Annotated in this window: 56 protein-coding genes (1 of these 56 cut by a window edge); 34 read left to right on the top strand and 22 right to left on the bottom strand. The window is 70.8% G+C overall.

Annotation, left to right across the window (positions count from 1 at the left end; all coding sequences use genetic code 11):
• From ACWF62_RS04380 to hisG, 6 genes are all read left to right on the top strand, one after another.
• Positions 1 to 203, top strand: partial view of an ABC transporter substrate-binding protein gene (locus ACWF62_RS04380; protein WP_452629497.1) — the final stretch only. It extends 1,297 nt beyond the left edge of the window; the window shows 203 of its 1,500 coding nt (coding positions 1,298–1,500); the start codon falls outside the window, past its left edge; the stop codon is at positions 201 to 203.
• Positions 204 to 206: 3 nt separating this feature from the next.
• Positions 207 to 1,154, top strand: coding sequence for an ABC transporter permease (locus ACWF62_RS04375; protein ID WP_452629496.1), 948 nt, complete (start codon positions 207 to 209; stop codon positions 1,152 to 1,154).
• Positions 1,155 to 1,244: 90 nt separating this feature from the next.
• A complete protein-coding gene (locus tag ACWF62_RS04370) occupies positions 1,245 to 2,057 on the top strand; it encodes an ABC transporter permease (RefSeq protein WP_378569456.1) in 813 nt (270 codons plus the stop codon).
• On the top strand, positions 2,054 to 3,706 hold the full coding sequence (locus ACWF62_RS04365; protein WP_452629495.1) for a dipeptide ABC transporter ATP-binding protein: 1,653 nt from the start codon (positions 2,054 to 2,056) through the stop codon (positions 3,704 to 3,706). The genes ACWF62_RS04370 and ACWF62_RS04365 overlap by 4 nt, the downstream gene beginning before the upstream one ends.
• A 45-nt stretch (positions 3,707 to 3,751) precedes the next feature.
• Positions 3,752 to 4,015 carry a phosphoribosyl-ATP diphosphatase gene (locus tag ACWF62_RS04360; protein ID WP_142100658.1) on the top strand — a complete coding sequence of 88 codons (264 nt, stop codon included), beginning with the start codon at positions 3,752 to 3,754 and terminating at the stop codon, positions 4,013 to 4,015.
• A 131-nt stretch (positions 4,016 to 4,146) separates the two neighbouring features.
• Positions 4,147 to 4,998, top strand: coding sequence for an ATP phosphoribosyltransferase (gene hisG / locus ACWF62_RS04355; RefSeq protein WP_378569452.1), 852 nt, complete (start codon positions 4,147 to 4,149; stop codon positions 4,996 to 4,998).
• Between the two features lie 49 nt (positions 4,999 to 5,047).
• On the opposite strand, the gene ACWF62_RS04350 is transcribed toward hisG, so the two are convergent.
• Positions 5,048 to 5,866 carry a thioesterase family protein gene (locus tag ACWF62_RS04350; protein WP_452629494.1) on the bottom strand — a complete coding sequence of 273 codons (819 nt, stop codon included), beginning with the start codon at positions 5,864 to 5,866 and terminating at the stop codon, positions 5,048 to 5,050.
• 11 nt (positions 5,867 to 5,877) lie between these two features.
• Positions 5,878 to 6,738, bottom strand: coding sequence for a RecB family exonuclease (locus ACWF62_RS04345; protein WP_378507277.1), 861 nt, complete (start codon positions 6,736 to 6,738; stop codon positions 5,878 to 5,880).
• A gap of 100 nt (positions 6,739 to 6,838) precedes the next feature.
• Here ACWF62_RS04345 and ACWF62_RS04340 point away from each other — a divergent pair, with 100 nt between their 5' ends.
• Positions 6,839 to 7,690 carry a tRNA (adenine-N1)-methyltransferase gene (locus ACWF62_RS04340; protein WP_378507092.1) on the top strand — a complete coding sequence of 284 codons (852 nt, stop codon included), beginning with the start codon at positions 6,839 to 6,841 and terminating at the stop codon, positions 7,688 to 7,690.
• 80 nt (positions 7,691 to 7,770) lie between these two features.
• Here ACWF62_RS04340 and ACWF62_RS04335 read toward each other — a convergent pair whose 3' ends face one another.
• Positions 7,771 to 8,268: a nuclear transport factor 2 family protein gene (locus ACWF62_RS04335; RefSeq protein WP_378569448.1), complete on the bottom strand. Its 498-nt coding sequence runs from the start codon at positions 8,266 to 8,268 to the stop codon at positions 7,771 to 7,773.
• 185 nt (positions 8,269 to 8,453) lie between these two features.
• Here ACWF62_RS04335 and arc point away from each other — a divergent pair, with 185 nt between their 5' ends.
• Positions 8,454 to 10,229, top strand: a complete 1,776-nt coding sequence (gene arc, locus ACWF62_RS04330) for a proteasome ATPase (protein ID WP_378507094.1) — start codon at positions 8,454 to 8,456, stop codon at positions 10,227 to 10,229.
• Between the two features lie 65 nt (positions 10,230 to 10,294).
• Here arc and ACWF62_RS04325 read toward each other — a convergent pair whose 3' ends face one another.
• A complete protein-coding gene (locus ACWF62_RS04325; RefSeq protein ID WP_378569446.1) occupies positions 10,295 to 10,996 on the bottom strand; it encodes a TetR/AcrR family transcriptional regulator in 702 nt (233 codons plus the stop codon).
• Positions 10,997 to 11,068: 72 nt separating this feature from the next.
• Positions 11,069 to 11,614: an NUDIX hydrolase gene (locus tag ACWF62_RS04320; protein WP_378507096.1), complete on the bottom strand. Its 546-nt coding sequence runs from the start codon at positions 11,612 to 11,614 to the stop codon at positions 11,069 to 11,071.
• A 34-nt stretch (positions 11,615 to 11,648) separates the two neighbouring features.
• On the opposite strand from ACWF62_RS04320, the gene ACWF62_RS04315 reads away from it, so the two are divergent.
• The 6 genes from ACWF62_RS04315 (at position 11,649) to prcA (ending at position 16,948) form a co-directional block, all read left to right on the top strand.
• Complete coding sequence (locus ACWF62_RS04315; protein ID WP_378507097.1) at positions 11,649 to 12,050, top strand: nitroreductase family deazaflavin-dependent oxidoreductase; 402 nt, start codon at positions 11,649 to 11,651, stop codon at positions 12,048 to 12,050.
• Positions 12,047 to 13,294 (top strand): hypothetical protein, encoded by a 1,248-nt coding sequence (locus ACWF62_RS04310; RefSeq protein ID WP_452629493.1) that lies wholly within the window; start codon positions 12,047 to 12,049, stop codon positions 13,292 to 13,294. Before ACWF62_RS04315 ends, ACWF62_RS04310 begins: the two co-directional genes overlap by 4 nt.
• A 177-nt stretch (positions 13,295 to 13,471) precedes the next feature.
• Entirely contained in the window at positions 13,472 to 14,971 is a 1,500-nt protein-coding gene (dop, locus tag ACWF62_RS04305; RefSeq protein ID WP_378507099.1) for a depupylase/deamidase Dop, read from the top strand.
• Positions 14,972 to 15,105: 134 nt separating this feature from the next.
• Positions 15,106 to 15,300: a ubiquitin-like protein Pup gene (locus ACWF62_RS04300; protein ID WP_378507100.1), complete on the top strand. Its 195-nt coding sequence runs from the start codon at positions 15,106 to 15,108 to the stop codon at positions 15,298 to 15,300.
• On the top strand, positions 15,297 to 16,181 hold the full coding sequence (gene prcB / locus ACWF62_RS04295) for a proteasome subunit beta (RefSeq protein ID WP_378507101.1): 885 nt from the start codon (positions 15,297 to 15,299) through the stop codon (positions 16,179 to 16,181). Before ACWF62_RS04300 ends, prcB begins: the two co-directional genes overlap by 4 nt.
• The gene (gene prcA / locus ACWF62_RS04290) at positions 16,178 to 16,948 is read left to right on the top strand and encodes a proteasome subunit alpha (RefSeq protein ID WP_378507102.1); all 771 of its coding nucleotides are present in this window, start codon (positions 16,178 to 16,180) and stop codon (positions 16,946 to 16,948) included. The genes prcB and prcA overlap by 4 nt, the downstream gene beginning before the upstream one ends.
• Before the next feature lie 107 nt (positions 16,949 to 17,055).
• On the opposite strand, the gene ACWF62_RS04285 is transcribed toward prcA, so the two are convergent.
• Positions 17,056 to 18,525, bottom strand: a complete 1,470-nt coding sequence (locus tag ACWF62_RS04285) for a phosphatase PAP2 family protein (RefSeq protein WP_378507103.1) — start codon at positions 18,523 to 18,525, stop codon at positions 17,056 to 17,058.
• Between the two features lie 72 nt (positions 18,526 to 18,597).
• Here ACWF62_RS04285 and pafA point away from each other — a divergent pair, with 72 nt between their 5' ends.
• The 7 genes from pafA (at position 18,598) to ACWF62_RS04250 (ending at position 26,972) form a co-directional block, all read left to right on the top strand.
• Entirely contained in the window at positions 18,598 to 19,956 is a 1,359-nt protein-coding gene (gene pafA, locus ACWF62_RS04280; RefSeq protein WP_378507104.1) for a Pup--protein ligase, read from the top strand.
• 35 nt (positions 19,957 to 19,991) lie between these two features.
• Entirely contained in the window at positions 19,992 to 20,978 is a 987-nt protein-coding gene (locus ACWF62_RS04275) for a helix-turn-helix transcriptional regulator (RefSeq protein ID WP_378507105.1), read from the top strand.
• Positions 20,975 to 21,943 (top strand): helix-turn-helix transcriptional regulator, encoded by a 969-nt coding sequence (locus tag ACWF62_RS04270; protein WP_378507106.1) that lies wholly within the window; start codon positions 20,975 to 20,977, stop codon positions 21,941 to 21,943. The genes ACWF62_RS04275 and ACWF62_RS04270 overlap by 4 nt, the downstream gene beginning before the upstream one ends.
• A 72-nt stretch (positions 21,944 to 22,015) precedes the next feature.
• Entirely contained in the window at positions 22,016 to 22,273 is a 258-nt protein-coding gene (gene tatA, locus ACWF62_RS04265) for a Sec-independent protein translocase subunit TatA (RefSeq protein WP_378507107.1), read from the top strand.
• 65 nt (positions 22,274 to 22,338) lie between these two features.
• Positions 22,339 to 23,259 carry a twin-arginine translocase subunit TatC gene (tatC, locus tag ACWF62_RS04260; RefSeq protein WP_452629492.1) on the top strand — a complete coding sequence of 307 codons (921 nt, stop codon included), beginning with the start codon at positions 22,339 to 22,341 and terminating at the stop codon, positions 23,257 to 23,259.
• A 79-nt stretch (positions 23,260 to 23,338) separates the two neighbouring features.
• Positions 23,339 to 26,041: a DEAD/DEAH box helicase gene (locus ACWF62_RS04255; RefSeq protein ID WP_452629491.1), complete on the top strand. Its 2,703-nt coding sequence runs from the start codon at positions 23,339 to 23,341 to the stop codon at positions 26,039 to 26,041.
• Between the two features lie 130 nt (positions 26,042 to 26,171).
• Positions 26,172 to 26,972, top strand: a complete 801-nt coding sequence (locus tag ACWF62_RS04250) for a DUF4333 domain-containing protein (RefSeq protein WP_452629490.1) — start codon at positions 26,172 to 26,174, stop codon at positions 26,970 to 26,972.
• A gap of 6 nt (positions 26,973 to 26,978) precedes the next feature.
• Here the strand turns inward: ACWF62_RS04250 and ACWF62_RS04245 are convergent, their stop codons facing one another.
• Positions 26,979 to 28,181, bottom strand: coding sequence for an erythromycin esterase family protein (locus ACWF62_RS04245; RefSeq protein WP_378507111.1), 1,203 nt, complete (start codon positions 28,179 to 28,181; stop codon positions 26,979 to 26,981).
• Between the two features lie 114 nt (positions 28,182 to 28,295).
• Between ACWF62_RS04245 and ACWF62_RS04240 the strand changes: the two genes are divergently transcribed.
• The gene (locus ACWF62_RS04240; RefSeq protein ID WP_452629489.1) at positions 28,296 to 28,991 is read left to right on the top strand and encodes a MerR family transcriptional regulator; all 696 of its coding nucleotides are present in this window, start codon (positions 28,296 to 28,298) and stop codon (positions 28,989 to 28,991) included.
• A 12-nt stretch (positions 28,992 to 29,003) separates the two neighbouring features.
• Here ACWF62_RS04240 and ACWF62_RS04235 read toward each other — a convergent pair whose 3' ends face one another.
• Positions 29,004 to 29,957 carry a 5'-3' exonuclease gene (locus tag ACWF62_RS04235; protein ID WP_378507113.1) on the bottom strand — a complete coding sequence of 318 codons (954 nt, stop codon included), beginning with the start codon at positions 29,955 to 29,957 and terminating at the stop codon, positions 29,004 to 29,006.
• 38 nt (positions 29,958 to 29,995) lie between these two features.
• On the opposite strand from ACWF62_RS04235, the gene ACWF62_RS04230 reads away from it, so the two are divergent.
• Positions 29,996 to 31,132 carry a M24 family metallopeptidase gene (locus ACWF62_RS04230; protein WP_452629488.1) on the top strand — a complete coding sequence of 379 codons (1,137 nt, stop codon included), beginning with the start codon at positions 29,996 to 29,998 and terminating at the stop codon, positions 31,130 to 31,132.
• 75 nt (positions 31,133 to 31,207) lie between these two features.
• Entirely contained in the window at positions 31,208 to 32,164 is a 957-nt protein-coding gene (locus ACWF62_RS04225) for a R2-like ligand-binding oxidase (RefSeq protein WP_378507115.1), read from the top strand.
• A gap of 6 nt (positions 32,165 to 32,170) precedes the next feature.
• On the opposite strand, the gene ACWF62_RS04220 is transcribed toward ACWF62_RS04225, so the two are convergent.
• Positions 32,171 to 32,617: a hypothetical protein gene (locus ACWF62_RS04220; protein WP_378507116.1), complete on the bottom strand. Its 447-nt coding sequence runs from the start codon at positions 32,615 to 32,617 to the stop codon at positions 32,171 to 32,173.
• Positions 32,618 to 32,705: 88 nt separating this feature from the next.
• A complete protein-coding gene (locus ACWF62_RS04215) occupies positions 32,706 to 33,119 on the bottom strand; it encodes a pyridoxamine 5'-phosphate oxidase family protein (RefSeq protein WP_378507117.1) in 414 nt (137 codons plus the stop codon).
• Positions 33,120 to 33,164: 45 nt separating this feature from the next.
• On the opposite strand from ACWF62_RS04215, the gene ACWF62_RS04210 reads away from it, so the two are divergent.
• The 7 genes from ACWF62_RS04210 (at position 33,165) to ACWF62_RS04180 (ending at position 38,528) form a co-directional block, all read left to right on the top strand.
• Positions 33,165 to 33,902, top strand: a complete 738-nt coding sequence (locus ACWF62_RS04210) for an SDR family NAD(P)-dependent oxidoreductase (RefSeq protein WP_452629486.1) — start codon at positions 33,165 to 33,167, stop codon at positions 33,900 to 33,902.
• A complete protein-coding gene (gene cbiE / locus ACWF62_RS04205) occupies positions 33,902 to 35,116 on the top strand; it encodes a precorrin-6y C5,15-methyltransferase (decarboxylating) subunit CbiE (protein WP_452629551.1) in 1,215 nt (404 codons plus the stop codon). Before ACWF62_RS04210 ends, cbiE begins: the two co-directional genes overlap by 1 nt.
• Entirely contained in the window at positions 35,113 to 35,862 is a 750-nt protein-coding gene (gene cobM / locus ACWF62_RS04200) for a precorrin-4 C(11)-methyltransferase (protein WP_378507119.1), read from the top strand. The genes cbiE and cobM overlap by 4 nt, the downstream gene beginning before the upstream one ends.
• 53 nt (positions 35,863 to 35,915) lie before the next feature.
• The gene (locus ACWF62_RS04195) at positions 35,916 to 36,686 is read left to right on the top strand and encodes a cobalt-precorrin-6A reductase (RefSeq protein WP_452629485.1); all 771 of its coding nucleotides are present in this window, start codon (positions 35,916 to 35,918) and stop codon (positions 36,684 to 36,686) included.
• 34 nt (positions 36,687 to 36,720) lie between these two features.
• On the top strand, positions 36,721 to 37,302 hold the full coding sequence (locus tag ACWF62_RS04190) for a dihydrofolate reductase family protein (protein WP_452629484.1): 582 nt from the start codon (positions 36,721 to 36,723) through the stop codon (positions 37,300 to 37,302).
• A gap of 68 nt (positions 37,303 to 37,370) precedes the next feature.
• Positions 37,371 to 37,583, top strand: coding sequence for a DUF4287 domain-containing protein (locus ACWF62_RS04185; protein ID WP_378507122.1), 213 nt, complete (start codon positions 37,371 to 37,373; stop codon positions 37,581 to 37,583).
• Positions 37,584 to 37,589: 6 nt separating this feature from the next.
• Positions 37,590 to 38,528, top strand: a complete 939-nt coding sequence (locus ACWF62_RS04180; protein WP_452629483.1) for an alpha/beta hydrolase fold domain-containing protein — start codon at positions 37,590 to 37,592, stop codon at positions 38,526 to 38,528.
• 989 nt (positions 38,529 to 39,517) lie between these two features.
• On the opposite strand, the gene ACWF62_RS04175 is transcribed toward ACWF62_RS04180, so the two are convergent.
• The 5 genes from ACWF62_RS04175 to ACWF62_RS04155 all read right to left on the bottom strand — a co-directional run bounded on the left by ACWF62_RS04175 (position 39,518) and on the right by ACWF62_RS04155 (position 44,422).
• Positions 39,518 to 40,786 (bottom strand): erythromycin esterase family protein, encoded by a 1,269-nt coding sequence (locus ACWF62_RS04175; protein ID WP_452629482.1) that lies wholly within the window; start codon positions 40,784 to 40,786, stop codon positions 39,518 to 39,520.
• A gap of 56 nt (positions 40,787 to 40,842) precedes the next feature.
• Entirely contained in the window at positions 40,843 to 41,250 is a 408-nt protein-coding gene (locus ACWF62_RS04170; RefSeq protein ID WP_452629481.1) for a MerR family transcriptional regulator, read from the bottom strand.
• Positions 41,251 to 41,493: 243 nt separating this feature from the next.
• Positions 41,494 to 42,438 (bottom strand): alpha/beta hydrolase, encoded by a 945-nt coding sequence (locus ACWF62_RS04165; RefSeq protein WP_452629480.1) that lies wholly within the window; start codon positions 42,436 to 42,438, stop codon positions 41,494 to 41,496.
• A gap of 5 nt (positions 42,439 to 42,443) precedes the next feature.
• Positions 42,444 to 43,577, bottom strand: coding sequence for a hypothetical protein (locus ACWF62_RS04160; protein ID WP_452629479.1), 1,134 nt, complete (start codon positions 43,575 to 43,577; stop codon positions 42,444 to 42,446).
• Positions 43,574 to 44,422: an SDR family oxidoreductase gene (locus ACWF62_RS04155; protein WP_452629478.1), complete on the bottom strand. Its 849-nt coding sequence runs from the start codon at positions 44,420 to 44,422 to the stop codon at positions 43,574 to 43,576. Before ACWF62_RS04155 ends, ACWF62_RS04160 begins: the two co-directional genes overlap by 4 nt.
• Before the next feature lie 116 nt (positions 44,423 to 44,538).
• Between ACWF62_RS04155 and ACWF62_RS04150 the strand changes: the two genes are divergently transcribed.
• A complete protein-coding gene (locus ACWF62_RS04150) occupies positions 44,539 to 45,207 on the top strand; it encodes a TetR/AcrR family transcriptional regulator (RefSeq protein ID WP_378507129.1) in 669 nt (222 codons plus the stop codon).
• Between the two features lies 1 nt (position 45,208).
• On the opposite strand, the gene ACWF62_RS04145 is transcribed toward ACWF62_RS04150, so the two are convergent.
• The 5 genes from ACWF62_RS04145 to cobG form a co-directional block, all read right to left on the bottom strand.
• Entirely contained in the window at positions 45,209 to 46,489 is a 1,281-nt protein-coding gene (locus ACWF62_RS04145; RefSeq protein WP_378569523.1) for an RNA polymerase sigma factor, read from the bottom strand.
• A 130-nt stretch (positions 46,490 to 46,619) separates the two neighbouring features.
• Positions 46,620 to 46,976 (bottom strand): YciI family protein, encoded by a 357-nt coding sequence (locus tag ACWF62_RS04140; RefSeq protein WP_378569428.1) that lies wholly within the window; start codon positions 46,974 to 46,976, stop codon positions 46,620 to 46,622.
• Between the two features lie 128 nt (positions 46,977 to 47,104).
• Complete coding sequence (gene cobJ / locus ACWF62_RS04135; protein WP_452629477.1) at positions 47,105 to 48,592, bottom strand: precorrin-3B C(17)-methyltransferase; 1,488 nt, start codon at positions 48,590 to 48,592, stop codon at positions 47,105 to 47,107.
• Positions 48,592 to 49,218 carry a precorrin-8X methylmutase gene (locus tag ACWF62_RS04130; protein ID WP_378507132.1) on the bottom strand — a complete coding sequence of 209 codons (627 nt, stop codon included), beginning with the start codon at positions 49,216 to 49,218 and terminating at the stop codon, positions 48,592 to 48,594. The genes cobJ and ACWF62_RS04130 overlap by 1 nt, the downstream gene beginning before the upstream one ends.
• An 18-nt stretch (positions 49,219 to 49,236) precedes the next feature.
• Positions 49,237 to 50,385, bottom strand: coding sequence for a precorrin-3B synthase (gene cobG / locus ACWF62_RS04125; RefSeq protein WP_378507133.1), 1,149 nt, complete (start codon positions 50,383 to 50,385; stop codon positions 49,237 to 49,239).
• A 213-nt stretch (positions 50,386 to 50,598) separates the two neighbouring features.
• On the opposite strand from cobG, the gene ACWF62_RS04120 reads away from it, so the two are divergent.
• Entirely contained in the window at positions 50,599 to 54,249 is a 3,651-nt protein-coding gene (locus tag ACWF62_RS04120) for a cobaltochelatase subunit CobN (RefSeq protein ID WP_452629476.1), read from the top strand.
• Positions 54,250 to 54,320: 71 nt separating this feature from the next.
• On the opposite strand, the gene ACWF62_RS04115 is transcribed toward ACWF62_RS04120, so the two are convergent.
• A complete protein-coding gene (locus ACWF62_RS04115; protein ID WP_452629550.1) occupies positions 54,321 to 55,685 on the bottom strand; it encodes an MFS transporter in 1,365 nt (454 codons plus the stop codon).
• Between the two features lie 227 nt (positions 55,686 to 55,912).
• Between ACWF62_RS04115 and ACWF62_RS04110 the strand changes: the two genes are divergently transcribed.
• Positions 55,913 to 56,293: a PPOX class F420-dependent oxidoreductase gene (locus ACWF62_RS04110; protein ID WP_378507135.1), complete on the top strand. Its 381-nt coding sequence runs from the start codon at positions 55,913 to 55,915 to the stop codon at positions 56,291 to 56,293.
• A 72-nt stretch (positions 56,294 to 56,365) separates the two neighbouring features.
• Here ACWF62_RS04110 and ACWF62_RS04105 read toward each other — a convergent pair.
• Positions 56,366 to 56,653 (bottom strand): hypothetical protein (locus ACWF62_RS04105; RefSeq protein ID WP_452629474.1); only part of this gene is annotated, 288 nt, incomplete at its 5' end.

The following is a 56,653-nucleotide window of genomic DNA, read 5'->3' as shown; positions in this document are numbered from 1 at the left end:
CGCTGCTCGCGGAGGCGGACGCCGCCGACGACGCGGGGTACGTCACCCGGATGCGGGAGGTGGCCCGGACGATCACCGACGACGCGGCCGCGGACTGGCTGTTCCTGTTTCCGCTGCTGGTGGTGGCGGATTCGGACCTGACCGGTCTGCCGCGGAACGCGACGGGTCTCGCGATGGACCTGACCCGGGTGCGGCGGGGGTAGCGCATGCTGGTGACGATCGCCCGCAGGCTGGGCATCTTTGCGGTGACCGCCGCCGCAGCATCGGTACTCGTCTTCGCGTTGCTCGCCGTCCTCCCCGGCGATCCCGCGCGGATCGCGTTGGGGGTGCAGGCATCCGAGGAGGCGGTCGCCAGGGAGCGGGCGGCGATGGGTCTGGACATGTCCCTCCCGCAGCGGTATGCGATGTGGATGTGGGCGATGCTGCGCGGCGACATGGGCGACTCCTATCTGACCAGGCAGCCGGTCGGGCCCGAGATCCTGGACCGCCTGCAGGTCACGCTGTGGCTGGTCGGAGTGGGCATGGTCGTCGCATTGGCGATCGCGCTGCCCCTCGGGGTCGTGTCGGCGGTGCGGGCCGGGAAGCCGGACGGGGTCGCGATCGGCGGCATCAGCCAGGTGGGCATCGCGATTCCCGCCTTCCTCGCCGGGGTGCTGCTGTCGACGGTGTTCGCGGTCGAGCTCGGCTGGCTGCCGTCCAGCGGCTGGCAGGCCCCGATCGAGGGGGTCGGCGGATTCCTGTCGTACCTGGCGTTGCCCGCGCTGGCGTTGGGGCTGGTGCAGGGGTCGGTGTTGACGCGGTACGTGCGGTCCGCGGTCCTCGACGAACTGGGGGAGGACTACCTCCGGACGGCACGGGCGAAGGGTCTCACCCGCACCAGGGCGCTGCTCCGGCACGGGGTGCGGAACGCGGCGGTCCCGGTGATCACCGTCGCGGGTGTGCAGTTGAGCACGCTGCTGATCGGGGCGGTGGTGATCGAGCGGGTGTTCGTGGTGCCGGGGCTTGGCAGCCTGTTGCTGGACAAGGTGGGGCAGCGGGACATGGGTGCGGTGCAGTCGATCGTGCTGGTGTTGGTGCTGTTGGTGCTGGTGGTGAACCTGGTCGTCGACGTCGTCCACACCCTGGTGGATCCACGATTGCGGAGCAATGCATGAGACGGATTGCGGAGCAATGCATGATACGGATTGCGGAGCAATGCATGAGGCGATTGCGGAGCAATGTATGAGGCGATTGCGGAGCAATGCATGAGACGGCCGCCCGGAACGCTTGTCGTCGGCGGCCTGCTCGTCGGCCTGGTGCTGCTCGCCGCGCTGGTGTCGCTGGTGTGGACGCCGTTCGACCCGACCGTGGTGGATCCGTCCGCGCGCCTGGCGGCGCCGAGCGCGGCGCACTGGCTGGGCACCGACGATTTCGGCCGCGACATCGCCAGCATCCTGCTGGTCGGTGCCCGCACGACGTTGCTCGTCGGCGTTGTCGCGGTGGCTGTGGCCGCGGTGATCGGCATCCCGATCGGGGTTGCCGCGGGGATGCGTCCCGGCGCGGCGGACGAGGTGCTGATGCGCGGGGTTGACGTCCTGCTCGCGTTTCCCGCGTTGCTGCTCGCGATCGTGTTCGCGGCTATCGCGGGCGGGTCGACGGTGACGGCGATGGTGGCCCTTGGCATCGGGTCGGCGCCGGCGTTCGCGCGGATCACCCGCGCCGGGACCAGGCAGGTGATGGCGCAGGACTACGTTCTCGCGGCCCGCGCGAGCGGTCTCGGCCGCGGTGCGATCGCGCGGCGGCACGTGCTGCCGAACATCTCCAGTGACCTGATCGTGCAGGCGTCAGTGACGTTCGCGCTGGCGGTTCTCGCCGAGGCGGCACTGTCGTATCTCGGTTTCGGCACCCCGCCGCCGACCCCGTCGTGGGGGCGGATGCTGCAGGAGACGCAGCCGTACCTGTACCAACAGCCGATGGTGATGCTGTGGCCGGGACTGGCGATCGCGCTGACTGTGCTCGGGTTCAATCTGCTCGGTGACGGTCTGCGGGACCGGTTCGATCCGAAGGTGGTGCGATGAACGGGGACGGCGGAGCCGGTGCACCGCTGCTGGAGGTGTCCGGGCTGGGGGTCCGCATCGACGATCGGGACCTGCTGTCCGGGGTGGGGTTCCGGCTCGACGCGGGGGAGCGGGTCGGGCTGATCGGGGAGTCGGGGTCGGGCAAGTCGCTGACCGCGCTGAGTCTGATGGGTCTGCTGCCGGACCAGCTGACCGCGACGGGGTCGGTGCGCCTGGGTGGGGTGGATGGCAATCTCCTCGACCGGCCCGAACGCGGGTGGACGCGACTGCGCGGCGACGACGTGGCGATGGTGTTCCAGGAACCGATGAGTGCGCTTAATCCCCTGATGCGGATCGGCAACCAGGTCGGCGAGGTGTTGGCGCTGCACCGGGACGGTCTGCGCCGCGCGGACCGCCGCGCCGCGGTCCACGAACTGCTCGTGTCGGTGAACCTGCCGGATCCGGAACGGATCGCGCGGTCGTATCCGCACGAGCTGTCCGGCGGGCAGCGGCAGCGGGTGCTGATCGCGATCGCGATGGCGAACACGCCGCGGCTGCTGGTCTGCGACGAACCGTCCACCGCACTCGACGTGACCACGGCGGCGCAGATCCTTGACCTGATCGACAGCACGGTCCGCGAGCACCGCACCGCGTTGCTGATGATCACCCACGACCTGGCGGTCGTCGCGCACCTGTGCGAGCGGGTGCTGGTGATGCGGGACGGCGTCGTCGTCGAGTCGGGTCCGGTTGCCGGGGTGTTCGCGGACCCGGCCCACCCGTACACGCGGTCCCTGCTCGACGCGTCGACGCTGCAGCACGGCGAGTCCGCGGCAACCGTCCACGCGTCGTCGGCCCCGGTGTTCAACGAGCAGTCCGTCCCGTTGATCGCGGCCCGCGCGGTGAGCCGCACCTACCGCGGCACCCGGGCGTCGGTGGTGCGTCGGCCCGCGCCGGTGCCCGCCCTCGTCGACGTCTCGTTCGACGTCGCCGCTGGTCAACGGTTCGGCATCGTCGGCGAGTCCGGCAGCGGCAAGTCGACGCTGGTTCGGTTGTTGTGCGCGCTGGATACCGCGACATCGGGGTCGATCCGGGTGGCAGGCACCGAACTCGTCGGCGCGGCCGAACGCGACTTGAGCGGCCTGCGCCGCGACGTGTCCATCGTGTTCCAGGACCCGATGGGTTCCCTGGACCCCCGGATGCGGGTCGGCGACATCGTCGCGGAGCCGATGAGCGGACGCGGCAGGCCCGCCGCGGACGTCGCCGCACTGGTCGCGACGATGCTCGCGGACGTCGGACTCGACCCCGACGCCGCGCAGCGCTACCCGCACCAGTTCTCCGGCGGTCAGCGCCAGCGGATCTCCATCGCCCGGGCCCTGATCACCCGGCCCCGGATCCTGATCGCCGACGAGCCGGTCAGCGCCCTCGACGTGTCGGTGCGCGCGCAGGTCCTCGACCTGCTGGCGAGGCTGGTCACCGAGCACGACCTGACCCTGCTGCTCGTCTCCCACGATCTCGCGGTGATCCGGCACGTCTGCGACGTCGTCGCGGTGATGCACCGCGGCCGGATCGTCGAGTGCGGGCCCACCTCCGACGTCTACGAGCGACCACTCGAGCCGTACACGCGGACGCTGATCGACAGCGCACCGACGCTGACCCGGCCCGAACGCTGAGTGCGGCAGCGGCGACCCGGTGACGCTGTGAAACAATGGCGACCCGTGAAGACCTTCGATTCGCTGTTCGCCGAGCTGTCCGACCGTGCCGCCACTCGCCCCGAGGGTTCCGGCACCGTGGCCGCACTGGACGCCGGCGTCCATGCCCAGGGCAAGAAGGTGATCGAGGAGGCCGGCGAGGTGTGGATCGCCGCCGAGTACCAGAGCGACGAGGAACTCTCGGAGGAGATCTCGCAGCTGCTGTACTGGGTGCAGGTCCTGATGGTCGGCCGCGGACTGAAGCTCGAGGACGTCTACCGACATCTGTGAGCGGCACCGCCGCTGCCATCTGTGAGCGGCACCGCCGCTGCCATCTGTGAGCGGCACCGCCGCTGTTGTTCGTGCGCGGCACCGCCGCGACTCCCCGCATCACACCTCTCGCCTTCGAAGGAAGGACCATCATGCTGCGCGTTGCAGTGCCCAACAAGGGCTCCCTGTCCGAATCGGCCGCCGAGATCCTCAGCGAGGCTGGCTACCGGCGGCGCACCGACTCCCGCGACCTGACCGTGCTCGACCCGTCCAACCAGGTGGAGTTCTTCTTCCTCCGCCCGAAGGACATCGCGATCTACGTCGGATCCGGTGAACTGGACCTCGGAATCACCGGCCGCGACCTCGCGCTCGACTCGGGTGCGCCGGTCGCCGAGCGGCTGTCGCTCGGATTCGGCCGCTCCAGCTTCCGATACGCCGCGCCTGCCGGAAAGGACTGGACGCCGCAGGATCTGGCGGGCCTGCGCATCGCCACCTCCTACCCGAACCTGGTGCGCGCCGACCTGGCCCGCCGCGGCATCGAGGCCACCGTGATCCGGCTCGACGGTGCCGTCGAGATCTCCATCCAGCTCGGTGTCGCCGACGCGATCGCCGACGTCGTCGGCTCCGGCCGCACCCTGCGTCAGCACAACCTGGCGGCGTTCGGCGAATCGCTGTGCGACTCCGAGGGGGTGCTGATCGAGCGGGCGGGCTCCGACCAGGACGACAAGGCTCGCAACCAGCTGATCGCCCGCGTCAAGGGCGTGGTCCGCGCCCAGCAGTACGTGATGCTCGACTACGACTGCCCGCGGGACCGGCTCGCCGAGGCCGTCGCCATCACCCCCGGCCTGGAATCGCCGACCGTCGCCCCGCTCGCCGACGAGCAGTGGGTGGCAATCCGGTCGATGGTGCCGCGCAAGGGCAGCAACGACATGATGGACCGGCTCGCCGACATCGGAGCCAAGGCGATCCTCGCCACCGACATCCGCACCTGCCGCGGATTCTGACGGCGCCCTCGACGACCCGCACCGCTACCGGTGCGGGCCGTCGGCGGGTTCAGCGGGCGCGTACCTGCACCGTCTGCGTCACCCGGGCCACCGGACCCGCATCGTCGTGCAGGACACCCGAGGACATCGCGACCCCGTCCGGGCCGTAGGAGGTTTCGGCGGACACCCCGATCCAGTCCCCGTCCGGGATCCGGAACAGGTGCACCGTCACATCGGTGTTGAGGAACGTCCACGCCGCCGGGTCCAGCTTGCTGCCGACGCCGTTCGCGGTGTCGGCGATCAGGAACAGTCGCTCGATCGGGTCGAGCGGGAGCCCCTCCACCAGGACGGGGATCGGCCTGCCCCAGGCGTGGGAGAGGCCCGACGCACCGAGCGGGGTCAGCCAGTTCCAGTCGACCGAGTCGATGAACCCGGTGTGCCAGAAGCTGTTGTCGGGCAGCGGTGACGGGTCCGCCGTCCGCGGCGGGATCGCCGGGTCGGCGGCATGCGCGATCGCCGCGGTGTCGGCCGTCTGCAGCCGCCACCCGGTGCCGCGGGCAACGGCGCGCCAGCTGCCGTCCGGCCCCTCCGCGGACAGCTCGGCGACCACGAGTTCGATTCGGTGGCCGGGGCGTTCGGTCCACGCCCGCACCCGGATTTCGGTCAACGGCACCGGCCCGAGGATCTCCACGACCACGCGGGTCAGCCGCGTGTCCGGTCGCGCCTGGTGGCGGCGCAGCGCGTGCACGAGCAGGGCCGACGGCGGCGAGCCGTGCTGCATGTCGCCGGACCAGGTGCTCAGCGTGTGCCCGGTCGGCCGGAACCGTGCCGTGCCGTCCGGAAGCGGTTCCAGCGGAACGAAATAGGCACCGGGGGCGGTGTCATTCACAGGGGGACTCCTCACTCTGCCGTGTCGACCACCCCGCCGTCGCCCGGATCGGGCCAACCCGGATAGGGCGGCGGTGAACCACCGAACGCGGGGCAGCGGTCCCTATGGTCGCAGAACCCGCACATGCGTCCGGGACTCGGCTCGAAATCGCCGGTGCGCCCGGCGTCGAGGATGGCCCGCCAGATCGCGCTCAACGTGCGCTCGAACCGACGCAGCTCGTCGTGATCCGGTGTGTAGGTGAGGACCTCGCCCTCCGTGAGGTACAGCAGGCGCAACTGGGTCGGGACGACGCCGCGGGTCTGCAGCAGCATCAGCGCGTAGAACTTCATCTGGAACAGGGCGGTCCGCTCGAACCCCTCCCGCGGGGCCCGACCGGTCTTGTAGTCCACCACCCGGACCTCGCCGGTCGGTGCGACATCGACCCGATCGACGAAGCCGCGGAGCGGGACCCCGTCCGCGAGAGCGGTCTCGATCCGCAGCTCACAGGCCTCGGGGTCGAACGCCGTCGGATCCTCGAGTCGGTAGTAGTCCTCGACGATGCGCCGGGCGTCGCCAAGGAACCGGTCGCGGTCGTCGGCAGGGACCACCTCGGCGAGTTCCGGGGACTGCTCGAGCATCCGGTCCCAGGCAGGCTCGACGAGCGTCACCGCCGTCTCCCGACCGCGCCCGGCAGCAGGCAATCCGTAGAGCGACTCCAGGGCCGCGTGCACGAGCGTGCCCCTGACCTGCGCGGTCGTCAGCTTCTCGGGAAGCCGATCGATGGCCCGGAAGCGGTACAGCAGGGGGCACTGCTTGAAGTCGCCTGCGCGTGACGGGGACAGCGCGGGCCGTGAGCGTGCGGGCGCGGGCGCTGGTTCGGTGGGGTGCGTCATCGGGGGGGCTGCTCACACCTGGCAGGGTATGCGCGGGGTCCGACACGCCGTCGGGGCCGGTGCACGGGTCGCCGGGAACAACCGCAGAGGAGCAAGCGAGATGTCAGCGTTGCAGGGTCGACCGACCGGACCGTTCCGGGTCGGGGACCGGGTCCAACTCACCGATGCGAAGGCGCGCAAGTACACCGTCGTGCTCGAGGCGGGCAAGGAGTTCCACACACATCGCGGCGGCATCCTGCACGACGACCTGATCGGCACGCCCGAGGGCAGCGTCGTCACCTCCACCAACGGCACCCCGTACCTGGCGTTGCGCCCGCTGCTCGTCGACTACGTGCTGTCGATGCCGCGAGGAGCCCAGGTCATCTACCCGAAGGATGCCGCGCAGATCGTGCACGAGGGGGACGTGTTCCCCGGTGCCCGAGTGCTCGAGGCGGGCGCGGGTTCCGGTGCGCTCACCTGCTCGCTGCTCCGCGCCGTCGGGCCCGAGGGCAAGGTCACCTCGTGGGAGGTCCGCGAGGATCATGCCGAACACGCGGTCCGGAACGTCGAAACCTTCTTCGGTGGCCGCCCCGACAACTGGGAGCTGGCCATCGGCGATCTCGCCGACTATGACGCCGACGTGCACGGGCAGGTTGACCGGGTGGTGCTGGACATGCTCGCGCCATGGGACGTGCTGCCCGCGGTGTCGAAGGCGCTGGTCCCCGGCGGGGTGCTGATTGTCTACGTCGCGACCACGACACAGCTGTCGAAGGTGGTCGAGGCGATGCGGGAACAGGAGTGCTGGACCGAGCCGCGGTCCTGGGAGTCGATCGTGCGCGGCTGGCACGTCGTCGGCCTCGCGGTGCGCCCCGAACACCGGATGCAGGGGCACACAGCCTTCCTCGTCAGCGCCCGGCGACTCGCCGAGGGCACGGTGACCCCGAAGCCGCAGCGCCGCCCCAGCAAGGGCTAGCTGCGCTGCGCTGCGCTGCGCGCCCGTGCGTGAGTTTTACCCCGGTCGGGGTAAAACTCACGCACAGTTGCCGAAGGCGACTACTTCACGCAGGTCAGCTGGCCCATGCCGAGGATCGTGCAGACCGCGTCGTCGGAGATGATCCAGGCGCCGTCGTGCTCGTCGAAGGTGACCTCGACGGGGGCGCCGCCGTGCGGACCCGCGATGGTGGTCGTCGCGGTGACGGTGTCGTCGTCGACCGCGACCACCTTGGTGACGTCGGCAGTCAGGGGGTAGCCCTGCAGCACGCCGTTGAACTGTTCGAGGACCGCGGCCTGCTTCTCGCCGTCCTCGATCAGCACGACCTTGTCGGCAGCGGGAACCGCGGGGTCGAAGAAGGTCGCCAGCGTCGCGTTCAGCGTCTCGGCGCCGGGAGCGGCCGCTGCGGCTGCGGTGTTCGCGCTGGTGGTCGCGTCGGCGACGGTGCTGCTCGCGGTGCTCGTTGCCGGGGTGTCGGCGGCGTCGTCGGAACCGCATGCCGTGAGCCCGAGTGCAACGAGGACGGCTCCGGTGGCAATGAGTGTCGTACGGGTGATCACGGGGAACTCTTTCCTGTGAGGGGCGCTCCTGCCGGGACCGGGAGCAATGTAGGTGAGGCTAACATGGCTGGTGGGGTGTCGGTGGTGACCTGCACCGTCCCAGATTGTGCGATGTCCCAAGTGTCGCAACACACTTTCGTGGGCACGGCGGTAGCGTTGAGGGATCGAACTGGGAGGAGTCGCACATGAGCGCAACAGAGAATCCGGACTCGGTGGCTGCCAGGGCGGAACTCGAGGCCCTCAAGCTTGAGGCCGCTGCACTTCGCCGACAACTTGCCCAGTCTCCGGAGCAGGTGCGTGAACTCGAGTCACGCGTGGATTCCCTGTCGATTCGCAACTCGAAGCTGATGGACACGCTCAAGGAGGCGCGCCAGCAACTGATCGCGTTGCGGGAAGAGGTCGACCGCCTCGGTCAACCCCCGAGCGGCTACGGCGTGCTGATCTGCGCGCACAACGACCAGACGGTCGACGTGTTCACGTCGGGACGGAAGATGCGGCTCACCTGCTCGCCGAACGTCGACACCGACGAGCTCAAGCCGGGGCAGACGGTGCGGCTGAACGAGGCGTTGACGGTCGTCGAGGCGGGCACCTTCGAGCGGATCGGAGAGATCTGCAGCCTCCGCGAGATCCTCGATGACGGGGAACGCGCACTGGTGGTCGGGCATGCCGACGAGGAACGCGTCGTCTGGCTCGCGCATCCGCTGGCGGTCGCTGCCTCGGATGAGACGTTGCACCCGGACGACGAGGACATCGACTCACCGACCCGCAAGCTGCGGCCCGGTGATTCGCTGCTGGTCGACACCAAGGCCGGGTACGCCTTCGAGCGGATCCCGAAGGCCGAGGTGGAGGACCTCGTGCTCGAGGAGGTCCCGGATGTCGACTACGGGGACATCGGCGGTTTGGGTAGGCAGATCGAACAGATCCGGGATGCCGTCGAGTTGCCGTTCCTGCACAAGGATCTCTTCCACGAGTACGCACTGCGTCCGCCGAAGGGTGTGCTGCTGTACGGTCCGCCCGGCTGCGGCAAGACCCTGATCGCGAAGGCGGTCGCGAACTCCCTCGCGAAGAAGATCGCCGAGGCGCGCGGTCAGGATGCCAAGGACGCGAAGTCGTACTTCCTGAACATCAAGGGCCCCGAGCTGCTGAACAAGTTCGTCGGCGAGACGGAGCGGCACATTCGGATGATCTTCCAGCGCGCGCGGGAGAAGGCGTCCGAGGGCACCCCGGTGATCGTGTTCTTCGACGAGATGGATTCGATCTTCCGGACCCGCGGGTCCGGGGTGTCGTCAGACGTTGAGACCACGGTGGTTCCGCAGCTGCTCAGCGAGATCGACGGCGTGGAGGGCCTCGAGAACGTCATCGTGATCGGTGCGTCGAACCGCGAGGACATGATCGACCCCGCGATCCTGCGACCGGGCAGGCTCGACGTGAAGATCAAGATCGAACGCCCGGACGCCGAGTCCGCGCAGGACATCTTCTCGAAGTACCTCACCGAGACGCTTCCGGTGCACGCCGACGACCTCGCCGAATTCCGCGGTGATCGGGCGCTGTGCGTGAAAGCGATGATCGAGCGGGTCGTGGACCGGATGTATGCGGAGAGCGACGAGAACCGGTTCCTGGAGGTGACGTACGCGAACGGCGACAAGGAGGTCCTGTACTTCAAGGACTTCAACTCGGGCGCGATGATCCAGAACATCGTGGATCGGTCGAAGAAGTACGCGATCAAGGCGGTGCTCGAGACCGGCGCACCCGGCCTGCGCGTGCAGCACCTGTTCGACTCGATCGTCGACGAGTTCTCCGAGAACGAGGACCTGCCCAACACCACCAATCCGGACGACTGGGCACGCATCTCGGGCAAGAAGGGGGAGCGGATCGTCTACATCCGCACGCTGGTCACCGGCAAGAACGCCAGCGCGAGCCGGGCGATCGATACCGAGTCGAACACCGGTCAGTACCTGTAGCGGAGGGCGGTCAGCGCCGAGCGCGGTGGGGGCGGCGGAGGCGTCGTACCCACCGCGCCTGCGTGTCAGGCCCTCCCGTTGACGGCCCGAGCCCGTTCGAGCGCGCGGATCGCTGACTCTCGATTCATGCCGTTCCCGACGGCGAGGGCGACGAGAAGTGAATGGGCGACCGTGTCGTCCGCGGTGTCCAGATGGCCGGCGATCCGCAGCATCGCGTTGCCGTGCAGCGCGCTGAAGAGCTCCGCGGCGAGGGCCAACCGCTGCGCGTCGTGCTCCTCGGGGCCTGCCTGCCGACCGGGACCCGTCCCGGACAGTGCGGCGAGGAACGTCGCGAAGGCCGCGCCGCCCCCGTGCGCCTCGATGGGTGCCCCCGTCCCGACGACGTCCGTTCGTCGGCCCGGGCCCCGGTCGGAGGAGGTGTGCTGGAACATCGTCGTGTACAGCCGCGGGTGGTCTCGCGCGAATGCCAGATAGGTGAGCGCGATACCGAACAGGTCGGCGAGGGGGTCGCCGGATCGGGGAGCGGCCGCCATCGTCCGGCCGAGCAACCCGAACCCGTACTCGACGACGGCGCCCACGACCCCGCCGACGCTTCCGAAATGCGTGTAGACCGACATCGTCGAGGTGTGCGCGTCGGACGCGAGTCGGCGCACGGTCAACGCGGAGGGCCCCTCCTCGACGACGACCGCGATCGCCGCGGACAGGACGGCGTCCCGCACGGCCTCGCGGTCCCGTGAACTCCCGGCTGTGCTCTCATACGCTGCCATAACATTGCAATATTACAGGTATGACAATGGCACGGCACCGGGTCTGGCCCGACCCGCGAAGCCGCGGCGCCCTCACAGCACGATGTCGGCGAGCAGCGCCCTGGTGTCCGGAACGAACGGCCACTCCGGGTCGGCCAGGTGGGTGCGCAGTGCGTCGCCGGTCCACCACCAGCCGTCGACGACCTCGCTCGGCTGGTGTACGACCGGACCGTCCCACCGGCCTTCGAACGCGAACAGGTGGCAGCGGAGCGGCCTGCCCGCCCACGTCCCGTCCCAGGCGAGCCGCGCCAGCGGGGTGAGGTCGATGCCGCGGACCCCGAGCTCCTCCTCGAGTTCCCTGGCTGCGGTTGCGGCGGGGGTTTCGCCTGGATCGACGACGCCACCGGCGAGGCAGTCGTGCATGCCCGCGAAGACGGACTTGTCGGGGGAGCGGCGGTGGACGTAGAGCTGGCGCCCGTCGGTCGAGCGCAACAGCACCCCGGCGCTCGCGTGCCAGAGGCCCTCGGCGTACACCCGGGACCGCGGCGCCGAACCGATCACCAGTCCGGCCTTGTCGTAGACGGCGACCACCTCGTCCGGCGCGGGGATGGGCGGGCGGGGTCCGTGGTCCGATTCCATCGGGTCATCGTCTCAGGCGGGTTAGGCTGACCGGGTGCCTCTCCCGAGGCGGCTCGCCCGCTTCAACGCGATGGTGACCAATCGCCTGGTGCTCCCGGTCGCCGGATGGCTGCCGGGATTCGCGATCGTGCTGCACCGTGGCCGCCGCTCGGGCCGCCTCTACCGGACGCCGGTCAACTGTTTCCGGGTCGACGGCGGCTACCGATTCGCGTTGACCTACGGTCCCGACAGTGACTGGGTTCGCAATGTCGTCGCGGCGGGTCGGGTCGACATCGCCTCCCGCGGCCGCCTGCTGACCCTGACCGATCCGCGCCGGGGAACGGACCCGGGGGCGCGGTGGGCGCCGTGGCCAGCGCGGTCGGTGCTGCGGCGGATCCGGGCGGGCGACTACCTGCAGTGCACCCTGTCGTCGACGTCGAAGGGGCCGGTCCCATGAGCACATTCGGCCGCCGGTGTGCGTGCGCCTGCATCGTGGCAGCGTTCGCCGCTGCGCCCGCGCCAACGGCACATGCCTTCGCCGAGGACGTCTGCTACTCGCAGGAGGGCGTGCCCGCACACAACTGCGGCCCGCTGCCGCCACCGTGCCCGACGGACATCCCGACCGCTCCGGCGTGCGGATTGCAGGCCTTCCTCGCGTACGGCTACACCCTGCGTCAGCCCCTCGGCGGCCGCAGTCTCGTGCACGCCGACGCCACCTATCTGCTGGCCCGCACCGCCGGATTCCCCGAACGAGACGCGTACTGGATCGCGGCCTACGACGAGGCGACCGATCTGGGCACCTTCACACCGCGGGACGTCGACGGCAGGCCCGTGCCGGGCGCCGACACCCTGACCACCAGGGACATCGGTGGCCTGGTGCGAACGCACTTCGCGACCGGCGGGTTCCTGTTCCACTTCCCGCCGACCCTGGGTCCGTCGACGCCGCAGGAGGGCCTACGACCGGACGTCACCGACCCGCGCCACGAGGTGATGCTCGCGCACCTGCGCCGCTGGGCAATGGCCGGTCCCGGCGGCGACGCCCCGCTGTGCACGGGCGGGTTCACCACCGCGTCGGCCGCTGGCGATCTCGGTACCGGCCCCGCCTGCTACGCGGACCCGTCGCCGGTACCGATCGACGGCGAGTACAGCGTCGTCGCTCCCGTCGCCGTGCCGTTCACCAACGCGACGGGGGAGCAGGTCGTCTCCGGTGACGTCAGGTCCGACCGGTTCGACTCGTGGATCGGTGACCAGGCAGCGAACGCACGAATCGGGATCTACCTGCACGCGCTCGCCGACCGGATCTCGCACCACGCCTGCGTCGACGCGGGAACCACCGTGCCGCCGACACCGGAACAGCCAGCGTTCCGGGTCGAGTTGAACACGCCGTCCTGCGACCAGGGGCCGCACGCGCTGCGCCACGAGTACGAGACGGGTGAGGACTTCGACTCGCTCACCCCGGGGGACAGGACGACCGAGGCCGCCCTCGCGATGGTCTACGACGAGTTGCTCGCCTTCGCCCGGGCCCGCGGCGTGCTCGACGCACACGCGGGTTCCCCCGAGGCACGGACGGCGGTCCTGGATCGGGGGTTGGTGCCCGCACTCGAGATCCGGGACCCCCTCGCACGGATGGCCGCGGTCTCGGAGGTGGGCTGCCGATCCGGGGCGGCACCCTTCCCCGGCGCTCCCGTGTGCGCGGAGTGACCGGTGTCAGCAGGATGGTGAACTGCGGACGTCACCTGCAATAATGTCATAAGGCAACTTATCGGCACTTAATCCGGCGCCGGACCCCCGGAAACTCCCGACCCAAAGACCCCGCCCTGAACCGGGCGGGTGGCGTCCGGGGTATGCGCGCACGCCGGACGCTCTACGCTCGACGCCATGCAGCGGATCATCGGTATCGAGGTCGAGTACGGCATTTCGTCCCCGTCGGAGCCGACGGCGAACCCCATCCTGACCTCCACCCAGGCGGTGTTGGCCTACGCGGCCGCCGCGGGCGTTCCCCGCGCGAAGCGGACCCGCTGGGACTACGAGGTTGAATCGCCGCTGCGCGACGCGCGCGGCTTCGACCTGGGACGGTTCAACGGGCCCGCACCGGTCATCGACGCGGACGAGGTAGGCGCTGCCAACATGATCCTCACCAACGGCGCCCGGCTGTACGTCGACCACGCCCACCCCGAGTACTCAGCCCCGGAGGTCACCGATCCGCTCGACGCCGTGATCTGGGACAAGGCGGGGGAGCGGGTGATGGAGGCCGCGGCACGGCACGCGTCCAGCGTGCCCGGCGCCCCTCGACTCCAGTTGTACAAGAACAACGTCGACGGCAAGGGTGCGTCCTACGGAACGCACGAGAACTACCTGTGCTCGCGGGACACGCCGTTCTCGGCGATCATCGCTGGCCTGACGCCGTTCTTCGCGTCCCGCCAGGTGATCTGCGGTTCCGGCCGGGTCGGGCTCGGGCAGTCGGGTGACGAAGCGGGCTTCCAGCTCTCCCAGCGGGCGGACTACATCGAGGTCGAGGTCGGACTCGAGACGACCCTCAAGCGGGGCATCATCAACACCCGCGACGAGCCGCACGCGGACGCCGAGAAGTACCGCAGGCTGCACGTGATCATCGGCGACGCGAACCTCGCCGAGTGGTCCACCTACCTGAAGGTCGGGACCACGGCGCTCGTTCTCGATCTGATCGAGGCCGGGGTGGACCTGTCGGACCTGCAGTTGGCGCGCCCGGTGACCGCGGTGCATCAGATCAGTCACGATCCGACGCTGCGGCAGACGGTTGCGCTCGCCGACGGACGCGAGATGACCGGCCTTGCGCTGCAACGGGAGTACCACCAGCGTGCGGCGAAGCTGGTCGAGCGGGACAGCCCGGACGACGCGCGCGCCGCAGACGTGCTCACGAAGTGGGCGACGGTGCTCGATCTGCTTGAGCGGGATCCGATGGAATGCGCGCACCTGTTGGACTGGCCGGCGAAGCTGCGAATCCTCGAGGGGTTCCGTAATCGGGAGGGCCTGGCCTGGTCGGCACCGAAACTGCACATGCTCGATCTGCAGTACTCGGACGTCCGGCTGGACAAGGGCCTGTACAACCGGCTGGTGGCGCGCGGTTCGATCGAACGGCTGGTTGGCGAGCAGCAGGTCCTTGACGCGGTGCACACCCCACCGACCGACACCCGCGCCTACTTCCGGGGTGAGTGCCTGCGCCGCTTCGGGGCGGACATCGCCGCGGCGAGCTGGGACTCGGTGATCTTCGACCTGGGTCGCGACTCCCTGGTCCGGATTCCCACCCTCGAGCCGCTGCGGGGCAGCAAGGCGCACGTGGGAGCGCTGCTTGAGGCGGCGAGTTCGGCGGCTGACCTGGTCGATCAGTTGACGACGTGACAATCGCGCGCGACACGACGACGAATCGTCCCGGTGTCGTCGCCGATCGGTAGGGTGAAGGTCCGAGCACGAACGGTCACCGACGGTGCGTGCACGGACACGGTGCAGTGCGAGGAATGAGGAGGTCGGCGGCTATGGCGCAGGAGCAGACCACACGCGGTGGCGGGGGCGACGACGACGACGCGGCCGTCGGTGATGGCGGTGCGGGTCAGGAACGTCGCGAGAAGCTCGCAGAGGACACGGACGACCTGCTCGACGAGATCGACGACGTGCTCGAGGAGAACGCCGAGGACTTCGTTCGCGCGTACGTGCAAAAGGGCGGCCAGTGACGCCGGATTCCCCGGCGGCGCGCATGGTGCTCGGAGGCGGGGGGCTGCGCTTCGACGCGCAGTTGTCCTCGTTCGCCGAGCACCTGCGTGTTCATGCGCCGGAACTGTTGCCGGAGAACCGGTTCGACCTCGGCTCTCGCGGTGGAAGTGGTGAGCCGATGACCACCCGATCGGACATCGCGCCGCACGGGACGACGATCGTGGCATTGACCTTCGCCGGCGGCGTCCTGATCGCGGGCGACCGGCGCGCGACAATGGGCAACGTCATCGCCAGCCGGGACGTCGAGAAGGTGTACGTGACCGACGACTACTCGGCGGCCGGGATCGCGGGTACGGCGGGCGTCGCGATCGAACTGGTGCGGCTGTTCGCCGTCGAATTGGAGCACTACGAGAAGATCGAGGGCGTCCCACTGACGTTCGACGGCAAGGCGAATCGGCTCTCGTCGATGGTGCGGGGCAACCTCGGCGCCGCGATGCAGGGGCTGGCCGTCGTCCCGCTCCTTGTCGGATACGACCTGGACGCGTCCACCCCGGCGAAGGCGGGGCGGATCGTCTCCTACGACGTCGTCGGCGGTCGCTACGAGGAACGCGCCGGATACCACGCGGTCGGATCGGGATCGCTGTTCGCGAAGTCGGCGCTGAAGAAGACCTTCGACCCGGCGGCCGACGAGGCCGGGGCCCTGCGTGCCGCGGTCGAGGCCCTGTACGACGCCGCCGACGACGATTCGGCCACCGGTGGCCCGGACCTGACCCGCGGCATCTACCCGACCGCGGTCGTGATCACCGATGGCGGGGCCGCCGTTGTGTCCGCGGATCGGCTGGCCGATCTCGCCCGCACGGTCGTCGCCGACCGCACCAAGGAAGCAGGTGGCACGCCGTGACCATGCCGTATTACGCCTCCGCCGAGCAGATCATGCGGGACCGCTCGGAGCTGGCCCGCAAGGGGATCGCGCGGGGTCGCAGCGTGATCGTGTTGACCTATGCGGACGGCGTGCTGTTCGTGGCGGAGAATCCGTCCTCGTCGCTGCACAAGGTCAGCGAGCTCTACGACCGGCTGGGATTCGCGGCGGTCGGCAAGTACAACGAGTTCGAGAACCTGCGCCGCTCGGGCATCATGCACGCGGACATGCGCGGGTATTCGTACGACCGCCGTGACGTCACCGGCCGCTCTCTCGCGAACGCGTACGCGCAGGTGCTCGGCACCATCTTCACCGAGCAGCCGAAGCCGTACGAGGTGGAACTGTGCGTCGCGGAGGTCGGGCGGGCGGACCAGGACCATCACGCGCAGTTGTACCGCATCACCTACGACGGGTCGATCGTCGACGAGCAGCAGTTCGTCGTGATGGGCGGCGCGACGGAACCGATCGTCACGGCCCTGCGGGAGTCGTACCGGCCGGGAACCGACCTCGCGACCGCGGTCACCCTCGCGGTCGATGCGCTCCGGGACGGCACCGCGGCAGCCAACGGTGAGGGTGAGCGTCGCGTGATCGGGGTGTCCGGCCTTGAGGTCGCGGTCCTCGATCAGTCGCGGCCGCGGCGCGCGTTCCGCCGGATCACCGGCAGTGCCCTCGAGGCGCTGCTGCCGGTCGACCCGGCCGCGCCCGGCACCGAACCGGTGGAACAGCCCGACCCGGGCGGCACGGAATAGGCCCGACCCGGGCGGCACGGAATAGGCCCGACCCGGGCGGCACGGAATAGGCCCGACCCGGGCGGCACGGAATCAGCCCGACTCGGGCGGCACGCAGGAGGGCCCGGCTACGGCCCGGTCCCGCGGTAGAGCACGACGCTGTGCGGCCTGCTGCGGAACTCGAAAAGGCGACCGTCGGCGACCACCTCGCCGTCGGTCGCCAACGCGACCGGATCCCCGGCGATCTCGACGGCCAGGGTTGGGGTGTCCCGGTGAGCGTAGGCGCGGGAGCCACCCAGCGTCCCGGTCAGTGCCGCGCCAATCAACCGCAGGCGTGACCATCGGTGATCGGCGAGCAGGTAGCGCACGTCCAGGGTTCCGCGGTGGATGTCGGGGCGCGACATCGGTACCTGGTCCGGGGGCGTGTAGCGGCCGTTCCCGACGAACAGCATCCATACCGAGTGTGCGATCCCGTCGATCCTGGTCGGCAACGGGCTGGCGGAGGCGAGGACGCGGATCATCGCGAGTCCCGCTGCGGGCCACTTGCCGAGCCGAGGCTCCCACCGCTCGCGCAGGCGCACCACATCGGGGTATCCACCGAGGCTGGCGGTGTTAACGAACGGACGCTCCGGTCCTCCGTCGACGCGGACCGCGCCGAGGTCGACCAGTTCGGCGGCGCCGCGCTCGATCGCTGTTGCGGTCGATTCGACATCGCCGACCCCGGCGTCCCGCGCGAAGTGGTTCAGGGTGCCGCCGGGAAACACCGCGAGCGGCAGGGCATGCCGGACGGCAGCCTCGGCCACGGTCACGACGGTGCCGTCGCCGCCGCACACGCCGAGCGCCCTGGCGTCGAGGGTGCTGATGGTCCGGTCGATCCGCGCGCCGAAGTCGGCGCCGGGGTCGAGTTCGACGACCGTCGCGGCGGGCAGCCGCCGCTCGATCTCGGTGCGGGTGGGATCCGGTCCGGCGCCGGATCCGGTGTTGACGAAGACGATCATCCCGGCGCCGCGGGGCAGTGCGTGCGTCGCCCGGTCGGGGCCAAGGGTCGCCGGCTCCTGGTCCCGGACCGCCCACCATGCTCGGGTGGCGACCGCGACCGCGGCGCCGACGGCCAGGCCGGCAACGACATCGGACGGCCAGTGCACGCCGGTGTGCACGCGGGAGTATCCGACCGCCGCGGCCAGCGGCGCGACCACGACCCCCACCAGCGGGTATTCGAGTCCGACACCGGTGGCGAACGCGGCAGCGGATGCGGCGTGCCCGGACGGGAACGAGGAGGAGCTCGGGGCGGTCAGCCCGCGGCCCCGCGGGAACTCCGGCAGGTCCGCGGGCGGACGCCTGCGGGGGCAGAGCGGCTTGAGCACCGCGTTCGACAGCGCGCTCGCGCCTGCGAGGGACAGCAGGCCCCGCACCGCGGCCCGGCGTGGCCGTCGCCCGCACACCGCGAGGCCAGCGGCGACCCCCGACCACAGCACCCCGTGGTTCGCCAGGGTGCTCAGCGCGCGCATCCCGGGGTCCACCGGGGACGGTGGTCGGTCGGCGATCCACCGCATGACGATCCGGTCGGTACTTTCCGCGGAAGGTCTCACTTCGGCCACGTTCCCACGCTACGGCGGGAAGGCCGACGAGGAACACCGTATCGGAGACCTCCGGCGTTGTACTGTCGAGGTGTGCAGCGGCGAATCATGGGAATTGAGACCGAATTCGGGGTGACGTGCACCTTCCACGGGCATCGCAGGTTGAGCCCGGACGAGGTGGCCCGGTACCTGTTCCGCCGGGTCGTGTCGTGGGGGCGGAGCTCCAATGTGTTCCTTAGGAACGGCGCACGCCTGTACCTCGACGTGGGATCGCACCCGGAGTACGCGACCGCTGAGTGCGACGGGCTCGCTCAGCTCGTCACCCACGACCGGGCCGGGGAACGGGTCCTCGAGGATCTGCTCGTCGACGCCGAGCAGCGGCTCGCCGAGGAGGGCATCGGCGGGGACATCTACCTGTTCAAGAACAACACCGATTCGGCGGGCAACTCCTACGGCTGCCACGAGAACTTCCTCGTGGTTCGGGCCGGGGAGTTCTCCCGCATCTCGGATGTCCTGCTGCCGTTCCTGGTGACCCGCCAACTGATCTGCGGAGCTGGGAAGGTCCTGCAGACCCCCAAGTCGGCGACATTCTGCCTGTCGCAACGCGCCGAACACATCTGGGAGGGCGTCTCGTCCGCGACCACCCGGTCCCGGCCGATCATCAACACCAGGGACGAGCCGCACGCGGACGCCGAGAAGTACCGTCGCCTGCATGTGATTGTCGGCGATTCGAACATGGCCGAGACCACCACGATGCTCAAGGTCGGTTCCGCGGCGCTGGTGCTGGAGATGATCGAGGCGGGCGTCTCGTTCCGTGACTTCGCCCTCGACAACCCGATCCGCGCCATTCGCGAGGTCAGTCACGACATGACCGGACGGCGGCCCGTCCGGCTCGCCGGGGGGCGGCAGGCCAGTGCCCTCGACATCCAGCGCGAATACCACGCGCGGGCGGTCGAGCATCTCCGCAACCGTGAGCCCGACCCCCAGGTCGAGCAGGTCGTTGAGCTCTGGGGGCGGATCCTCGACGCGGTCGAGTCCCAGGACTTCGCGAAGGTGGACACCGAGATCGACTGGGTGATCAAGCGGAAGCTGTTCCAGCGGTACCAGGACAAGCACAATCTGGAGCTCGCCGATCCGCGGATCGCGCAGCTCGACCTCGCCTACCACGACATCAAGCGCGGCCGCGGGGTGTTCGATCTGCTGCAGCGCAAGGGTCTGGCGAAGCGGGTGACCGAGGACGATCAGATCGACGCCGCCGTGAACACCCCACCGCAGACCACCCGGGCGAAGCTGCGCGGCGACTTCATCGCCGCCGCCCAGGACGCGGGCCGGGACTTCACCGTGGACTGGGTGCACCTGAAGCTGAACGACCAGGCCCAGCGAACCGTGCTGTGCAAGGACCCGTTCCGGTCTGTCGACGAGCGCGTCGAGCGTCTGATCGCATCAATGTAGTGGTGCCGTCGGGGCATGTCCTAGGCTGCTGATCCGTGGCGACCAGCAAAGTCGAGCGGCTGATGAACCTCGTCATCTGCCTGCTCTCGACCCGACAGTTCCTGACGGCGGACAAGATCCGTCAGAGCGTTGCGGGCTACGACGAATCGGCGAGCGACGAGGCGTTCTCGCGGATGTTCGAGCGGGACAAGAACGAGCTGCGGGACCTGGGGGTTCCGTTGGAAGTGGGGCAGGCGTCCCGGTTCGGCACGGTTGAGGGCTACCGGATCAGCCCCGAGGCGTACGCGCTGCCGGAGATCGACCTGACCAGCGAGGAGTCCGCCGCCGTCGCGATCGCGGTGCAGCTGCTCGAGTCCCCGGAGTTGGGGTCGGCCGCGCAGGGGGCGGTGTTGAAGCTGCGGGCGGCGGGAGTGGCCGTCGATCGGGAATCCGCGGCGGCCTTGTTCACGGCGCTGCCCGCGCGGGCCCGCGGGTCGGAACCTGCCCTGGAGGCGGTGCTCGCCGCGATCGAGGCCGGTCGCGCGATCCGTTTCGAGCATCGCTCCGCGCGAACCGCGCCGGTCACGACCAGGCATCTCGAGCCGTGGGGTGTTGTCACCCATGACGGCCGCTGGTACGTGGTCGGACATGATGTCGACCGGGACGCCACGCGCACCTTCCGGCTGTCGCGGATCGGGGACGAGGTCGTCCCGGTCGGGCCGCGGGGTGCGGTGCGCAAACCGGACGGGGCGGACCTGCGTGCACTGGTCGGGCGTGCGGTGGGCACCGCGGGGGTGTCCGGCGCCGCGACGGTGTGGGTGCGGGACGGGCGTGCCCACGAACTGCGCCGCCTCGGCCGCCCGCTGCGCCCGATGACGGTCGCCGGGCGGGACGGGGTGGTGCTCGACGTCCCGGTGCGGTCCCGGGACTGGATCTCGCGACTGATCGCCGGCTACGGGGAGGATGCGTTGGTGCTGGAACCGGAGTCGTTGCGGTCCGACGTGATCGCCCGCCTCACGGTCGCCGCGGGAGGGGCCCGATGAGCCAGCGGCTGACACAGCGGCTCTCGCGACTGCTGAACATGGTTCCGTACTTTGTTGCCAATCCGGGGATCACGAAGAGTGCGGCCGCCGCCGAGCTGGGGGTGTCGGTGGCGCAGTTGACGACCGACCTGAACCAATTGTGGGTGTGTGGGCTGCCCGGGTACGGGCCGGGTGACCTGATCGACCTGTCCTTCGAGGAGGAGACGGTCGCGGTCACCTTCGCGGCCGGGATCGATCGGCCGCTGCGGCTGACCTCGACGGAAGCGACGGCGCTGCTGATCGCGTTGCGGGCGGTAGGGGAGTTGCCGGGGACCGCGGACCCCTCCTCGGTGCAGGGGGCGATCGCGAAGATCGAATCGGCTGCTGGTGTCGCGGCCGGGGGCGTGCTGACGCAGTCGGTGGCCGACCCCGGGCCGGAGAGCCCTGTCGTCGCTGCTGTCCGGTCCGCGGTGCGCCGGGGAAACGCGCTGAGGATCACCTACTTCTCGGCGTCCAGGGACGCGGTGACCGAGCGGGTGGTCGACCCGATCCGGGTGGTCGCTGTCGACAACCACAGCTATCTGCAGGCGTGGTGCAGGCAGGCAGGGGGGGTGCGGCTGTTCCGATACGACCGGATCGACGCGGCCACCGAGCTTGACGAGCAGGCGCGGCCGCCGGGGGACGGGTACGACGTGTCGGCGTCGCTGGAACTGTTCCACGACGACGCGACGCTCCCGCAGGCGCGGCTCGCGATCGCACCGGACCACGCCTGGGTGCTGGACTACTACCCGATGACGGACGTGGTGGTCGGCGCGGACGGCGTGGTCGAGGCGTCGATGCGGTACGCGTCGTCGGCGTGGATGGCCCGGCTGATGGCGGGGTTCGGTCCGGGGGTCCGGGTGATCGGTCCGCCGGAATTGTCGGAGTCCATTCGGGCCAGGGCGAGCGCGGCCCTCGACCTGTACCGACACTCGACGGGCACGTGAGTCCGGGCATTCCACCCCTCAGGACCGCCGAGCGTCCGGTAGCATCGTGCCAACTGATTCCTGGAGGTAAAAATGGGTGCAATGAGCCCCTGGCACTGGGCCATTGTGGCGCTGGTCGTCGTGATCCTGTTCGGTTCGAAGAAGCTGCCCGACGCGGCCCGCGGCCTCGGTCGCTCCCTGCGCATCTTCAAGAGCGAGGTCAAGGAGATGCAGAACGACGGCGCCTCCACTGCCGCCGCCCCGGCCGCTCCCTCGCAGCTGCCCGCCTCGGCCCCCGACGCGCAGGCCACGGCGACCGACGCAGTACGCACGGAGCCCAAGGCGTCCTAGTCCGACCGTGCGACCGGGGCGGACCCGCCCCGGTTCACTGCTGAGCAGAACCAAGGGCCCCATCAGTGCGTATCCCCTTCGACCCGCGGCGCAGCAGGCGCCGGGTCAACCCCGACGGCACGATGTCGTTGATCGACCACCTGTATGAGCTGCGCACGCGGCTGCTGTGGTCGATCCTCGCGATCCTCGTGACGACCGCCTTCGGCTTCTTCTGGTATTCGCACCAGATCTTCGGCATGGACAGCCTCGGTGACATCCTCCGCGGCCCGTACTGTTCGCTGCCGTCGGAGGCCCGCGCGGACCTGACCGACGACGGCGAGTGCCGCCTCCTCGCGATCGCCCCGTTCGAGCAGTTCATGCTTCGGTTCAAGGTCGCGTTCACCGCAGGCATCGTGCTGGCCTGCCCCGTCTGGCTGTACCAGCTGTGGGCGTTCATCACTCCGGGTCTGCACAACCAGGAACGTCGCTACGCGATCGGGTTCGTCGCCTCGGCGGCGGCGCTGTTCGTCGGCGGCGCGGTGCTGGCGTACCTGATCGTGGCGAAGGCCCTGCACTTCCTGCTGACGATCGGCGGGGACGTGCAGGTGACCGCGCTCGGCGGCGCGGAGTACTTCGGGTTTCTGATCAACCTGCTGATCATCTTCGGTGTCAGCTTCGAGATCCCCCTGCTGATCGTCGCGCTCAACGCGGTCGGCATCCTCACCTACGAGAAGCTGTCGTCGTGGCGGCGCGGGCTGATCATGGCGATGTTCGTGTTCGCGGCGATCGCGACGCCGGGGCAGGACCCGTTCTCGATGCTGGTCCTTGCGCTCGCGTTGACCGTGCTGCTTGAGGTCGCGATCCAGGTCGCCCGCCTCAACGACAGGCGCAAGCAGCGCAAGGCCTCGGCAGGCTGGGGAGCACTCGACGACGACGAGGCGTCCCCACTCGACGACGCCGCCGACATTGCGTCGCCCACGCGGGTCGACTACTCGGACACCCTCTGACCGTCACCGACCGCGACAACCATCGGACACCGACCACGCCCGCCGCGGCGCGGTCGGTGTCTGTCGTTAGCCTGACGGTGTGCAACCTGACGGTGTGGAACTGGACGTCTTCGCGAGCCTGCTGAACTTTCCGCTGGACGGCTTCCAGCTGGAGGCCTGCCGCGCGCTCGAATCCGGGCACGGGGTGCTGGTCTGCGCGCCGACGGGTGCGGGCAAGACGGTGATCGGCGAGTTCGCCGTGCACCTGGCCCTGGTGTCGGGTCGCAAGTGCTTCTACACCACCCCGATCAAGGCGTTGAGCAATCAGAAGTACGCCGACCTGGTCGACCGCTACGGGAAGGCGTCGGTCGGCCTGCTCACCGGCGACGTCAGCATCAATTCCGACGCACCGGTGGTCGTGATGACGACCGAGGTGCTGCGGAACATGCTGTACGCGAACTCGCCGACGCTGCGCGGGCTCTCCCACGTGGTGATGGACGAGGTGCACTACCTCGCCGACCGGTTCCGCGGCGCGGTGTGGGAGGAGGTGATCCTGCACCTTCCGGAGGAGGTGCGTCTGGTCAGCCTGTCCGCGACGGTGAGCAATGCGGAGGAGTTCGGCGCGTGGATGGGCACCGTCCGCGGCGACACCGAGGTCGTCGTCGACGAGGTGCGGCCGATCCCGCTGTTTCAGCACATGATGGTCGGCCGTCGCCTGTTCGACCTCTTCGACACCACCTCGCAGTCCGCCGACCCGGCGGCCCGACTGGTCATCGACCGGGACCTGGTGCGGCATCTCAAGCAGCGTCAGGCCCTTGACCGCCACGACACCTGGCAGCCCCGCGGTCGGGGTCGCGGCCCGGCACCGAGTTCCGCGACTCGGCCGCTGCCCCGGCCGGAGGTGATCGCCCGCCTCGACGAGGAGGGGCTGCTGCCGGCGATCACGTTCATCTTCAGCCGCGCCGGGTGCGACGCCGCGGTGGCGCAGTGCCTGCGGTCCCGGTTGCGGCTGACCACCGAGGATCAGGCCGAGGAGATCGCCGCGATCATCGACAGGCACACCGGTGACCTGCCCAAACACGACCTGGCGGTGTTGGGGTACTGGGAATGGCGGGAGGGTCTCGAACGGGGCATCGCTGGTCACCACGCCGGGATGCTGCCCGCGTTCCGACACACCGTCGAGGAACTGTTCGTCAAGGGGCTGGTGCGGGCGGTGTTCGCCACCGAGACGCTGGCGCTGGGCATCAACATGCCCGCCAGGACCGTGGTCCTCGAACGCCTCGTGAAGTACAACGGGGAGACCCACGCCGAGCTGACGCCGGGCGAGTACACCCAGCTGACCGGCCGGGCGGGTCGGCGCGGCATCGACATCGAGGGGCACGCGGTCGTGCTCTGGCAGCCCGGCGTCGAGGCGACCGAGGTGGCGGGGCTCGCGTCGACCCGCACCTTCCCGCTGCGCAGTTCGTTCCGACCGTCCTACAACATGTCGATCAACCTGATCGACCGGATGGGCGCGGCCGAGTCGCGGTCGCTGCTGGAGCGGTCGTTCGCACAGTTCCAGGCCGACCGGTCGGTCGTCGGCCTGGTCCGGTCGATCGAGCGGGACGAGCAGGCGCTCGCGGGGCTGCGGGATCAACTCGGCGGCGAGGACGGCGAGTTCTTCGAGTACGCGCAGCTGCGGGAGCGGGTTCGGACCAGGGAACGGCAGCTGGAACGGCAGGGCCGCACCGATCGCCGCCGGGACGCGGTTGCTGCGCTGACGACGCTGCGGCGCGGCGACGTGATCGCCATCCCGGCCGGCCGCCGATCGGGTCTTGCCGTGGTGCTCGAACCCGACGCGGACCCGACCGATCCGCGGCCGCTGGTGCTGACCGAGAACAAGTGGGCTGGCCGCATCTCGGCGGCGGACTTCCCGGCGCCCGCGAAGGCGCTGGGCACGATGCGGTTGCCGCGGCACGTCCAGCACAACACCGCCCGTACCCGGCGCGATCTGGCGTCGGCGCTGCGCAGCACCGGGATCGTCGCCCCCGGCAGGCACCCGAAGCGCAGGTCGGCCGCGGCGAACGACGGGGAGTTGGCCGCGCTGCGTCGGGCGCTGCGGGCCCATCCCTGCCACACCGCACCGGACCGGGACCGGTTGAGCCGGATCGGGGAGCGGTACAACACGCTGGCCAGGGACCTCGACGGGAAGCGGCAGAAGGTGGCCGCGACGACGAATTCGCTGGCCCGCACCTTCGACCGGATCCTCCGGTTGCTGGCCGAGCGGGGGTACACCGATGCGGGGGCGGTCACCGAGCAGGGACACCGGCTGATGCGGCTGTACTCCGAGAGTGACCTGCTGGTCGCGGAGTGCCTGCGGCGCGGCACCTGGAAGGGTCTGGCGCCCGCCGAACTGGCCGCGGTCGTGTCGGCGTTGGTGTTCGAGTCCCGGCAGGACGCGTCGACGACCGATCGTGGCCCGACCGCGCCGATTCGGCATGCGCTCGGCGAGACGGTGCAGTTGTGGTCGGCGCTGCGGACCGACGAGGTCCGGCACAAGCTTCCGTTGACCCGGGAACCGGACTTCGGGTTCGTCGCCGCGATCCACCTGTGGGCGCGCGGTGAACCCCTCGTCGATGCGCTGCTCGCGGCGGGCGACCGCGGCCAGGCGCTGTCCGCGGGTGATTTCGTGCGCTGGTGCAGGCAGGTGATCGATCTGCTCGACCAGGTGCACCAGACGGCGCCGGATCCGGAGGTGCGGTCGGCGGCGGCGAAGGCGGTCGGCGCGATCCGGCGCGGGGTGGTCGCGATCGACGCGGCCTGACCGGCGCCGCCGGGGCGGCCGGGGCCGTGTGGTTGGATTTGGTCGCGCTCTGCCGCCACCCGGGGGTTCGTGCAACGAGGGTGGAGACGGGGGTTCGTGACGTGTGAGCAGCGACGAGTGGAGGCGGCAGATGAGTGGTCCGGACAACGGAGGGACCGACGGCGGGGTCGGCGACGACCGCCAGAACGGTGACCCGGCGCCCGAGGCGACACCACAGCCACCGACACCGCCGGCCACCGGACCGGAACCCGCTACCCCGTCGGCGACGACCGCGCTGCCGCAGCAGCCGCAGCCGCAGTGGAGCCAGCAGGCGTGGAGCGCCGAGCAGCAGTACGTCCCCCCGCAGTACCCGGTGCAGTATCCGCAGGCCCAGTACGGCCAGTATCCCGCCCCGTACCCGTCCGGGTACCGGACGGGACAGCAGCCCAGCGGACAGTACCCCGCGCCGCCGTACCCGGGTCAGCAGTATCCGGCGCCGCCGCAGTACCCGCAGGCGCCGCCGTCCGGCCAGTTCATGCAGCACCCGCAGCCCGGCCAGTATCCGCCGCCCGGCGGGTACCCGCAGCAACCGGGATACCCGCAGGCGCCGTACCCGCAGCAGGCGGCGGCCGCCCCGAAGTCGAAGCTGCCGATGTGGATCGGTGTCGGCATCGGGGCGGCGGTCGTCGTCGCGGTGGCGGTCCTTGCGGTCCAGATGGTCGGCGGCGCCACCCTCGATCGGACCGCCGCGCAGAAGGGCGTCGCGCAGGTGCTGACCGGGTCGTACGGTCTCACCGACGTGGCGGACGTGGTGTGCCCGGCCGATCAGAAGGTCGCCGCCGGGGCGACGTTCACCTGCACGCTCGAGGTCGACGGTGAGCCGCAGAAGGTCACGGTGACGTTCACCGACGACGACGGCACCTACGAGGTGAGCCGCCCGACCGCCGGGTAGGGCGTGCTACCAGTAGCGATGCTGCGCGCCGTCGCTGTCGGCGACGAACACGACCGCGTCGGCGCGATCGAGGTCGCCCCGAGTCAGCGGGAGGTGGCCGCGGACGATCGGATCCCCGGCCTCCACCGTGGGCGGCAGGGCGGCCCGGAGCGCAGGCGCGGCGAACAGGGAGCGGCGGGTGGTCGCCGCGGCGAGCATGCCCTGCAGGGTGCCCGGTGCGTTGTCCGGCGCGGCGTCGGCGGCCACGAACAGGTACCGGTCGCCGAGCGCGCGTCCGACGAGTTCACCCGCCCCGGCCCCGGCCGCGGCGTCGGCCAGGGTCTCGGACGGCGCCCGCCGGAGGTGGGCGTTGTGCGCGAACACCAGGCCAGGGCCGCGCCCCTGCTCCCGCGCGACGATCGCGAGCAGGTTCGCCGCCATCAGCTCCGAACGGATCCCGAGCAGGGTCGCGATCCGGTCGGGGGACGGCGTTGCCATCGCGGCGTGATAGCGCAGCAGTCCCCGCGCGGTGCGGGCATGCGCGACCGCGAGATCGTGACCGGCGGAGTCCGGGTCGGGCGCCGCGTGGTGCAGCGCGTCGGCGACGGCGTCGGCAACGCCGCGCAGTGTTCGGGCTCGGGCGGTGCCGCCGACGGATACGGTCGGGTCGTACATCGCGGCCTCGTTGGTCCAGTCCGCCTCGTCGCCGAGCAATCCGTCGAGGTCGCGGACGGCCTCCGGTCGCAGCGCCGCGGGCAGGTGGTCGACGGCGACGGACAGCGAGTGCCGGGGGCTCGGCGCGCTGGCGAACTCGAGCGGCGCGTCGAAGCCGTGGAACCGGACCCGGTCGTGGGGCGCGCGACCGGCGTTGTGGCCGCGGAGCCAGTCGAGGAGCTCTCGGTTGCCCGGGAGCGTGCCGAAGCCGTGACTGAATCCGGTGGCGAGGACGGTGTCGATATCGACGTCCGCACCGGCCACGAAGGCGTCGACGACGCCGGCGGCGAAGATGTCGGTCTCCAGCACGATCGACCGGAATCCCCGCCCGACGAGGTGCCGCAGCAGGTCGTTGCGCAGCGCCGGGAAGGCGTCGATCCCGTGAGTCGGCTCGCCAAGGGCGAGCAGGGTGGGCGGAGCGGACCGGCCGCGGAGCAGGTCGTCGACGGTTCGTCCCAGGGTTGCCGGATCGTCGAGCGGCCTGCCGATCCCGCGCAGCGCGGTGGCATCGAACATGAGTGCACCCCATTCTCGTAGTGGTGCACTCGACGGTATCGTTGAAGATTCGTGTGAAGTTTGGCCACAATCACCTGGCCTGATGGCCCAAAAACCTCAAACAGGGGGTGCGCTGTGCGACCCGTCGATCTGGCCAGGGAACACGGGGTGTCGGCGCAGGCGATCCGCAACTACGAGGACGCCGGGGCGCTGCCGCCAGCCGATCGGTCGGCGGCAGGCCACCGGCGCTACACGCCGCTGCACGCGCAGGCCCTGCGCGCCTTCCTCGCTCTGCGTCGCGGTCACGGGCATCGCCGCGCGGTCGAGATCATGCGCGCCACCCACCGCGACGATCCGGAGTCGGTCTTCCGCCTCGTCGACGCGACCCACGCGGCGCTGCTCACCGAACGCGAGACCCGATTCGAGGTTGCGGCGACGCTCGGGGCGCTGTCGTCCTCGGCGCCGGAGCCGGTGCCGGGCCCGCCGCTGACCGTCGGGGAGCTCGCGCACCGGATCGGCGTCCATGCGGCGACACTGCGGGCCTGGGAGAGTGCGGGCATCGTCCACCCCGACCGGGACCGGGTGACGGGATACCGCAGCTACGGACCCGACCGCGTTCGGGAGGCGGAAATCGCGCGAGCGCTGCGTCGCGGCGGCTACCCGCTGCCGCGGATCGCCCGGTTCGTGCAGTCGCTTCGGGAGGCCGGTGGCGCGGACGCGCTGAGCGTCTTCCTCGACTCCTGGCAGGAGCGGCTGACGACCCGCGGGCGGGACCTGCTCGCGGGCGCGGCGCAGCTCGACGCCTACCTCACCCTGCGGAACCGGCGGTAGGACACGGCCGCCCTACTCGGCCCGGGACGCGGCCATCGCCGTCGTCAGCCGCCCGATCGACGCGCCGATCGCGAGCTCCTCGGCGAGCGCGGCGAGCCGGTCGGGGTCGACGGGGTCGGCGGGCAGAACATCGGGACCCGACAGGTCGACCGGCGCGTCGGTGGCAACCCGCACCACCGGCAGCGCGGCGTCGAGATAGTCGGCGGACGCCGCGAGCTTGCCGCGAATCCCCTTCGCAAGACCGGAGTCCGGGTCGTCGACTGCGGCGCGGAGGGCTGCGACGGATCCGTACTGCTGCAGCAGGGCGGACGCGGTCTTCTCGCCGACCCCCCGGACGCCGGGAAGCCCGTCGGACGGGTCGCCGCGCAGCAATGCCAGTTCGGCGTAGCCGGGTCCGGGACGGTCGGCGGGAACACCGTACTTCTCGGCGACCTCGGCCGGGCCGAACAGTTCGGCCTTCGCCAGCCCGCGCCCGACGTACAGCACCCGCACCGGCACCGGATCGTCGGAGACCACTTGCAGCAGGTCCCGGTCGCCGCTGACCACCACCACCGTGTCGTCGCGTTCGCGGGCGGCGAGGGCGCCGAGCACGTCGTCGGCCTCGTAGCCGACGGCGCCCGCGGTGGCGATCCCCGCTGCGGCGAGAACGTCCATGATCATGTCGACCTGCGGGGTCAACGTGTCGGGCACCTCCTCGACGTCCGGTCCGGCCTCGTGCGGTTCGGCGACCCGGTGCGCCTTGTACGACGGCACCAGGTCGACGCGGAAGCCGGGGCGCCAGTCGAGGTCGAGGCAGACCACCAGCCGCCCCGGCCGGTGCCGGGTGATCAGGGACGCGACCATGTCGGTGAACCCCCGCACCGCGTTGACCGGGCGGCCGTCGGCGGCCGTGAACGATTCGGGGAGTGCGTAATACGCGCGGAACCACAGGCTCGCGCCGTCGAGGAGAAGGAGGGGTCCGGTCATGCGGCCCATCCTGCCAAAGAGAACTAGGGTTGACTCCCATGAGTGCATCGAGCGAGTCATCGGCAGCCCGCTTCCCGACCGCCGTCTACGCCGACCGTCTGCGTCGTGCCGCCGCGTTGACCGCGGCAGCGGGCCTCGATGCACTGCTCATCACGCCGGGACCGGACCTGAAATACCTGGTCGGGTCGGGGGCCGCGTCGTTCGAGCGGCTCACCTGCCTGGTGATTCCCGCGGACGGGGGCACCCCGGCGGTGGTGGTCCCGACGCTCGAGCTGGCCGGTCTCGGTGAGTCCGCGGTCGCGGATCTCGGTCTGTCGGTGCGGGATTGGGTGGACGGCGTCGACCCGTACGCGCTGGTGGGGTCGCTGCTGCCGACGCCGGGGCGGACCGCGGTCGCCGAGGCGATGCCCGCGCTGCACGTGATCCCGCTGTCCGCGGCGCTCGGTGCGCCCCCGGTGCTGGCGACCGGGGTGCTGCGCGAGTTGCGCATGGTCAAGGACGCGGCCGAGATCGACGCGCTGCGGCGGGCCGGGGCGGCGATCGACCGGGTGCACGCCAGGATGGGGGAGTGGCTGCGGGCGGGCCGGACCGAGGCCGCGGTGGCGGCCGACATCGCGGCGGCGATCGTCGAGGAGGGGCACACCGCGGCGGAGTTTGTGATCGTCGGGTCGGGCCCGCACGGCGCGGACCCGCACCACGAGGTGTCGGATCGGGTGATCGCGGACGGGGACGTGGTGGTGATCGACATCGGGGGTCCGGTTGCGCCCGGCTATAACTCGGACAGCACCCGCACCTACAGCATCGGCGAGCCCACCGCGGAGGTCGCGGAGCGGTTCGCGGCGCTTGAGCGGGCCCAGCGGGCGGCGGTGGACGCGGTGCGGCCGGGGGTGACCGCCGAGTCGGTGGACGCCGCGGCGCGGGATGTACTCGCTGGCGTGGGGTTGGCGCAGGCGTTCGTGCACCGCACCGGCCACGGGATCGGGCTGTCCGTGCACGAGGAGCCGTACATTGTCGCGGGTAACCGCATCGAACTCGTGGCGGGGATGGCGTTCAGCATCGAGCCGGGCATCTATTTCCGGGGCAGCTGGGGTGCGCGGATCGAGGACATCGTCGTCGTCACCGCCGACGGGTGCGAGCCGATGAACACCCGTCCGCACGGACTCACCGTGCTGTAGTCGGCGCGGCGGCACCGAACGGACCTACAGTGTGATGGGGATCACCCGTTCACTTCGTTGTGAGGATGCGCCGACATGACCGCTACACCGCTCACCAGGCAGGGTTTCGGGTCGCTCAGGGCGGGAGGGCTCAACTGGGACGCCTTCCCGCTGCGCCTGTTCGCGAAGGGCAACGCGCACTTCTGGGATCCGCTGTCCATCGACTTCGGTCGGGACGCGCAGGACTGGGAGGGGCTGACCGATGAGCAGCGACGCAGCGCCACCTACCTGTGCACCCAGTTCATCGCGGGCGAGGAGGCGGTCACCGAGGACATCCAGCCGTTCATGAAGGCGATGTCCGCGGAGGGCAGGCTCGGCGACGAGATGTATCTGACCCAGTTCTGCTTCGAGGAGGCCAAGCACACCCAGGTGTTCCGGCTGTGGATGGACGCGGTCGGACTGACCGGCGACCTGCACCCGTACGTCGCGGAGAACCCCTACTACCGGCAGCTGTTCTACGAGGAGCTGCCCGGATCGCTGCGGATCCTGGAGTCCGATCCGAGCCCGGCGAATCAGGTGCGGGCGTCGGTCACCTACAACCACGTGATTGAGGGCAGCCTCGCGCTGACCGGGTACTACGCGTGGCAGAAGGTGTGCACCGAGTGGAACATCCTGCCCGGGATGGTGGAGCTGATCCGGCTGATCGGCAACGATGAGCGCAGGCACATGGCGTGGGGCACGTTCACCTGCAGGCGGCATGTCGCCGCGGACGACGCCAACTGGGGCGTGGTGCAGCAGCGGATGGCGGAACTGATGCCGATGGCCCTCGGGATGATCAACTGGGTGAACGATCAGTTCGAGGTGCAACCGTTCGGTCTCGACGACCAGGAGTTCGTCGCGTACGCCGCGGATCGGGCGCAGCGCCGGCTCGGTGCGATCGAGTCGGCGCGCGGCCGCCCGGTCGAGGAGATCGACCTCGACTACAGCCCCGAGGTGCTCGAGGATCGGTTCGGCGCCGAGGACGCGGCGGCGTTCGAGGAGGCGACGAGCTGACGGGGTTCAGACGATGAAGTTGCCGAAGGTGGGATTCGACTGGCACAGCGGCATGCTGCCGAGGTTGATCGACCCGAACACCGTCGCCATCACGTTGCCGTGCCCGGTGTATACCGTCTTCGAGTAGTAGGGGTAGACGCCCTCAAGGTTCGCGATACCGGTCTGTCCGGTGTCGAAGTTGACCCAGGCGACGGTGACCTGGCCCGCGGCGGGGATCGGCGGCGCGGCGGGGAAGGTCTGGAAGCGGATCTCGCCGGGTGCGATCCCCGGCTCGGGCCCGGACTGTCCGGTGGCGCCGGTCAACGACATCAGGCTGCCCTGGTTCGGGCAGCCGATCGTCAGCGCGGGCGGGCCGAATGGGTGCGGCGGCCCGGCCTGCGCCGGACCGGCCGCGAGCAGTGCGGCCACCGCCGTTCCCGCCAGGACGGAGAGTCGGAGTGCTGTGCGTGTCATGGCTGCCCCTCGAGTTGGGATTCCCCGCGATCCGTGCACCTGTGCTCCGTACAACACTATGCCGGTCCGTGGGGCCGCGTCGAGGGTGTCAGCGGCCGAGCAGCCCCGCGACGCCCAGCGCGCGTCGGACGCTGATCTCGATCACGACCCGGGTCGGGTTCTCCCGTGGCGCCCGGTATCGGTTGGCGTACCGGGCGACGGCCTCGGCAACGTCGCCCGGGTCGGCGCTGACCCGCGCCGCGCCCTCAAGTGTCAGCCAGCGCGGGCCGTCGATCTGGGTGACGGCGGCATAACCCCCGCGTTCGGCGTTGAGGGCCTTCTGGGATCCGCCGTTGGTGATGATCCGCGCCAACCGCCGATCCGGGTCCCAGGTGAATCCGACCGCGACGACGTGCGGGGTTCCGTCCCGGCGCAGGGTGGTCAGCGAGGCGAGATGCCGATCGGTGAGAAACGCAAGCGCATCCTCGGTGAGGTCGGCGGGGTCGAAGGGGGTGCGGGCCATGACCCGACGTTAGGACATGCCCGCTCGGCCCGGCACACTGGACACATGAGTGTCGGTTCGGTGGTCGTTCTCGGTGGGCGCAGCGAGATAGGTCTCGAGGTCGCGACCCGTCTCGCGTCGGGTCGCCCGGTGGTCCTCGCGGCCCGGCGCAGCGTGGACCTCACGGACGAGTCCGCGGCGCTGCGGGAGGCGGGTGCGTCCGAGGTGCACACCGTCGAGTTCGACGCCGACCGGGTCTCCGACCACGCGCGGGTGCTCTCGGAGATCGCCGAGCTCGGCCCGATCGACACCGTGGTCCTCGCGTTCGGTGTGCTCGGCGACCAGCAGCGCGCCGAGGCGGACGCCCAGCACGCGGTGAACGTCATCCACACCGACTTCGTCGCGCAGGTGTCGGTGTTGACGCACCTGGCGCAGCTGTTGCGGGCGCAGGGGTCGGGCCGGATCGTGGTGTTCTCGTCGGTCGCCGGGGTGCGGGTGCGGCGCGCGAACTACGTGTACGGCTCGGCGAAGGCCGGGCTGGACGGGTTCGCGAGCGGTCTCGGGGACGCCCTGCACGGCAGCGGCGTCTCCCTGCTGCTGGTGCGGCCCGGCTTCGTGATCGGGCGGATGACCGAGGGCATGTCCCCGGCCCCGATGTCGAGCACCCCCGGACAGGTGGCGGACGCGGTCGTCGCGGCGCTGGCGAAGGGCCGCGAGCGGGTCGCGGTCCCCGGCAGGCTCGGACCGGTGTTCGTCGTGATGCGGCTGCTGCCGCAGTGGATCTGGCGCCGGATGCCGCGCTGATGGGCCATCAGGTCACCGTCGTCGGGATCGGCGCCGACGGCTGGGACGGGCTGTCCGCGAACGCCCGCCGCGCCGTCGAGGCCGCCGAGGTGCTGATGGGCTCGGCGCGGCAACTGGACCTGCTGCCCGCGTCGGCCGCGCGGCGGGCGGTGTGGCCGACGCCGCTGGTGCCGGCGCTGCCCGGCCTGTTCACCGACCACGAGGGCAGCCGGATCTGCGTCCTCGCCAGCGGGGATCCGATGTTCCACGGCATCGGCGTCACCCTGATCCGGCTGCTCGGCGCCGACCGGGTGCGGGTGCTGCCCGCGCCGTCGTCGGCGTCGCTGGCGTGCGCGCGGCTCGGCTGGGCGTTGCACGAGACGCCGGTGGTGTCGCTGGTGACCGCGCCCACCGAGACCCTGCTCCCGCACCTGGCGCACGGCAGGCACCTGCTGGTGCTCTCCCGGGATCGACACACCCCGGCCGCGGTGGCGGCACTGCTGCGGGAGAACGGTTTCGGCGGCACCGATCTCACCGTGCTGGAACAGCTGGGTGGACCGCGGGAATCCGTCTCCTCCGGTGTTGCCGCCGACTGGGACCGGGCGCCCGGCGACCCGCTGAACCTGCTGGCGCTGACCTGCCGCCGCGACCCGGACGCGGCGCGCCGCACCCGGATGTCCGGGCTGCCGGACGACTCGTTCACTTCGGACGGGCAGCTGACCAAACAGGAGGTGCGGGCACTGACCCTGGCCGCGCTGGCGCCGGAGCCGGGGGAGCTGCTGTGGGATGTTGGCGGCGGCTCCGGCTCGATCGCCATCGAATGGCTGCGCACCGACCCGTCCTGCCGGGCGATCGGCTTCGAACGGGACGCCGTCCGCCGGGACCGGATGGCCGCCAACGCGACCGGGCTCGGGGTGCCAGTCCTCGACGTGCGCGGCGCCGCACCCGATGCGCTGGCCGGCGCGCCGACCCCGGACGCGATCTTCGTCGGTGGCGGAGTCACAGCACCGGGCCTGCTCGAGGCGTGCTGGGCCGCCCTTCCGGTCGGTGGCCGGATGGTCGTCAACGCCGTCACCGCCGAATCCGAGGCGCTGCTGCTGTCCCAGCATGCCGCGCACGGCGGTCGGCTGCGCAAGTTCCAGATCTACCGCGGCGAATCCCTCGGCGGATTCACCGCGTGGCGGCCGCACCTGCCCGTCGCCCAGTGGGTCGTCACCAAAAAGGAGGACGCGTGACCGTCCGTTTCATCGGCGCCGGCCCCGGCGCCGCCGACCTGATCACCCTCCGCGGCGCCCGGATCCTCGAACAGAGCCCGGTATGCCTGTACGCGGGCAGCCTGGTGCCCGCGGAACTGCTCGAGCGGTGCCCGGACGGCGCCGAGATCGTCGACACCGCCCGCCTGGACATCGACGAGATCACCGACCTGCTGGTCGCCGCGCACCGGGCCGGCAAGGATGTCGCGCGGCTGCACTCGGGGGACCCGTCGATCTACAGTGCGGTCGCCGAGCAGGTCCGCCGCCTCGACGCCGCGGACGTCGACTACGAGATCGTGCCCGGTGTCCCCGCCTTCGCTGCGGCGGCCGCGACGCTGGGCCGGGAACTGACGGTGCCGGGGGTGTCGCAGTCGATCGTGCTGACCCGGGTGTCGACGCTGTCGACGGCGATGCCCGACGGCGAGGATCTGGCGACGTTCGGGGCGAGCGGCGCGACACTGGTGATCCACCTGGCCGCGCATCGCATCGAGCAGGTCGCCGACGAGTTGCGCGGCCCGTACGGCGGGGACTGCCCGGTCGCGGTGGTGGCGTACGCGTCCCGCCCGGACGAGATCGTGCTGCGCGGGACCGTGGATTCGATTGCCGCGCAGGTGCACGAGGCGGGGGTGACGAAGACGGCGGTGATCGTCGTCGGCCGGGTGCTCGCGGCGGAGGGCTTCCCGGGCAGCTACCTGTACTCGCCTGCCCGGCGCCGCGTGACGCACTGATGCGCAGCATCGAAATCGGGCACTAATGCGCAGCAGCGAGATGGGGGCCTGACGTGCGTCGGGTTCTGGTGCTCGGCGGCACGTCGGAGGGCCGAGCGGTGGCCGCCGAACTGGTTGGTGCGCCGGACGTCGAGGTGGTGTCCTCGTTGGCCGGGCGGGTGAACGATCCGCGGCTGCCCGAGGGTGAGGTCCGGGTCGGCGGTTTCGGCGGCGTCGACGGGCTCACGGAGTGGGTGCGCGGCAACGGCATCGACGCCGTCGTCGACGCGACGCACCCGTTCGCGGCCCGGATCACCGCCAATGCGGCCGCGGCCACCCAAAGTCTCGGTGTCCCGCTGCTGGTGTTGCGGCGGCCGGAGTGGACGCCGCGGCCGGGGGACCGGTGGCAGGTGGTGCCCGATCTGCCAACCGCCGCGGCCGCCCTACCAGGATTGGGGTCGCGGGTGTTCCTGACCATCGGCAGGCAGGGCGTGGACGCGTTCGCCGGGTCCGGCGGCTGGTTCCTGATCCGCGCGATCGACCCGCCCGAGGTGGCGGTACCGCCGGACTCCGAGATTCTGCTGGCGCGTGGGCCGTTCACCGTCTCCGACGAGATCGACCTGATGCGGCAACGGCGCATCGAGGTGGTGGTGACGAAGAACTCGGGCGGGGCACTGACCTCCGCGAAACTCGAGGCCGCCCGCGAACTCGGGTTACCGGTGGTGATGGTCGCGCGGACCCCGATCCCGGCCGGGATCGCATCGACCTCGGATGTCGCCGTCGCGGCCGAGTGGGCGCGCGGGCCCGTTGCTTGTCCCCACGAGCGACGGCCCACGACACGCTAACTTGGGGGGGCACCCCAGAACAGAGGAGAGCCCCGTGGGCACGGTGGTCATGTACAGCTCGGTGTCGGTGGACGGCTTCATCGCGAACGAGAAGGACCAGCCCGGACCGCTGTTCGATTGGTTGTCCAGCGGGGACGTCCCGTTGGACGAGGGTGGCGCGCTGACGGTGTCGCAGGCGTCCCACGACTACACCCGGGCGTACTGGGACCGGATCGGCGTGACAATCGTCGGCCGCCACGTCTTCGACATAACCGGCGGCTGGGACGGGAAGCCGCCGAGCGGAATCGACCACGTGGTCGTCGTGACCCACCGGCCCGCGCCCGAGGGGTGGGACCCCCAGTCACCGTTTCATTTCGTCGACGGTGTCGAGGCGGCCGTGGCGACGGCGCAGGAGCTTGCCGGCGACCGTGTGGTCGAGGTCGCCGCTGGCGACGTCGGTGGCCAGGTGCTTGCCGCTGGCCTGATCGACGAGGTGCGGATGGACGTCGTTCCCGTGGTGTTCGGGTCCGGCAAGCGCTACTTCGGGTCGGTTGACGCACAGCACCTGTTGGAGGATCCCGACGTGGCGATTCAGGGCAACCGGGTTCTCCACCTGCGCTATCGGGTGCGCCGTTGACCGACCCGCCACCGGGCGCGCCTGCGCGTTGCCGGTGTCTGTCGGTCCCCGCGGCTACGGTGGCGTCCATGAGCGAACAGGTGAAGGGTCCGGCGTCCTACTTCCCGTCGATCGAAGCGAAGTACGGCCGCCCGATCAGCGAGTGGCAGTCCGTGATTCGCGCCTCCGAGCTGACCAAGCACATGGACCTCGTCGCCTGGCTCAAGGCCGAGCACGGGTTCGGGCATGGCCACGCCAATGCCCTCGTGAAGTACACCCTCGACCAGGACTCCGCGAGCTGACCCGGGGTGCGGTTCACGCTGGATGCCCTGAGCGTCGACGTCCCCGCTGAGCACCTCGCCCAGGCGCGGGCGTTTTACGCGGTGCGGCCGTCCGGTCGGGGGCCGAACGGCCCGGACGAGCTGCGCGAAGCGAGGGCCCGCAGGTCCGCGCCTGCTCCCACCGACCCGTCCGCCGTCACCGAGGTCGTCGACGGCGCCGGTGTTCAGGTCCCGGTCCGGATCCTCACCCCGTCCATCGGGGCGCCGCGGGGCGTGGCCCTCGACATTCACGGCGGCGGCTTCTACCTGGATTCCGCCGCGCACCGGGACGTGCGCAACCGCGTGCTCGCGGACGCCCTCGGGGTGGCGGTGGTCGGCGTGGACTATCGGCTGGCGCCGGAGGATCCGTGGCCGGCGGCACCCGACGACTGCGCGGCGGTCGCGCTGTGGTTGCTCGACAATGCCGCGGATCGTTTCGGTACGTCCCGGCTCACGATCGGCGGAAGCTCTGCCGGGGCGACGCTCGCGCTGGCCACCCTGCTCCGGCTGCGGGATGCCGGCGTCGTCGACGGATACGCCGGTGCCGCGCTCGAGTTCGGCACCTATGACCTGAGCGGGCGGACCCCGGCGGGCGGCCGGATCGCGGACGAGTATTTCCTCGACGCCTACCTCGGCCCCGTCGCGGACCGCACCGCACCGGACGTCTCGCCGATCTACGCCGACCTGTCGGGTCTGCCCCCAACGCTGCTGGTGGTCGGGGGTGATGATGTGCTGTTGGAGGACAACCTCGCTATGGCGGCCCGGCTGGCCGCCGCGGGAAACGAGGTCGACTTGCGGGTCTATCCTGGTGCCCCGCACGGATTTACCGGCCACCCCACCGCGCTGGCCGACGGCGCCGTCGCCGGAATACGCTCGTGGCTGCTGCACCGCCTGACCGGGCAGCGCAGCAGGGAGGAAGACCGATGACGAACCGGTTCGCCTGGATGGGCCTCCGGCTCGAGTAACCCACACCGAACGCGCTACGGGTGGCCCCGACCAGGTGACTCATGATCGGGGCCACCCGTCCGCCGACGTAGAATGAGAGCTTCTTCGGCTGGCGCCGGTGTTCGTGACCGGGAGCGGGCCACCAGGGCTGGGAGGTCCGTCGATGAGGCAACGTCACCGTCTACGCCGAGCATTGATCGTCGCCGGAGCCAGCGCTGCACTGCTTCTCGTGGCACACCCTGCGGCTGCCGCACCGACCGACACTGCCTTCGCCATTCCCGGGTCCGCTTTCGGCCTCGGTGCGAACAGACTCCCGGGCGGGTACTTCTTCTACCTGACCGTCACTACCGATACGGACACTCCGGGAGTGACCCGATTTGGGCCGTACGCCGATGTCTTCCTCCACTGGCGAAACATCTCCACCGGTGCAGCTGGTGTCGCATACCTCGGTGAAGGAACACCGGTCGAGACCGGTTCCGGGACGGTGGTCGCCCTGGCGACGCTGCCAGGATACGGGCCACTCGCGAGCACGCCCAGCGCCGGTGTCTGGACAGTTCCCTGACCGACTCGGCAGCAGCACCTGGACCCGCCTGGAGCTGCTCGCGTGGTCAGGAGAGGGGGCTCACTGGCACGGCCGCACGGCGGCCGCTGGCACCCACTGATCGACATCCAGGAAGCCTCGGCCATAGCCTGTCGGGATCGAGAACTGAGCCCACTGGGGGCCTGGTGAGCGGGAGACCCGCGCGCACTCCTGGACCGTGGGGCCGTCGCCTACGGATCGTAGAAGTCGCTGACGGACACGTTGCGCCAGAACCCCAGGTACAGCATGGTTAGCGTCGTCCCGCGACGGCGATCACCTGCGGCGGCGTCAGCGCCCGCCTGGCGAGCAGGCCACCAGCGACATCGTCCGGTCCCGGACTCCCCAGCCAGAGATGTCGCCAGCATAGGAGCGGCCAGAAGCCCCGGTCGGTTCACACGGAGTCGCTGTGCAATGGTGCTGTCGGGGTGACGGTCGGGATGTGGATGACGGCGTCGAAGGATTCGCGCAGCGAAGGAAACTGGATGTAGTGGTCACCGTCGGCTGTCGGGTCATACAACCCGGAGATGATCCGGGTTGCCCATGAACCGTCGAACGGGGCCGCAGTGCCCAGGATGAGGCCGCGGGCGGTGCCGCCCACATCGATTAGGGCGTCGATAGATCCGTCCTGCGGTGCGGGGATGTCGGCTCTGGCGATCCGGCCCCGCCCAAAGCTGACGTTCACGGCGACGTACTTGCTGCCGAGTGCTGCACGCAGGTGCGTGCCCAGCATGGGACCGAGAGCGACCGCCGGTTGCGCGGCGATGTGGGCCGTCCCTTCCCAGAGGATGATTCGGGCTCCCGTGCGCTCGTGATAGTGCATGAGGCGTTCCGCTGCCGCACGTTCGCCACTCGCCATGTCGTAGCCCCCGACGGACAACGTTGATCCCGCCGTGCCAGCCTCACCGTCAGGCTCAGCGCCGTCGGGCTCAGCGGCATCGGGCTCAGCGGCGACACGCTGCGGCGAGCCGGGCGCGTGAGCGTGGTGGTCGACGATCTCGTCGAGCAGCGCCAGCGCCTCACGGCGCGCCGGCCCGTCAGGTGCACCGAGCGCCGCGGCTCGGGCGGCACGGGCGTGGTCTACGAAGGGCACTCCCGGGTGCAGCCCCCGGGCGCGTTGCACGTGCTCACCGCCGTCGTGGGCGACGCGGATGACGTCGAGGAGCCGCTCGACATCGTCGGCGATGCGTCGGTCGACGCCACGGAGCAGTTCGACGACGGTGTCGTAGTCGGCGGCGACTACCGTGGACGCACCGATGCCGATGAATCTGATCTGGCGCTCGACCGGTCGGGTCGCGTTGAGGGCCCGAAGGCCGATCAGCTCGTCGCGGAACTGCGCATTCCGCCATGGCCCCCATGCCTGATCGAGAGTGTGCTCAAGGTCGACCGGCTGCCCGATGACGTACCCGTCGTATTCTGCGACGACGCGCGGGGAATCCAGGATCGCGATCGTCGTGAAGCCGTCGTCGACCAGCGACCGAGTGGTCTCGAAGACACACGCGAGCACCTCGTGCGCCTCGCGAGTACTCATTCCCAGCCCGATGATCGACGCGTGACGGGCGAGGTCCGCGATCATGTCCGGCGGCAAGCCGGGATCAACTCCGGTGGCAATCACGTCAGCAGGTGAGGCCGTACCACGTGCATCAGGTCGCTGTTCGTTCATGCAGAAGACGATGCAGGTTCAACATATGTTGAAGTCAAGCCCACTCTGCGCGAGCGTCACCCGTCAGTGTGCGCACCCATCTCGCACAGGGTGGTGTCGGATTTCAGGCCGGCGAGTTGCGACTTGAGGCGGGTGACGCGCTCCTCGGCTTCGTTGACCAGCTTGGCGCCGATCCGATCCCAGTCGCCCGCGTCGGGATGGCGGTCGACGGGCAGTTGTTCGAAGAGTTCGACGATCTCCCGGACCGTCAGCCCGACGCGCTGCGCGAGCTTGGCGACCAGGATGCGACAGGCCGCGGAATCATCGAACCGGCGCTGGTTGCCCGCCGTGCGCACCGCACGGATGACGCCGTGCTTCTCGTAGAAGCGGACGGCGGACGACGTCACGCCGCTTTCGATGGCGACCTCCCGGACGGTGAGATGGGCATCCGTTCCGGCGTGGTCGAGCAGGGCGTCTGATGTCATCGCCTCACGTTAGACCCACCGGGTGGTCGGGTAGCGCAGCAGAATGGAAGACCGATGAGGAACCGGTTCGTCTGGATGGACCTCGAGTCGAGCGACGTGGCGGTGTCAGCGACCCGCCCCATCCAATCCACCCGCTGCAGTGGTGCTGGCGGCCGCGGGCACGTCGTCGGCGGCGTCACCCACCTTCGCTCGGCGGGCCCGCGGGCCTGCTGATGCGAGTTCGCCGGGCGTGATGCGTGATCGTCAGGCCGGCACACCGTCGCAGGCGTCGATACCCTCGACGAACCGCTCGACCCGGTCGAGGGCGTTGCGTGCCTCGGGCAGCCGCGGATATCCCATTTGGAATACGTGGAACATCCCGGACCACACCTCGAGTTCACATCGCCCGCCCGATGCCCGCAGGGCCGCTGCATAGTGCGCGGAGTCCGACCCGAGAATCTCGCTGCCGCCCGCCTGGAGCAGCATCGGCGGCAGATCCGGTCCGACCGCGCTCAGCACGTCCAGGCGCGGATCACCGAGGTCCGCGTCGACCAGGTAGGTGTGGGTGATCCGCCGACCGGTGCGCGCCGAGACGAACTGGTCCCACACGTGCCTGCCGTTGGCCCGGGCCAGCTGCCAGGTCGGGTCGACGAGGCTGGAGAATCCGATCACCGCGGCAGGCTGGTCGACGCCGAGGTGGCGCAGTTGGACACAGAGCCCGAGGGCGAGGTGGCCGCCCGCCGAATCGCCCATCACGACGATGTTCCCGGGCCGGTGCCCTTGGTCGAGCAACCACAGGTAGCCGTTGAGCACGTCGTTGTGGGCGGCGGGGAAGCGGTGTTTCGGCGCGCGCCGGTAGCGGACCGCGTAGGCGGGGCGACGCAGCCTGCGGGACAGTTCCGACACCAGGCCGCGGTGCGTCGCCGGGCTGCAGCTGATGTAGCCGCTGCCGTGGATGTAGTAGATCAGCCGGTTGCCGGGCGCCGGCTGCCCGCCCACCCATTCTCCGGCGGTCCTGCCTCCGGGCCCGGCGGCATCGACCGGCGTGTGCGGGAGCATCGGGGCACGCCACATCCGGCACGCGACGACCTGCGTGAACCGATAGCCGAGCACCCCGACCGACGAACGCAACGGCAGCAGCCACAGCGTCGGCCGCACGAAGACCCGGGACGCCCAGATCGTCGCCGACGCCGCGAACGAGCGCGGCACCGCGATCACCCGGGTTCCGGGGCGGTGCCCGGCACGGTCGTAGGTCGGGCGGGGACGGTGATGGTGCCGTAGTCGAGCCCACCGTGACTGTAGGTGGGCACGACGGGCCACTGCCGCTTCCGGTTCGCGCACTCCGAGGACGGGATGACCTGCCGCCATTGGGGATTGCGCGGGGAGGGGGAGGCCAGCGTCTTCTCCTTGACCATCGAGTCGTACTGGTCGAGGGAGTCCTCGAGGGTGTTGGCGTTGAGGACGACCTCGCGGCCGTAGAACGCGGCGGTGCGGCGCACGCCGGGGATTCGGGAGAGTTCGGGTTGCCAGCTGTCGGCGGCCATCCCGTTCTCCGACGACACCCACACCCCGTCGGGGGTGTTGATGACCAGCGAGTGGTTGCCGTCGGTGTGGCCGGGCGTCCACAGCAGGCTGACCCCGACACCGAGCTCGACGTCGCCGTCGAAGACCTCGAGGCGCTCCTCGGGCACGCCGCGCATGCCGTCCTCGACGTACCAGGCCCACTGCATCGGGTGCATGGCGTCGAAGGTGCCCAGTTCCTTGCGGTGGACGAGCAGTTTTGCGTTGGGGAACAGCGGTTGTCGTGGCGCCGTCTCGCCGTCGATCGGCTCGCTGCTGCCGAGGATCATGCGCAGGTCCTGGACGTGGAGGTGGTCGAAGCTGATGTAGTCCACGTCGGCGTTGGTCAGCCCGAGCCGGGGCAGAACCTGGTCGGGGTCGTTGTAGTAGTCGACGAATGTCGACTCCAGGCCGAGCCTGCGGGCGAAGCGCTGCAGCTTGTCGTAGAACGGCGCCTCGGCCGACCCCGCCGCCACGGTCGGCTCCCACACCAGGGTCTTGAGCGTGCCGTCGAAGCCGTCGAACTGGATCACGAACATCCGGTTGATGATCGAGATGAACGGGTTGACGTTGACGGAGTACCCCTGGAACGCGAAGCGCGCCGGGTACGGTGCCGCGGCGATGTCGACACTCTTGACCGCACGCACCTGCCCCTGGTTCAGGAAGCGTTCCCGGTAGGTCGACGCCGCGTCGCGGATCGCCTCGAGTCGCTTGCCGCGCGGCCAGATCTGGTGGACGCCGTCGAACTCGGGAATCGGACGGAGCGCGGCGGAGTCGGAGCTGCTCATCGGGTGCCTTCCGGGTCGTTGCTGGTGGTCAGGGCGCGGCGTTCGTAGCTCTCGCGGATGCCCGGGCGGCGCGCGGCCCTCAGTTGGTTGGGGACGGTGCGGCGCAGCACCCGGTCGCGCAGCGCCTGCGGCAGCAGCCCGGTGACCCGGACCAGCAACCCGATCGTGGCCGGGAGGGTGACCTCGAAGCGCGGCCGCCGCAGCACCCGCGCCACGGCGGCGGCGACGTCGCCGGGATGCAGTCGGGCGGTTGCGCCGCTGTCGGTGCCGACGGCGAGTTCGGTGTCGACGACGCCGGGCATGATCACCGAGACCTGCACCCCGCTGCCCCGCAACTCCTCGCGAACGCCGGTGAGGTAGCCAAGGACGCCGTGCTTGGTTGCGGCGTAGGTGGATTCGCCGGGAGGTGCGAGCCGGGACGCGGCCGAGGCGACGGTGACGATGTGGCCGCTGCCCCGGGCGCGCATCCCCGGCGCCACCAGGCGAACACCGCGGATCACCCCGTGCAGGTTCACCGCGAGCATCCGGTCGGTCGCGGCCTCGGGTTCGGTGTCGAAGGCTCCCACCCACATCACCCCGGCGTTGTTCACCAGCACGTCCAGCGGCCCCCACGCCTCGGTGACCTCGGCCAGAAACCCCTGGAACGATTCGGTGTCGGTCACGTCGAGGGCGAAGGCGCGGACCTGCCCCGGCAGCGCCGCGGCGGTCTTACGGGCTGCGGTGAGGTCACGGTCGCCGATCGCCACCCGCGCGCCGTCCGCCGCCAGTCGGCGCGCGATCTCCCGCCCGATGCCCTGCGCGCCGCCGGTGACCGCAACGATGCGCCCGGCCAGTGTTGTCGTCATGACGTGCCGCCCCACCTCTCGGATCGCCCGCATGCCCGCCCGGGCATCTGACAATCCAGATTGTCACAATGGTCTGGCGGCTAGCATTGCACCTCGTCGGCAGGAAGGGAAGACCCATGACAGGATCCGACGTGACGCACCCGGACCCGAAACCACCCGGCCGCCGGTACTCCGGTCTCGCCCCCGACGAACGGCAACGGGCACGCCGGTCCGCGATCCTCGACTCCGCGTTGGAGCAGTTCGGCACCGCAGGCTACGCGCCGACGTCGATCAAGCAGATCTGCCGCGGCGCCGCCGTCACCGAGCGCTCCTTCTACGAGTCGTTCCCCACCAAGGAGGTCTGCCTCGCCGCGCTGTACGACGACCTGTCCGCGGCGATGCACGCGGCGACCCTCGCCGCACTCGGCAAGGAGGGACCGGATCTCGACGCACTCACCGCGGCCGGACTCGAGGCCTTCATCCGACACCTGACCGTCGACCCGCGCCGTGCGCGGGTGGTGCTCATCGAGGTCGTCGGCGTCTCACCGGACATGGAGCGGCGCCGCCACCGCGTGCTGCGCGACTTCGTGGACACCGTGCTGACCATCTGGGCGGCCGGCGGCACCCAACCGCCCGGACGCACCCAGCAGCTGACCGCGACGGCCCTGGTCGGCGGCGTCAACCACCTCCTCGTCGACTGGCTGATGGACGGCAGCCGCGACGACCCCGACGACCTCGTCGCGGTGTGCGTCAACCTGTTCGCCGCCGCCCGTGCCCACTGGGACGGCAGCGCCGCGCCCTCCTGACTCAGCGCACACCCGCCCCGCCCGACCGGCCCCGACCGTCGGCGTCGCCCACCGCATCGGCGCGCCGCAGCAGCAGGGCACGCTCGGCCCGATTCCGGGTCAGGTCGGCGGCCCGGACGAACTCGGCGCGGGCGGCATCGTCGCGTCCGAGCCGGGCGAGCAGGTCGCCGCGGACGCTGGCCAGCAGGTGATAGCCGCGCAGCGCCGGGTCGTCGGCGAGCGCGTCCACGAGCACCAGCGCCGCCCGCGGCCCGTCCGCCTGCGCCACCGCGACCGCCCGGTTCAGCAGCACCACCGGGGACGGGGACACCGCGTACAGCCGCTCGTACAGCACCGCGATCGTCGCCCAGTCGGTGTCCTCGAAGCGGGCGGCCCTGGCATGGCAGGCGGCGATCGCCGCCTGCAGCGAATACGGTCCCGTCCCCGCCAGCAGCAACGACTCCATGCCGAGCCGGATCAGCAGCCGATTCCAGCGGCCCCGGTCCTGGTCCGCGAGCAGCACCGGCGCCCCGGCGGCGTCGACCCGCGCGCCGCTGCGGGACGCCTGCAGGCTCAGCAACGCCAGCAGCCCGTGCGTCTCGGGTTCGGCGGGCAGCAACGCCGCCAGCACCCGGGCCAGCCGAAGCGACTCCTCGCACAGCGCAGGCCGCAGCAGGTCGTCACCGGCGGTCGCCGAGTAGCCCTCGTTGAAGATCAGGTAGATGACCTCCAGCACCGACGACAGCCGGGCGGCGCGCTCGGCACCCGTCGGCACCTCGAACGGCACCCGACGCGCCGCAAGAACACGCTTGGCCCGCACGATCCGCTGTGCGACCGCCGCCTCGGCGCTGAGCGTCGCGCGGGCAATCTCACCGGTGGTCAGACCGCCGAGCAGCTTCAGGGTGAGCGCGATCCGGGCCGTCGTCGACAGCACCGGATGGCAGGCAACAAAGATCAGCCGCAGCAGGTCGTCATCGATCGCGTCCGGGTCGGGCAGCTCCGGCGCGCACTGCTCGTCCAGCGTCCGCCCGACCTCGGCGAGCTTGCGGGCATAGTTCTGCTCCCTGCGCACCAGGTCGACGGCGCGATGCCGGGCGGTGGAGATCAGCCACGGACCCGGCTGATCCGGAATCCCGCGCACCGGCCACTGCTCCAACGCGGCGACGAGGGCGTCCTGCGCGACCTGCTCGGCCAGCCCGACATCGCACACGATCCGGGCGGCGGCCGCGATGATCCGGGCCGACTCGATCCGGAACACCGTCTCGACGACCTCGTGCACCGGCGGCGTCCCCACGGGTCCGATGACAGCAGACCCGTGGGGACCGGTCAAGAGCTCACTCCTCGGTGCAAACGCGGAGTTCGCAAGCTCACTCCTCGGTGCAAATGCGGAGTTCGCAAGCTCACTCCTCGGTGCAAATGCGGAGTTCGCAAGCTCACTCCTCGGCGATCTGCCGCAGCTCCAGCGTGATCGTCCAATACTCCTCATGAACCTGCAGGAATCGCCGCGACCATTCGAGTGCCTCGGCCTTGTCCTTGCACTGCATGATCGCGTAGCCGCCGACCACCTCCTTGCTTTCGGTGAACGGGCCGTCGGTGTAGCTGAGCTGACCACCGGACCAGGTGACGCGGGTGCCCTCCGAGCTCGGTGTCAGGCCCTGGGTCTCGAGCATGACCCCGGCCTTGGTGATCTCCTCGAGCAGCGCCCCCATCCGTTCCATCAGTTCGGGGCTCGGACCGTCGGCCGGGCCGGTGCGCTCGTCGACGCGGATGAGGGACAGGTAGCGGGGCATGATGACTCCTTGGGTGTCCGGCGGGGCCTGTCCCCGCCGTCTACCTGTGAGTCGAACGGCGCCCACCGGATTCGACACCGCCCGGAAAAATTCTTCCCGGGCCGCCGGCGAGACGGCGCCGGGCCCGCTCAGCCCGGGTAGCGGCGCGGCGTGAACACCTTCCGCTCACCGCCCGAATCGACGACCGCCGTCTGCGACGAGCCGACGATCAGCAGGGTCCGCATGTCGATCTCGGACGGTTCGAGGTCGCCGAGCGGCACGATCCGGACGCTCTCCTCGGGGCCCGCGACGTCGCGGCCGACGATCACCGGGGTGTCGGGGGAGCGGTGCTCGAGCAGCAGGTCCTTCATCGCCGCGACCTGCCAGGTCCGCGAGCGGGACGCCGGGTTGTAGATCGCCATTGCCATGTCGGCGGCCGCGACCGCGGAGATCCGCTGGGCGACGATGTCCCACGGCTTGAGCCGGTCCGACAGCGAGATCATCGCGTAGTCGTGGCCGAGGGGGGCGCCGACCCGGCTGGCGACGGCGTGCGCGGCGGTCAACCCGGGCAGCACCCGCACCGGCACGTCCCGCCACTGCTCGTCGCCCGCCATCTCGACGACCGCCGCTGCCATCGCGAAAACGCCGGGGTCACCGGACGACACGACGGCGACGCGGGCGCCGCGCTTCGCGAGATCGAGGGCCATCGCGGCGCGCTCCGATTCGACCTTGTTGTCGCTGGCGTGCCGGTGCTGCCCGGGCCGCACCGGCACCCGGTTCACGTAGGTGGTGTAGCCGACGATGTCGGTGGCGCCGGCGAGCGCGTCCCGCACCTCCGGGGTGGTCCACGCGTCATCACCGGGCCCGAGACCGACGACCACGACCTCACCGGAGCCCGGACGGATCTGCGCGGCCGGGTTGTTCGACGGGCTGGGCACGATCGCGATCGAGAAGTACGGGACCGCCGTCTCGTCGACGTCGGCGAGCGGCTGCACCCGCTGCCCGGCGGTGCTGGCACGTTCGACGTAGGACGCCTCCGCGAGCCGACCGGCATCGGCGAGGGCCCGCCGCACGGTCGGGAAGGTGCGCCCCAGCTTGAGGATCGCCGCGGAGTCCGTCTCCCGGAGTCGGCGGGTGAGTTCCTCCGCGGGCAGGGTGCCGGGCAGCACGGTGAGCACCTCGTCGCGTTCGACGAGCGGCACCCCCAGCGCCGCGGACGCGGCGCTGATCGAGGTGACGCCGGGGATCACCTCCGCGTCGAACCGGTCGCACAGCCGCTTGTGCATGTGCATGTAGGAGCTGTAGAACAGCGGGTCCCCGGCGGCGAGCAGCGCCACGGTGCGACCCGCCGCAAGGTGCGCGGCGAGGGTCGCCGCGGCCTCGGCGTAGAAGTCGTCGATGGCGCCCTGATAGCCGCCGGGATGGTCGACGGTCTCGGTGGTCACCGGGTAGACGAGGTGCTCCTCGATCTGCCCGTCCCGCAGGTACGGGGCGGCAACGGCGCGGGAGATGCTGCGGCCGTGCCTGGCGGAGTGGAACGCGATCACGTCGGCCTCGCCGATGATCCGGGCGGCCTTGACCGTCACCAGTTCCGGGTCGCCGGGCCCGAGTCCGATGCCGTAGAGGGTGCCGGCCATCACTCGACCTCGCTGGCGATCGCGTTGAGGGCGGCGGCGGTGATCGCGCTGCCGCCGCGCCGGCCCCGCACCACCAGGTAGTCGATGTCGCCGGCGCGGGCGATCAGGTCCTCCTTGGATTCGGCGGCGCCGATGAACCCGACCGGGCAGCCGATGATCGCCGCCGGCTTCGGTGCGCCCTGGTCAATCATGTCGAGGAGGTGGAACAGCGCGGTGGGTGCGTTGCCGATCGCGACGACCGCGCCCTCGAGCCTCGGTCCCCACAGTTCCAGCGCGGCCGCCGACCGGGTGTTGCCGAGTCGCTCGGCGATCACCGGAACCCGCGGGTCGCCGAGCAGGCACACGACGTCGTTCTTGGCGGGCAACCGCTTCCGGGTCACCCCCGACGCGACCATGGTGGCGTCACAGAAGATCGTCGCGCCGGTGCGCAGCGCCCGGCGGGCCGTGGACACCACACCGGGGGTGAACGCGACATCGGTGGTCAGATCGACCTGACCGCAGGCGTGGATCATCCGCACGACCGCCTGCGAGACATCCGCGGGAAACCCCGTCAGGTCGGCTTCGGCCCGGATCGTGGCAAACGACTGGCGGTAGATCTCGGCGCCGTCGCGGATGTACTCGGTCATGTGTTCCACGATATGGGGTCAGGGTGTCGGGGGATCCACCCGGTAGCCGTCACCGGTGGCGACGATGTCGGTCACCTCACCGCGGGGGCGGCCGCACCGGCGGTCGCACCCGGACCAGTGCTGGCGGCCCGGGGCGGGCAGGTCACCGGACTGCACCGCCGCGGTCGCGTCGCCGCGGACGTCGGCCAGCGACTTCGCGCAGCCGGGGCGTCCCGCACAGGCGGTGACCTGCAGCCACGGCGACTCGGCATCGAAGATCAGCCCCATCGGCGCGAGCACCCGAACCACCTGCTCGGCGACACCCTCGTCGAGGTCGTGCAGCAGCACCGACCGCCACGGGGTGACCGAGATCGGATGCTCGACCGCGACCAGGAAGTCCGCCAACCGCGCAGGCAGCACCCCGTACCGCAGGCCCGCCGCGAGCGTGACCCGGCCGTCGGGCTGGTCGAGCCACCCGATCGGACCGGGGGAGTCGGCTGCCAGGTCGAGCGCCGCCGCCGCAGGCGCCAGGCCAAGGAGATCGAGCACGCGGCGCGGCCCGTCGTCGACCTCGTGCAGCCGCCACCGGGTTCCGCGAATCTCCCGCAACACCCGCGCCGCGGCGGTCAAGGTCGCGACCCCGTCCCCGACCGGCAGGCGAATCCCGTGGTCGCGGCCCGCGAGGATCAGCGCCACCTCGGCCGGGGTGACGGCGTGCAGGCCGAGGTCGCCGCCCAGCGCGGTGACGTCGCCGCGCCCGTCGTCGAGCGTGAACAGCACCCGGCCCGGCAGGTCCGCGAGGTCGGGGTCGGCGCACAGCCGGGCGTCGAGGTCCGCCACCCAGCCGCGGACGTCGACGAACCCACCGATCCGCCCGGACAGCGGGGTGGCCAGGATGTTGCGGACCCGCTCGTGGCTGACCGACGGCAGCAGCCCCGCCGCGGCGAGCCGGTCCGCGAACGCGTCGGGGTCGGTGACGGCCCGCAGTTGGATGTTGCCGCGGGAGGTGAGTTCGAGTTCACCGGCGCCGAGGTCGCGGGCCGCGTCGGCGAGGACCTGGAGCTGCGGGCCTGTGATCGTGCCGCCGGGCAACCGGACCCGGGACAGGGCGCCGTCCGCGGCCCGGTGCACCTGGAGCGCTCCCGGGCAGGCGTCGGGGCGGGAGCGGGGATCATCGGAACCGGACATCGCCGTCCAGGGTACGGGGCGGAGCCTGCGGGGCGAGCGGCGTGGGCCGGTACCATCACCGGCGAATGCGGCAGTGCACGAGGAAGCCGGTGGAACTCCGGTGCGGTCGCGCCACTGTGACCCGGTCACCCGGCCGGGAAGTCAGACCCTCCACTGCCGCAGAACCGAACCGAACCGAATCCGAACGGGGCGCGAAACCCCGAGGAGGCCTGCGTGATCCTGCTGCTGTCGACATCCGACACCGACCTGCTCAGCGCCCGTGCCAGCGGCGCCGACTACCGCTGGGCGAATCCCGCCCGGCTGCTCGTGGACGACCTCCCCGGCCTGCTCGACGGCGTCGACCTCGCGGTGGTCCGGATTCTCGGCGGCCGCCGGGCCTGGGAGGACGGCATCGACGCGGTCCTCGCGTCCGGGCTGCCGACCGTCGTGCTCGGCGGCGAGCTCGCCCCGGACGCCGAGCTGATGGAGTGCTCGACGGTCCCGGCGGGCATCGCCGCGGAGGCGCACACCTACCTCGCGGAGGGCGGCGCCGAGAACCTGCGCCAGCTGCACCATTTCCTGTCCGACACCGTGCTGCTCACCGGCCACGGCTTCGAGCCTGCCGTGCACCTGCCTAACTGGGGTGTCCTCGACCGCACGGTCCCTAATGTCACATCGGGTCACTTGACGGACCCCAATGTGACATTAGGGAACCAGGCGGGGACGCCGACGGTGGCGGTGCTGTACTACCGGGCGCAGCATCTGGCCGGGAACACCGCGTACGTCGAGGCGCTGTGCCGGGCGATCGAGGACGCGGGCGCGACCCCGCTGCCGATCTTCTGCGCGTCGCTGCGCACCGCGGAACCGGAGCTGCTCGAACTGCTGTCGACGGTGGACGCGATGGTGGTCACCGTCCTCGCCGCTGGCGGCACCAAGCCGGCGGGAGCGTCCGCCGGCGAGGATGACGAGTCGTGGGATGTCACCGCGCTCGCCGCGCTCGACATCCCGATCCTGCAGGGCCTGTGCCTGACCGGCAGCCGCGACGGGTGGGAGGCGAACGACGACGGACTGTCCCCGATGGACGTGGCGACGCAGGTCGCGGTGCCGGAGTTCGACGGCCGGATCATCACGGTGCCGTTCTCGTTCAAGGAGATCGACGAGGACGGCCTGACCGCCTACGTCCCCGACCCGGAGCGCGCCGCCCGGGTCGCCGGGATCGCGGTGCGGCACGCGCGGCTGCGGCACCTCCGCAACGCCGACAAGAAGATCGCGCTGATGCTGTCCGCGTACCCGACCAAGCACGCCCGGATCGGCAACGCGGTCGGCCTGGACACCCCGGCGAGCGCGATCGCGCTGCTGACCGCGATGCGGGAGGCCGGCTACGACCTCGGGCCGCGCGACGGCGAGGACGCGCTGCCCGGACTGGAGTCCGGCGACGGCGACGCGCTGATCCACGCGCTGATCGCCGCGGGCGGACAGGACCCCGACTGGCTGTCCGCGGAGCAGTTGGAGGGCAACCCGATCCGGATCTCCGCGGCCCGCTACCGGGAGTGGTTCGCCACCCTGCCCGCAGACCTGAGGGAGGGCGTCGAGGAGCACTGGGGTGCCGCGCCGGGTGAACTGTACGTGGACCGGTCGGCCGACCCGGCGGGTGAGATCGTGATCGCCGCGCTGCGGGTCGGGAACGTGGTGCTGATGGTGCAGCCGCCGCGCGGATTCGGCGAAAACCCGGTCGCGATCTACCACGACCCGGACCTGCCGCCGAGCCACCACTACCTGGCCGCGTACCGCTGGCTCGCCGCGGAGACCGCGGCGGGCGGGTTCGGGGCGGACGCGATCGTGCACCTCGGCAAGCACGGCAACCTGGAGTGGCTGCCCGGCAAGACGCTCGGCATGTCCGCCTCCTGCGGCACCGACGCCGCCCTCGGCGACCTGCCGCTGATCTACCCGTTCCTGGTCAACGACCCCGGCGAGGGCACCCAGGCGAAACGCCGCGCGCACGCCACCCTCGTCGACCACCTGATCCCGCCGATGGCGCGCGCCGAGTCGTACGGCGACATCTCCCGGCTCGAGCAACTCCTCGACGAGCACTCGAACATCTCCGCGCTCGACCCGGCGAAGCTGCCCGCGATCCGGCAGCAGATCTGGACGCTGATGCGGGCGGCGAAGATGGACCACGACCTCGGGCTCGCCGAACGCCCCGAGGAGGACGTCTTCGACGACATGCTGCTGCACGTCGACGGGTGGCTGTGCGAGATCAAGGACGTGCAGATCCGGGACGGGCTGCACATCCTCGGGCAGGCCCCGGACGGGGACGCCGAGGTCGAGCTGGTGCTGGCGGTGCTGCGGGCAAAGCAGATGTGGGGCGGCGAGCGCACCGTCCCCGGCCTGCGGGAGGCGCTCGGCCTCAGCGAGGCGGGCGACGAGAACCGCGGCCGGGTCGACGAGATCGAGGAGACCGCGCACGGCCTGGTCGCCGCCCTGCAGGCGGCCGGCTGGGATCCCGCGCGGGCCAAGGAGATCGGTGCCGAGCACGGCGGCGACGTGGTCGCGGTGCTCGAGTTCGCGGCCACCGAGGTGGTGCCGCGGCTGCGCGGGACCGGACGCGAGATCGAGCAGGTGCTGCGCGCCCTCGACGGCCGGTTCATCGAGCCCGGGCCGTCCGGGTCGCCGCTGCGGGGGCTGGTGAACGTGCTGCCCACCGGCCGCAACTTCTACTCCGTCGACCCGAAGGCGGTCCCGTCGCGGTTGGCGTGGGAGACCGGGCAGGCGATGGCGGAATCGCTGCTCTCCCGGTATGTCGCCGACCACGGCGCGTACCCGACGTCGGTGGGCCTGAGCGTGTGGGGCACCTCCGCGATGCGCACCTCCGGCGACGACATCGCCGAGGTGCTCGCGCTGCTCGGTGTGCGGCCGGTGTGGGACGAGGCGTCGCGGCGCGTCACCTCGCTGGAGGTGATTCCGCTCGACGAGCTGGGTCGCCCGCGAGTCGACGTCACGGTCCGCATCTCCGGCTTCTTCCGGGACGCGTTCCCGCACGTCCTCGCCCTGCTGGACGACGCGGTCCGGATGGTCGCCGCCCTCGACGAGCCTGCCGATCGGAACTTCGTCCGCTCGCACGCGCAGGCCGACCTCGCCGAGCACGGCGACGAGCGGCGCGCCACCACCCGCATCTTCGGGTCCAAGCCCGGCACCTACGGCGCGGGCCTGCTGCAGCTGATCGATTCGAAGAACTGGCGCGACGACGCCGACCTGGCGCAGGTGTACACCACGTGGGGCGGCTACGCGTACGGTCGCGGCCTCGACGGTGCCCCGGCGGGCGACGACATGCGCACCGCGTACCGGCGGATCGCGGTGGCCGCGAAGAACACCGACACCCGCGAGCACGACATCGCCGACTCCGACGACTACTTCCAGTACCACGGCGGCATGGTCGCCACCGTCCGCGCGCTGACCGGGAAGGATCCGGAGGCGTACATCGGGGACAGCACCCGGCCCGACGCGGTCCGCACCCGCACCCTGTCCGAGGAGACCGCGCGGGTGTTCCGGGCCCGGGTGGTGAATCCGCGGTGGCTCGAGGCGATGCGCAGGCACGGATATAAGGGCGCGTTCGAGATGGCCGCGACGGTGGACTACCTGTTCGGGTACGACGCCACCACCAATGTCGTCGCGGACTGGATGTACGAGAAGCTGGCGCAGACGTACGTGCTGGACCAGCAGAACCGCGAGTTCATGGAGAAGTCGAACCCGTGGGCGCTGCACGGGATCGCCGAGCGTCTGCTCGAGGCGGTGGAGCGGACGATGTGGGAGGAGCCCGATCCGGAGGTCCTCGCCGGGTTGCGGCAGGTGTACCTCGAGTCGGAGGGCGACCTCGAGGACCGCTGACCCGGCGGACACAGCCGAAAGGGGCCGAACCGGAATTCCGGTTCGGCCCCTTTTCGGGTCACACCACGGCGTCAGGCGATGGTCGCCTTGCCGCGGCGGATCAGCAGGGTGAAGCCGATCGCGGCGATGGACGTCACCGTCAGCATCGCGACGATCGCGTTCAGGCCGCTGGTCGTGTTCAGGCCGCTCGAGAGTGCGGTGCTGGTGAGGATCATCGTCGCGATCGACACACCGATGCCGCTGCCGCCGGTGCGGATGACGGCGTTGGTTCCGGTGGCCTCACTGGTGGAGTGCTCGGGGACCGCCTCGACGAGCAGGTTCGGCAGCGCGGTGTAGGCGAAGGCCGTCGCCACCGACACGGTGATGACCATGATCATCATGCCGACGACGGAGTCGTGGAAGACGAACAGCATCAGGTTGCCGAGCAGGAACAGGACGCTGCCGAGGAGCATCGAGGCGCGGGCGCCGACGGCGGCGGCGATCCGCCCGCTGAGCGGGGTGCAGACGAACCCGAACATCGACCCGGCGAAGGACAGCCATCCGGCGTTGGTCGGGGTCAGGCCGAGACCGATCGGCGCGTCGGTCGGGGACTGCAGAACGATCGGGATGATCATCGTGGTCACGCCGATCGGGCCGATCGAGATCGCGAACGTCGCGAGCATCGTCAGCGAGAACTTGCGGTTCGAGAACTGCCGGATGTTGACGATCGGCGAGGTGGTGCGCAGTTCCCACAGCACCCACAGCACCAGCGCCGCGACGCCGCCGAGCACCAGGCCGAGCGTGGCGGGATCGGTCCACCCCCAGGTGGTGGACTTGTTGACACCGAGCAGGACCGCGGCGATCGCGGGCACGAACGCGACGGCGCCGACGTAGTCGACGGTCTCCCGCGTCCCGGTCGGCCTGCGCCACGGCAGCACGAACACGACGAGGGCGATCGCGCCGACCGCGTACACCGCGGCGACGACGAAGATCATGTGCCAGGTCGCGTGGTCGAGCATGATGCCCGCGATCAGCAGCGCGGCGGAACCGGCGGCGACCGCGGAACCGGAGATGATCGCGACCGCGACCGGGACCCGCGCCGCGGGCAGGTGTTCGCGGGCCAGGCCGATGCACAGCGGCAGGATCGCACCGGCCACACCCTGGATGGCGCGCCCGGCGATGATCCAGCCGATGCTGTCGCCGACGGCGCTGACGACCGACCCGACCGCGGCGGCGGCGAGCAGCACGACCAGCACGCGTTCGCGACCGTACATGTCGCCGAGGCGCCCGCAGACCGCCGCCGACGCGGCCGCCACCAGCAGGAACGCCGTCACCGCCCAGCCGACGGTCGCGGCGTCACTGTTGAACTCGGTGATGAACGTGGGGATCGCGGCATACACCATCGAGGTCTCGAACGCGCTGATGATTTCCACCGCGACGAGCACCGCGATGATCACCCAGGCCGGCCGCTGCCGGTCATACCAGCCGCTGCGGCGGCCGCTGCCCGGCGCCTCCTCGGCCCGGATCTGGTCTGTTGTTGTCACGTGATACCCGTCTGCCGTCAGTCAAAGGAAATTCCCGCAAGCCGAAACCCCCACGCCTGCACCTGGCCAAAGTAGGGTTTTACGGAATCTCACACGGACGGCGTCCCGGTGACCGGGACCACAGCCCCTAGGATGCTGTCATGAGTGCCTCATTCGGCGACGTCGCCGCGGCGAAGTACGTCCTGCTCACCACGTTCCGCAACGATGGTACGCCGGTGCCGACCCCGCTGTGGGCGGCGGCGGACGGGGACCGGCTGCTGATGTGGACGGTCACCGAGTCGTGGAAGGTCAAGCGGATCCGGCGCAACCCCCGGGTCACGGTCGCCGCGTGCGACGCCCGCGGCAACCCGAAGGGCGCGGCCGTCGAGGCGAGCGCCGAAATCCTCGACCTCTCGGGCAGCGACCATGCGCGCGACGCCATCGCGAAACGGTACGGGATCCTCGGGTGGCTGACGATGAAGGGCAGCCTGCTGCGCCGGGGCAGAACCGGCACGGTCGGATTGGCGGTCACCGCCGCCTGACCCGTGCACGTAACCGCCTCGCGGCCGCCACCCAGGGGGATGGCGGCCGCGGTCGATCGGTGCGGTCCGGGGTCAGCTGCTGCCGAACAGGTCGGAGCTGCCCGCGCTGCCGGTGCCGGAGCTGCCCGCACTGCCGGAATCCGAGCTGCCCGCACTGCCGGAGTCGGCGCTTCCGGAACTGCTCCCGAGGGCGGACTCCGAGGTGTACGAGATCGACAGCTTGGCGCGATACCCGGGCGCGGACAGCTTGATCGACCCGCCGTCGGGAACCAGCGACGATCCACCGCCGCCGCCCGCGGTGCCGCCGCCACCGCCGTACAGGCCACCGCCACCGCCACCGCCCGTGCCGCCCGTGCCGCC

Source organism: Rhodococcus sp. NPDC054953 (assembly GCF_053609225.1).
This window is presented reverse-complemented; position numbering and strand designations above follow the sequence as displayed.

Coding starts and splice junctions, on each gene's coding strand:
- ACWF62_RS04155 (WP_452629478.1), bottom strand. CDS start 44,422: ATGACGACAACACTGGCCGGGCGCATCGTTGCGGTCACCGGCGGCGCG.
- ACWF62_RS04215 (WP_378507117.1), bottom strand. CDS start 33,119: ATGGCCCGCACCCCCTTCGACCCCGCCGACCTCACCGAGGATGCGCTT.
- ACWF62_RS04235 (WP_378507113.1), bottom strand. CDS start 29,957: ATGACCGGACCCCTCCTTCTCCTCGACGGCGCGAGCCTGTGGTTCCGC.
- ACWF62_RS04310 (WP_452629493.1), top strand. CDS start 12,047: ATGAGCACATTCGGCCGCCGGTGTGCGTGCGCCTGCATCGTGGCAGCG.
- ACWF62_RS04185 (WP_378507122.1), top strand. CDS start 37,371: ATGAGCGAACAGGTGAAGGGTCCGGCGTCCTACTTCCCGTCGATCGAA.
- ACWF62_RS04345 (WP_378507277.1), bottom strand. CDS start 6,738: ATGACGCACCCCACCGAACCAGCGCCCGCGCCCGCACGCTCACGGCCC.
- ACWF62_RS04320 (WP_378507096.1), bottom strand. CDS start 11,614: ATGGAATCGGACCACGGACCCCGCCCGCCCATCCCCGCGCCGGACGAG.
- ACWF62_RS04150 (WP_378507129.1), top strand. CDS start 44,539: ATGACAGGATCCGACGTGACGCACCCGGACCCGAAACCACCCGGCCGC.
- ACWF62_RS04130 (WP_378507132.1), bottom strand. CDS start 49,218: ATGACCGAGTACATCCGCGACGGCGCCGAGATCTACCGCCAGTCGTTT.
- ACWF62_RS04225 (WP_378507115.1), top strand. CDS start 31,208: ATGACCGCTACACCGCTCACCAGGCAGGGTTTCGGGTCGCTCAGGGCG.
- cbiE (WP_452629551.1), top strand. CDS start 33,902: ATGGGCCATCAGGTCACCGTCGTCGGGATCGGCGCCGACGGCTGGGAC.
- ACWF62_RS04175 (WP_452629482.1), bottom strand. CDS start 40,786: ATGAACGAACAGCGACCTGATGCACGTGGTACGGCCTCACCTGCTGAC.
- ACWF62_RS04325 (WP_378569446.1), bottom strand. CDS start 10,996: ATGGCAGCGTATGAGAGCACAGCCGGGAGTTCACGGGACCGCGAGGCC.
- arc (WP_378507094.1), top strand. CDS start 8,454: ATGAGCGCAACAGAGAATCCGGACTCGGTGGCTGCCAGGGCGGAACTC.
- cobJ (WP_452629477.1), bottom strand. CDS start 48,592: ATGGCCGGCACCCTCTACGGCATCGGACTCGGGCCCGGCGACCCGGAA.
- dop (WP_378507099.1), top strand. CDS start 13,472: ATGCAGCGGATCATCGGTATCGAGGTCGAGTACGGCATTTCGTCCCCG.
- ACWF62_RS04110 (WP_378507135.1), top strand. CDS start 55,913: ATGAGTGCCTCATTCGGCGACGTCGCCGCGGCGAAGTACGTCCTGCTC.
- ACWF62_RS04365 (WP_452629495.1), top strand. CDS start 2,054: ATGAACGGGGACGGCGGAGCCGGTGCACCGCTGCTGGAGGTGTCCGGG.
- ACWF62_RS04340 (WP_378507092.1), top strand. CDS start 6,839: ATGTCAGCGTTGCAGGGTCGACCGACCGGACCGTTCCGGGTCGGGGAC.
- ACWF62_RS04370 (WP_378569456.1), top strand. CDS start 1,245: ATGAGACGGCCGCCCGGAACGCTTGTCGTCGGCGGCCTGCTCGTCGGC.
- hisG (WP_378569452.1), top strand. CDS start 4,147: ATGCTGCGCGTTGCAGTGCCCAACAAGGGCTCCCTGTCCGAATCGGCC.
- cobG (WP_378507133.1), bottom strand. CDS start 50,385: ATGTCCGGTTCCGATGATCCCCGCTCCCGCCCCGACGCCTGCCCGGGA.
- ACWF62_RS04250 (WP_452629490.1), top strand. CDS start 26,172: ATGAGTGGTCCGGACAACGGAGGGACCGACGGCGGGGTCGGCGACGAC.
- ACWF62_RS04170 (WP_452629481.1), bottom strand. CDS start 41,250: ATGACATCAGACGCCCTGCTCGACCACGCCGGAACGGATGCCCATCTC.
- ACWF62_RS04245 (WP_378507111.1), bottom strand. CDS start 28,181: ATGTTCGATGCCACCGCGCTGCGCGGGATCGGCAGGCCGCTCGACGAT.
- ACWF62_RS04220 (WP_378507116.1), bottom strand. CDS start 32,617: ATGACACGCACAGCACTCCGACTCTCCGTCCTGGCGGGAACGGCGGTG.
- ACWF62_RS04230 (WP_452629488.1), top strand. CDS start 29,996: ATGAGTGCATCGAGCGAGTCATCGGCAGCCCGCTTCCCGACCGCCGTC.
- ACWF62_RS04375 (WP_452629496.1), top strand. CDS start 207: ATGCTGGTGACGATCGCCCGCAGGCTGGGCATCTTTGCGGTGACCGCC.
- ACWF62_RS04300 (WP_378507100.1), top strand. CDS start 15,106: ATGGCGCAGGAGCAGACCACACGCGGTGGCGGGGGCGACGACGACGAC.
- ACWF62_RS04270 (WP_378507106.1), top strand. CDS start 20,975: ATGAGCCAGCGGCTGACACAGCGGCTCTCGCGACTGCTGAACATGGTT.
- ACWF62_RS04160 (WP_452629479.1), bottom strand. CDS start 43,577: ATGAGCAGCTCCGACTCCGCCGCGCTCCGTCCGATTCCCGAGTTCGAC.
- tatA (WP_378507107.1), top strand. CDS start 22,016: ATGGGTGCAATGAGCCCCTGGCACTGGGCCATTGTGGCGCTGGTCGTC.
- ACWF62_RS04210 (WP_452629486.1), top strand. CDS start 33,165: ATGAGTGTCGGTTCGGTGGTCGTTCTCGGTGGGCGCAGCGAGATAGGT.
- ACWF62_RS04140 (WP_378569428.1), bottom strand. CDS start 46,976: ATGCCCCGCTACCTGTCCCTCATCCGCGTCGACGAGCGCACCGGCCCG.